Raw genomic sequence first — 57,671 nt, forward strand, 5'->3', positions numbered from 1 at the left:
CATTCTGCGCGGCGACGAGCAAAGCAAAGGGCAGACTGTAGCGATTATTGGCGGCGGCGGCTATGTTAGTCCTACCTTTTCCGGTCAGAACATTGCAATACGAGCAGAGAAAGACAGTGAAGTCAGAGGATTGACCATCACTAACCCGAATCGTCGGGGAACTGGACTGTGGATTGAATCTACCAATGCAACAGTCAGCAACAACACCTTTTCGAGCAATGACCGGGAAGGAGTTTTCGTCACCGGGACAGCTACCCCCAAAATTGAAAGCAACGTCTTTACCAGAAATAAGGGGAATGGCATTTCAGTCGCCAAGACAGCTCAAGGAGAAGTCCGCAACAATCTGTTTCAAGAGACGGGGAATGGTATTGTTTTAACTGAGACGGCATCACCTTTGCTCGCAGACAACCGTATTGTCCAAAACGTTGATGGAATCGTCGCCTCCAACTCCGCTGCCCCAGTCCTTCGTAACAACATTATTGAGGCAAACACGCGGTATGGAGTCGTGGCAAGCGGAGATGCTCAGCCCAATTTAGGGACTCAAGAGAATCCTGGGCAAAATCGGATTCGCAACAATGTTCGTTTCGATGTTGCCAACCTAACGCGCACGAATACTATCATCGCGGTCGGCAACGATATTGATTCTAAGAAGATTTCCGGGCGCGTGGATTTTGTGGCGACGTCGATACCTAGCGGTGGTTTTGCCGATGTTCAAGGGAACTGGGCGCAAGCCTATATCGAAGCTTTAGTTGCTAAAGATGTAATTGCTGGTTTCCCTGATGGGACTTTCCGCCCCAACGAACCTGTCACCCGCGCTCAGTTTGCCGCGATTATCAACAAGGCTTTTTCACCAGCACAGATACAGCCTGGGATTAATTTTGTCGATGTCAAAACTAATTATTGGGCTTATCAAGCCATCCAAAGCGCTTACCGGGGAGGCTTTTTGTCTGGGTATCCGGGTCAAGTTTTTAGAGCCGAACAGCGCATTCCCAGAGTGCAGGTTTTAGTTTCTTTAGCGAGTGGCTTGAAGTTGCGCTCTGAGGATACAAATGTGCTGTCTGTTTACAATGATGCCACCCAGATTCCTAGCTGGGCCAGCACAGCGATCGCTGGCGCAACTCAGAAACAGCTGGTGGTCAACTATCCCACACTGGCTCAGCTCAATCCTAGTCGTGATGCCACCCGTGCTGAAGTCGCCGCTTTTGTCTACCAGGCGCTGGTGAATGCCGGTCGTGCTGAGGCGATTTCTTCACCTTATCTAGTCAAGGCTCCATAATCGCGACTCAACGTTAAGATGTATCGCGCCAGTTTTCCAATTACTGGATGCTGGCGCTCGATCGGTCGTATAATAAAGGTTAACCATCAGTAGACTGCTGATCGTTAACCTCAAAATGCGGGTATAGTTCAGTGGTAGAACGTCACCTTCCCAAGGTGAATGTCGTCGGTTCGAGTCCGATTACCCGCTTTTCTAGACAGTGACTCATTAAATGTCATCGTTGATAGATGAATGTCGCTTTGACAATTAGGGATGTCGTTAAGGCTAAATCATCCAATTTGCCGAAACGATTCGCAGTGGCTTGGGCAGTTGAGGCAGTGGCAGGCATTTTTACAAGGTGACTTGGAATATCGAAAAAAACCTCAATTGGGATTCAAGTTTTCTGACGCCGTTGGCTGAAATTGGAATTTCTATGTAAGGCTTGGCAACTTGCGACAGAGAACTTAGCCCGAAAAGTGAGAGTAGAGGCTAGCGATCGCGCACAATAAAAAAGCTTCTGTCCACTCTACAACTGCCCCGTAGGTATCGCCGGTATGCCCGCCTAGCTGGCGGTGAAACCAGGCTCCTGTTAAAAGGGCGATCGCGCATCCTGCGGCTGCCGTTCCCACCGCTGCCAGCCACCGAGGCGGTGACAAAACAATCTGTAATCCCATCAGGGCAAATAGCAACAGCAATCCCAGCAGAATATCTTGAGGCGTCCGAATGGATTCTTTGTGGAAGGCACCTTTACCTTCTGCTTTGAGGTAAGGATAGCAAGCGATCGCTACCACTTGTCCCCACCTTCCCCATCCTGCCGATACCATTAGTGCCAGCCACCGATAAGATTCTAAGTCACTCAAAGCAGATGTTTTTAATAGCAGCAGCGCGATCGCTGCCATCGCCCCAAACGCACCCGTGACGCTATCTGCCATCACCTTTAGACGCCGCTGCCGTTCGCGTAGCTTGTCCGAAGAAAAATCCTGCACTGCCAGTCCATCTGCTGTATCCATAGCCCCATCCAGATGCAGACCCCCGGTGAGGGCAATCCAAGCAACAACGACCATTGCAGAGCGAGTCAGCATTGGGACACCCAGCAGTTGAAAACAAGTATCCAGAAGAGCGAGTAACCCTCCAATAAATAAACCCACCAAAGGTGCCCAACGCGCAATGCCGCGAAATTCTAATGTCCATCCAGATGGAATCGGAATACAGGTGTAAAACGCGATCGCACCCAGAAATCCTTTCCAAAATGAGAAAATTTGCACCACAAACAAACTTAATGACTTTTCAATAACAAATTCAGCAGATTAGCGTATGAACAGGGGAGAAATGTTGGGCTAAGATTGTCTCGTAGCAGTTCCGATTGCCATAGGCGTATGCCGTTAGGCTCCTCGCGCTTTGCTGAGTGTTCGCGTTCGCCATAACCGTCGAATGCGTATGCCGTAAGGATTCGGATTCTTGCCCAAAGCGCGTATACCATTAGGTTATGAAAGCTACCTACTTCCCTAAGTAGTGTATATCGCATTATTCTGTTGCATCTACGCAGCGACCAGGCAAGATCGGGCTTGTTTGAACCAGAGGCTGTTCCCATGACTTATGACCAATCTCCGCCCCACTTACCGGCTCCATGTATTATTGACAGCGGCATTATTGTTAATAAACAAGATATGCGACGACTGTTGACCGATCTAGGTCGCGTTCGCTACATCCACACCCTCGATGGCAAAGTGCAGAGCGAGGGCGAAGGATGCGTACTGGACGTATTTGCTGAACCACAGCGGTCTACGATGATTGCTAACCAGGCAATCTATCTTAACGTCCATAGTTTTGATTATCTGCAACTGCACCAGTCGAGCGAACAGGAATCTTATTTTGACTTGATTCAAGATCATCGTCAGTTACGTTTGATACCACTTTCTAGCCCACTCCAAGAGCAAAGCACGCCGATCATTAACGCCGCTGCTTTAGAGGCAATGGTGACACAAGTTCTGTCTGCTAAGTGGGATGTCCAACTTGACGACGACGATTGCTTATTCTAAGTAATCTTTAGTTAGGAAGTCGTTAGTCATCAGTCATTAGTCAATAAAAATCGACTAATCATCTAAAAACTAAAGACTAAAGACTATTGTTAGTAGGACTCGCAGCTAAAGTAAGTGGGATTTTCGTTTCAATGTCAGGCGCGTTGTCGCCATACGCAGGCACGAGCCGGGTCTTTTTTGACACCACATGGCTTAGTAGAAACACCTAAGTTTATGCCGGTAGGGACGCTGGCGACTGTCAAATCTGTGACAATCGATCAGCTGGAGGCAACGGGTGCCCAAATGGTTTTGGCGAATACCTTTCACCTCCACTTGCAACCTGGAGAAGCAATTGTGGCGGGTGCAGGTGGGCTGCACCGCTTTATGGGCTGGAAGAAGCCGATGCTGACAGATTCTGGCGGCTTCCAGGTGTTTAGCTTGAGCGAGTTGCGGAAAATTACTGAAGAGGGTGTAACTTTTCGCTCTCCCCGTGATGGGCGGATGATTCATCTAACGCCGGAGCGGTCAATCCAAATTCAGAACGAACTGGGCGCAGATGTCATTATGGCATTTGATGAGTGTCCGCCTTATCCAGCGGAGCGCTCAGAAGTCATGGCGGCAACAGAGCGGACTTATCGGTGGCTGGAACGATGTATAAATGCTCACCAACGTCCGAATGAGCAAGCTTTGTTTGGGATTGTTCAAGGTGGCGTTTACCTGGATTTGCGAGTTGCGGCTGCTGAGTCATTAGCGGAGTTAAATTTGCCAGGATACGCGATTGGCGGCGTCAGCGTGGGAGAACCGGCGGAACTGATTCACCAGATTGTGCGGGCGACTGCGCCAGTGTTACCCGCCGAAAAGCCGCGTTACCTGATGGGTGTCGGCACTTATCGAGAAATGGCACAAGCGATCGCTGCGGGTATCGATTTATTTGACTGTGTGATACCCACTCGCTGGGCGCGTCACGGTACTGTGATGGTACAGGGAGAACGCTGGAATTTGAAAAACGCCCAGTACAGAGAAGATTTCACTTCCCTGGATGCGAGTTGTCCTTGCTACACCTGCCAGAACTTCAGTCGCGCTTACTTGTGTCACTTAGTGCGAACGCGAGAAATTCTCGGTTACACTTTACTCTCAATTCACAACATTACTGAATTGATTCGGTTTACCCAACGAATCCGGGAAGCAATTTTAGGCGATCGCTTTGTCACGGAATTTGGTCACTGGCTAGACACTCCAACAGAATAATTAAAAATTAAAAATTAAGAAACTTTAAGCATGAGCGTAAACGTTTTTCGGAGCGAGTTGGCTTTTTTAGAGATAGCGATCGCAATTTTGGGGAATTTTAGCGGTCGAGGATCGTCAAGAGCGATCGCCACCGTTTAGTAAAAGTAAATTTTCCATGTAGGCTGAAATCGCGTCCAGCTAACAGCCGAGTCATGTTAAGATACTTGTCAATTCTTAAAACTGTGTTGGAAAGGTGGATTTTAAATATGGAAGCAGCACTGCTGTTGGCAAAACTGCCGGAAGCTTACTCCTTCTTTGACCCCCTGGTAGACGTTCTCCCGATCATCCCCGTGTTCTTCTTGTTGTTGGCTTTCGTTTGGCAAGCATCTGTGGGTTTCCGCTAAACCCGAACTGCCAAAAAATTAAAAGGGCACCCACGTGGGTGCCCTTTTATGATTCAGGGTAGGCACAAGGCCGCTTCCTAAAACTTTTTTAACCCTGCGATCCCATTGCTTTCTGAAAGGCAGGACGTTCCGAGAGTCGCTGGATATAGGTAACAACTGCTGGATATTCGCTCAGGTCGAGCTTCAGCATCATGGGTATATAAGCCAGAATCGACCCTACTGCTACATCGACGACCGTTAGTTCCTCGCCTAACAGGAACGGTTGCCCTTCCAAAATTTCATTCAGCGGTGTCAGCAACTTAGGCGTTTCGCGTTCCCGACTCGCTTCCACAAAAATCCCTGATCCTAAGGTGGCATTGCCAAAGATTACCCATTGGGTGATTTGAGCTTGTTCCTCCAGAGTGGCTGGCATCTTGCCGTACTTTTGGGCGAGATACAGCAGAATCGCCCCTGACTCCCAGAGTTTAAAATCTCCATCAACAATTGCCGGGACTTTTCCGATCGGGTTAATTGCCAGAAACTCTGGTTGGAGATGAGCGCCTGCCTGCATATCGAGCTGGACGAATTCGTAAGGAACGCCCAACTCTTCAAGATACCACTTAACAATGGATGCCCGACTACGGGCACCGCCATACAGTTTCAACATCGCAGATATCCTAAAGGACTTTATGGGTGTGAGAGTGTTGTTTCACGTTGTCTTCTTTGCGGACAACGCGCTGAGCATTCAGTACTCGCTTGCGTTCGACGGAATAGTTAAAGTCATTGCGGGTAGTGCCCAGAGGAATATGAGATTTGGCCTCTGGTTTGTTCTTATAGGTGCGAACAGATGCGATCGCCCGAAAAGTGAACTCATCGCTAAATTGCGCCTCTTCTGGAAAATCTGCTGGCTTGTAGAGGTTATCGCCGACGATCACTGCACCCATTGTGGTCGCAACAGCCATCTTGTAGGAGGTCGGAATCCCTTTCAGAAGTGCTTCCAGAGCAGCTGAGGGGATGGGTTCAATAATGTTGACTTCTTGGACTTCGCCATCTTCCTTGAAGAAACAAGTGGCTAAGCCAAGTAGCAGGTAGTCATCTTCGCTGAGATCGGGAGCATTGGGATAAGAAGTTGCAGTTGTCATAAGACCGTTTTAAGGAACGATTGCCAAACACCGACGGGAGCGCGTAAGTATCGCTTGCATTCTACCAGCATCCATTCAGTTGGGGCAGTGGGGAGAGGTGTAATGGGGAGCATCGCTTCAATTTTCCCTGCTCTTTTGCACCTTTGCATGGTTGTAGGATTTTCACCCCTCGCATCCCCCGCTCAAAATCCATAATTTTTTCCTATGCCAATCCTGCAAGCTTCACAGTCGTCAGTTCTCCTAGACGGGTAAATACGAGATTTAGGGAGTCTCTACAGATAGTTTCAGTAATGCTCTGGATTGGGGCTGTAGATTTCCTAAAGGACATCCAAACCGAACTGAAGGTATAGGAGATCGCTCCAGTGCTGGAAGACGCTTTAAGCAGTGACACAGAACACCCCGGCAACGAATAGGAAGCCGCTAAAGTAGATTCCAGAGAAGTCCAAGGTACCCTTGAGGATGATTATGAACGCTCGCGCAATCAATTTTCAAGACCAGGCAAAACACCAAAACGGTTCGCCGGTTTCATTGACCACCGGCACAGTTCCAAGGCGTTTTAATCTAGTCACCTCGGTATCTGGAGGACACCAGAACCAATCCCTGCGCTCCCTACGAGCTTTAGCAAAGGAAAAAGCTCAGCATGGCGATCGCAACGGCGCGATCGCTATCCTGACGACTCTCATCGAACTGAACCCCAGCAGTGCCACTGACTATAACAACCGGGGGTTGATTTATTTCCAGAACGGTCAAAAGGAGCAAGCGATCGCCGACTATAACACGGCGTTGGAACTCGATCCCCACTTGGACAGTGTTTACAACAATCGCGCCAACTACTACGCTTCTTTAGGACAGTTGGCAGAAGCGATCGCGGACTACGAGATGACCCTGGATCTCAACCCTGGCAACGTTCGGGCTTGGATCAACCAAGGGATCACCTTTCGGGATCTGGGACTTTACGACTTGGCGTTAGAGAATTTTGACCTAGTGCTGAGATTAGGTCAGCTACAAGGGAATATCTACGCAGAGCGGGGTCGTACCCATCATCTGCACGGCGACTGGAACTGCGCGATCGCTGATTATCAAAACGCTTTGGCTGTGCTTGCTCCTTTTGGTTCTGCCGGACGCTTGCGCTTGCAAGTCGAAAATTGGATGAACCAACTGCTGAAACCTATCAGCGCTTGAGGAACCATTTAAAATTCAAAAAAATTCAAAATTCAAAATATTTTGAATTTTTACTCATCAGTCGTATTGTTATCCAGCCACACAACTGGACGCTGAGAAGGGTCAACTCGATGGCTTTGTTCCTGCATCACGCTTTTGGCTTGCTGGGGATCGAAGTAGCGGCTGAAGTTATTACTTAAACGATTGACTCGTTTTTCTGTGCGCTTCACTTCTTGTCGGATTTCTCCTAGCTTTGCTTGCTGGGACAGGTGATAAGGCAAAAGTTGCACGAGAGCGGCGATCGCTGCCGATGAAAGCACTACATTTACTGCTAATTTAGCTGTCGTTTCGATTGCGATCGCTCGGTTAGGATGGCGTCGCGGTTGTCGCCGCGTCCGAGGAACTATCCGGCTGTTTGGTGCCGGTTGCTGATGAGGTTGTGAGGGTTCAATAGCATTCATGGTGTCAGGATACCACTCTGGACGCAAGCGCCACTATGTCTGTCGATAGATGTCAAAGGCTTTAAGGGAGGTACCCCTGCCTAGAGTTGCTGCAAGTGAATTAAGAAGCTAGGGATTGGATGCTAAGGACTAGAAACCAGGGGAAGAGGGAGCGGGAGAAGGGGAGCCGATGTGTACTAAAGCCCTGTCATTCCCTCACTCTCTCTTGCCATCAGCGGCTAGTCCCTAGCAAGGGGTGACATCTACTTGTACAGTTCCGTTGATAGCCGGAATGCCATGATGCCAGCAAACAGCGCCACAACTAAAGCAATATACACTTGGGTATCGGATATCGACATCGTTTACCAACTCCTTATTTCAGGTTTATAGTTCAACAATTTCGGCTAAATTATGCCCAATATAAACATCTTGTAACAAGATGCAACACAGCCGCGTAAAAATTCTAGCTCCATTGTTTGGCTTGCTTAATGGAATTTTCGACTAATTTTTCCCGACAAAGGTTAAGCTTAATTAAGACAGCAATCATTTTGGCACAATTTAGCCAGTTAATTTTTGCTTTTAGTTTGATAGTTCCAGTTTGAAGCTTGCGTGAATGCTAGACCAAATCCTGAACTCTCCGCTCAATCCGGGACTTGAAGCTCCCCTTGTACTGCTTGTTCTAGTTGTATTAGAGGCAGTGCTGTCAGCGGATAACGCGATCGCCCTAGCAGCTATTGCCCAAGGCTTAGAAGACAGCACGCTCCAGCGTCGCGCCCTCAACTTTGGATTAGCAGTTGCCTACATCCTCCGAATCACTTTGATTCTGACAGCAACCTGGGTAATTCAGTTCTGGCAGTTTGAGTTATTAGGGGCACTCTATCTGCTTTGGCTGGTGTTTCAGTATTTTACTTCCGATGAAGGGGAAGCTCAGGAACATCATGGGCCGCGATTTGCTTCTCTATGGCATGCAATTCCGATAATCGCCGTCACCGATTTAGCTTTTTCCCTCGATAGCGTCACTACAGCGATCGCAATTTCTAAAGATACCTGGCTGGTTCTCACCGGAGGTACGATTGGAGTGATTACGCTGCGGTTTATGGCTGGCTTATTCATCCGTTGGCTCGATGAATTTGTCCATCTTCAGGATGCTGGCTATATCACCGTTGCCCTTGTAGGATTGCGATTGCTCTGCAAAGCGATTCAGCCAGATTTGGTGCCGCCAGAGTGGTTAACCATTGCCTGTATTGGGGTGATATTTGCCTGGGGATTTTCTCAGCGCGTCCCCGCTGAGCAAACCGTAGAGATTCAGCAGAAGGAAGAGCAAAAGCGTTAGGCAAAAAAAGATTGAAAATGGCTAATCGCCGATGGCACATTTTTTAAGCGCCGTTCGCGATTAGCCGTTGGTGATTTACTCGTAGATCCAGGAAGTCAAGCTGGGCTTCCAGCTAACAAGTTCTTCATCTTTAAACCACAGAGCAATCTCGCGCTGCGCGGTTTCGATAGCGTCGGAACCGTGGATGAGGTTGCGACCAATACTGACTCCATAATCGCCGCGAATTGTACCCGGTTCAGCGGTCAGTGGGTTAGTCGCCCCAATCATTTTTCTAGCGGCTGCGACCACTCCATCGGCTTCCCATACCGTCGCGACTACTGGGCCAGAGGTGATAAACTCGACCAAACCCGCAAAAAACGGTCTTTCTCGGTGTACGTCATAGTGCTGCTCTGCCAGTTCCCGGCTCACACTCATCAACTTTAAGCCAACCAGAGTAAAACCTTTGGCTTCAAAGCGCCGGATGACCTCACCCGCGAGGTTGCGCTGTACACCATCAGGCTTGACCATGACAAATGTCCGTTCCAAGTTTATCTCCTTTAGATTTTACAAACTGATACAAAACACAGATTAGACTAGAAGGCTTTTTAACGCAAAGGGCGCAAAGGTTTACGCAAAAGGATACGAAGATCAACTTTAAGTAAATTCCCACCGCGTTGACACTGCCAAATTGAGCATCTCACCCAAATCCCTCTTGGCGTTCCTTTGCGGTTTCCTTCGCCTACCTTTGCGTTAAAAGTTTAAATGAATTGCTGCCGATCTACCCGTTATGACGTTCTAAGGCTAATTGAATCAGTTGATCGACTAATTCTGGGAAAGCAACACCCGTCGCCCCCCAAAGTTGGGGATACATACTCGTTGCCGTGAAACCAGGCATGGTATTAATTTCATTAATCAAGACTTCGCCAGTGGCTTCAACGTAGAAAAAGTCCACCCGCCCCAAACCAGCCCCATCAACTGCGGCAAACGCTTGAAGAGCCATTTCTTGGATTTGAGTGGCAACGGCATCTGGCACTCTCGCTGGGATCGCTAAATCCGCGCGTCCCTCGGTGTACTTCGTTTCGTAGTCGTAAAAATCACTGTCAAAGGTAATTTCTCCAACGACGGAAGCCTTGGGATTGTCATTCCCCAAAACGGCACATTCTAACTCCCGCGCCACCACGCCTGCTTCCACAATTAAGCGACGGTCGTAGCTGGCGGCGTTATCGAGGGCGGTTTCTAACTCAGCACGCGATCGCACTTTGGAAATTCCCACCGATGAACCTAAATTCGCCGGTTTCACAAAACAGGGATAACCGAGTGTCGCTTCAATTTGTTCGCAAAGCTTGGGGAAAACACAGGGATTCGACCACACTTGCGAGCGATTAACGGTGATGTATTTCACTTGAGGCAATCCTGCATTGGCGAATGCCATTTTCATGGCAATTTTGTCCATTCCCATCGCAGAACCTAAAACCCCAGTCCCGACAAAAGGCACTTGCATTAATTTAAGCATTCCCTGAATGGTGCCATCTTCCCCATTCGGGCCGTGGAGGATGGGAAACCAGACATCTACCTCAGCAGCTTGGGGGGGAGATTGCCAACGATTGAGGTCTGGCGATGGGATCGTAAGTTCGGTATTCGGTGATGCGTTTTCGTTACTGGGTAATTGTTGCGGAGAATTTTCTGAGGCCAGTTGGGATTCCGGGGGTCTTCCAGATGCTAAAACTTGTTGAGCCACTTCCCCGGCTTGCCAACGTCCATCTTTGTGGATGTAGAAAGGCAGGAGTTCGTACTTAGCGCTGTTTTGGTCGGCACTCAAAGCTTGCGCGATCGCCCGTGCCGAACTTAGCGAAACTTCATGTTCTCCCGAACAGCCCCCAAACAGCAATCCCACCCGCATTTTATTCATTTCGGATATTCCTGACACTGCACACCGCCGATAGTTTACTACAGCCTAGAGGCGTGAGACGAACTCCGATACGGAAACTCCCTCAACCCTCTTTGTTATGATGCCAGTGTTATTTGCCTCGCTCAGGAGCGGACAACGAGTTTCCAGGGACGTTGGACAGTCATCGCTTCTTCCGGCTCCAGCACGGCAATCCGCCATCCTCTGCCCCAAGGTCGCGCCAGGACGACCCGATCGGGATTTGCTGCTTTGACCTTTTGAGCCGCCGTAGTGGTCAACTCGCTCAGTGCGATTTTTTCCACGGCTAGAGGTGCGCGAGCGACTGGCGTCAGGACTGGGGGAGCCTGAATGGTGGGTGTTGCCGTGGGGACTGGGGTTGTGGCGGTGGAAGCCTGGAGGCTTGGTTTGGCGGTGGGGAGGGGTGCCGTGGCGGTGGAAGTCTGAATCGCCTGTACCGGGGGTTTTTTGCCCTTGAGCTGAAGCGGTTCCTGTTTAGGAAGAATCAGTTGACGAGTGCTAGCACCCAATAAGTAAGTAAAGCGGCAAGTCAACCAAGCAATGCTTCCCGCAGCAATTGCCGTCCAATACACCAATATCAGACTGTTGTATAAAGTGTAAGCAATGCGAGGGGGAAGATAAACGGCTTCCTGTAAGTCTCGCCGGAGGAGTGGAAGGCGGGAGCTTACTTCAAGTTTCCACAAGGTGATAAATGTTTTCATAGCAGATGCTAGCACCGCGAAATCCTCTGAGCCACCTAAAAATCTTATACCGGCACTGGCTGATGCACTTCCAATGGTTCCCCAGTCAAACTAAACGCGCGAACTTCGGTGATTTTGACTTTCACCACTTGACCTTTGAGTTCGGCAATGTTGCCGGTAAAGAAGGTGAGACGGTTGCCCCGCGTACGTCCCATCACCTGGGTGGGATCTTTGGTATTTTGATCTTCTACCAAGACTTCTTCGATGCGACCGAAGTAACGCTGGGACGCTTGAGCCGCTTTTATGGAAACTAAGTGATTGAGACGTTGAAGGCGATCGCTTTTTACCTGTTCGCTCAGCTGATTCTCCCACAGGGCTGCTGGCGTTCCCGGACGCGGAGAATAAGCAGCCGTATTTAACAGGTCAAAACCAATATCTTCCACCAGCCGCAGCGTATTCTCAAACTGTTCCTCGGTTTCTCCAGGGAACCCGACAATCGCATCCGCACTAATCGAGGCATCTGGCATATACCGGCGAATCGTGTCAATGATGCGGCGATATTTCTCGTGGGTATAACCCCGTCCCATTGCCTTCAGAATCTCGTTATCTCCTGACTGGAAGGGAATGTGGAAATGTTCGCACACGTTGGGCAATTCGGCACAAGCTCGAATTAACCGTTCGGTGAAATAGCGCGGATGGCTGGTTGCAAAGCGAATCCGGTCAATTCCCGGCACATCATGAACGTAATAAAGCAAGTCTGTGAGCGTATTCTGGTGACGCCCTTCTGCCGTGATTCCGGGCAAATCCCGCCCGTAGGCGTCGATATTTTGCCCCAATAGGGTGATTTCCTTATATCCTTGACGCGCTATTTCCTCCATTTCGGCGCGAATCGCTTCTGGAGTCCGCGATTGCTCGACGCCGCGAACGCTGGGAACCACGCAGTACGTACAGCGTTCATTGCAGCCGTAAATTACATTCACCCAAGCGGTCACTTTACTGTCGCGGCGCGGCTTGGTGATGTCTTCAATGATATGAACTGCCTCAGTCGCCACTACCTGATTGCCGTTGAAAACTTGTTCCAGCAAATCTTGGAGGCGATTGGCGTGTTGTGGTCCCATGACTAAGTCTAATTCTGGCACCCGCCGCAACAGTGCTTCCCCTTCCTGCTGAGCGACGCAACCCGCAACTACCAGTGTCAAATCTGGTTGTTCGTGCTTGCGCTTCGCCTGTCTGCCTAGATAGGAATAAACTTTTTGCTCGGCGTTATCCCGAATGGTGCAGGTGTTGTAGAGGATCAGGTTTGCATTTTCAGGTTCTTCTGACCATTCAAAGCCCATATTTTCCAAGATGCCAGCCATACGCTCTGAGTCGGCTTTGTTCATCTGGCAGCCAAAGGTGGTGATGTGATACCGGCGGGGAGAAGTGGTCATGGACGGCTACAACAAATCAATGAAAATAATCGGAACTGTATATCTATAGTACCTATCTGGAGAATACAGCTATCGCGTCTTTACATCTAAAACTGCCAGAACTGCCCGTAAGCGTTGCCAAAGATCGATAGCGATCGCTCTCACGGTGCCCAAGCACCCACAATCCAAGCACCTATAACCCAAGCCGCGGTGAGTCAGCGTTCTTGAATCTTCAGGCAAGCCTATATTTTCTGACGCTTGTAAAAAATTGCGGGAACAAAGTAGGACGTTTATTCTACGAATTCCGCAATAAATTACAGCATCATAAACTCAATTATTCAGATTGTTTTGCAATTTTATCCTGATTATGCATCAGAGAGTCCGAATCAGGCAATAGAAGCTCTGACGAGACATCTACTATGCGCCTTTACAGCTCCCTCTTCTTATCAAGCCTATTAGTTACTGGCTTCGCGGTGAATTTACCAAACCTTCGGGATCGCTCGGAAAATTTGCACCAAGCAGATTCAACCCAAAAACACTTATTTACTCATGATTCAAGGCAGGACAGTGCCCATCGCGGTAGCGGACGAAGAGGAAGAGGAAATTCTGAAGCCGCTTTGAGGGGGTTGTTTCATCTTGATTTGACATAGAAGTCATCTGAGAAATCAACCCAGCTTCCCCCAGTTCCACAGGTCGGTTTTTCTCTTTTGTGTGAGGATTAAAACAGTCAACATCAGCCAAATAATCGCCAAATTTTAAAAGCCCGTTTTATTGAATAAAGCGGGCTTTTTATATTATCTTTTTGAATTCGTCTACTTTTCCTTAGTTTAGAAAAATTAGCTAATTACTTAGCAAAAAAAATGTAGATGTAACCCTGAAAATCAGCGAAGCGGGCGATCGCTCTCTGGGTTGATGATAAAAGTCGCCAGATGATAAAAAAAGGCGAGATTTCGCGCCTTAAGAGTCTGTAGAGGCACTCTGGCTTGCGCCCCTACAGAGGACTTCAAAGAGACTTCAAAACAACGTTGATAGGCTCCTAAGCTGGTTTCCAGGTGCCGTGGAAGCTAGGGGGGATGACACTGGGTAATCCCAAACGACACGCAGGTTGCTCCGAAAGGCGAGCGCTATTCAGAATCCAGACTTCGCTGGTATCGGTGTTACCGTCATACACCACCGTTAACACCCAACCCTGTTCGGGATTCAGGGCATCCGGGGCATAGATGGGTTCTGAGGGATAACGATTCTCTCCCAAATCGGCTTCCTCTAGGGTGCCAGTTTTAGCGTCAAAACGAGCGATCGCGCCAAATTGATCTTGGCTAATCTCTACACCTTGCCGATGTACCGATAGATAGGTTTGGGGCGAAGCTTGACCAACCAGATGCTGTGGCACAACCGGGAACTCACAGTGCCGATCTAAGACTTCTTTGATGCTTGTTACCTGACTCCTTGCCGGGTTGAGATGAATTTGCCACAGCGTACTCTTGGCAGGAGTCCGAGTTTCACCCGTCGTGACTTCCTTGAGATACTGATTCGTCTGAAAGTCTTCGTACCGAACGACATCCACAATCACTAACCCGCTGGCATCTACATAGCCGTTCGCAAAGTGCCACTGATACCAGGGTTCAGTTTCGCCACGACTCACCAACGACAGGGTTTCGCGGTCAAAAACCAAAAACTGAGTACCGAGGTTTGGTTGCCACTCCAGCGCATCGCTATAGCTGCTCATGCCTGTTAGCAACGGCAGCACGTTCACTCGCACTGGCGGCACGAAAAAGACTAAATACTGCCCAGCGAGGACAAAATCATGCACCATTGGGATGCCATCTAGTTGAACTGCCGCCTTTTGCAGAATCTTGCCTGTGGAGTCACTTTTATAAATATTCAGCGTTGCATTCCGTCCGGGTGAAACCCCAAAGTTAAAAATTTCCCCAGTCTGGGCGTCGCGCTTGGGATGAGCGGAATAAAATAATCCGTCACTCAGTCCCGATAAATTATCTAATCCCCAAGTTTCCAGGGTTTGCAGGTCGAGGGCGTGGGGTTTGCCACCTTCCCACAGTGCCAGCAGTTTATCCGGCAAAGCCAGTACCGAGGTATTGGCGGCATTTTTAATCGGTTTGAACCATTGATTCCAGATGGGGCCTGGTGCGGTCATGCCATAGTTGCCATAGAGCAATTGATTCGCTTTGGCTTCCTCTTGGTATCCCTCTGATTGAACGTAGCGATAGACACCAGAGGCACCAGCATCGCTGAAATGCACCCCTAAAATCGCACCATCCCCATCAAACCAGTGTCCCACCCGGATGCCGCCACGTTCTAATCGGGCTGGGCCGTTGCGGTAGAGGGTGCCGCGCAACCCTTCCGGGATTTTGCCAGAAAGGAGCGGGAGGGGAGTCAGAGGAAATTCTTGTGCAGGTTGGGCGATCGCATTTGCCCAAGCTTTACGGGTTGACGGTTTCGTGGCTGTGGTCATAGTTCAGGAATAGAACGCAACAGAGTGGGGATAAAATTAAGTAATGTTAAGCAAGGTCTTTCTCGAGTGTGAACGATCTTGCGGGCGTGCTGCTATATGAGAGGAAGTGCGATCGCAAAACGCCGACGTGTCGGTTCGCATCCTATGATTTACAGGGAAGGGATCGCGATCGCTAGAGCAAAAATTGGCTTTATATGAAGAAACTGATTAGAGGGCTGCGTGAGTTTCAAAGCAACTACTTCAGCGAACACCAGGAATTGTTTGAGCAACTCGCTCACGGTCAGAAACCGAGGGTACTGTTCATCACCTGCTCTGATTCTCGCATCGATCCGAATTTGATTACTCAAGCGGCTGTCGGCGAACTGTTTGTCATCCGTAATGCTGGCAACCTGATTCCGCCGTTTGGGGCAACGAATGGCGGCGAAGGCGCAAGCGTTGAATACGCCGTTCATGCTTTAGATATTCAGCAAATTGTTGTCTGCGGTCACTCTCACTGCGGTGCAATGAAGGGACTGTTAAAATTGGACAGTTTGGCGGCAGAAATGCCCTTGGTTCACGACTGGTTAAAGCACGCAGAAGCGACACGTCGGCTAATTAAAGAGAACTACACAGACCTTTCAGGTGAAGAACTTCTGGAAGCCACGATTGCTGAGAATGTGTTAACGCAAATTGAAAATCTGCGGACTTATCCAGTGATTCGCGCTAAACTTCACCGAGGCAAATTGTCTCTCCACGCCTGGATTTATCACATTGAAACGGGAGATGTTTGGGGATACGATCCGCTTCGTCAAGAGTACCTGCCACTCTACAGCCAGCTTTCCACTAATCAGGATGTAGCCGTAGGGACTAAACCTGAGCGAATTGCCTCAATGCTGTTATCTCCGGAGCAAGCAGAACGAATTTACAGGGGTTCTGCCGCGAGATAAAGGTGTGGGTTATCAAGCGTTTATCTGCTGGTATCTGCAATTTCAATTATTAGGAACCAGCAACCTGAAAATCCTTGCCTCTAATAGGGGTTGGATTTTTAGGTATTTTTACTTTCATTTGTGCAATGGTAATTTGTAGCCTCCACATTAAGGGGGCTATCGGCTTCAAAATTACGCCTCACGGTCTTGATATTAAAAAAGAATTTGGGATCAAAAATTCCAACTTGATCGGCGTTAAAAGGAAATCTGCGATCGCACGTCTCAAATGTTTAGAAATATGCGATCGCTTACTTTTAAAACCTACCGACTTGCTGCTTCAGCGGTTTCTGACTTCTGGGCAGATCCCTGAGTTCCTAGCTGAATTAGCTCAATCTTGTAGCCATTTGGGTCTTCCACAAAAGCTATCACCGTGGAACCGTGCTTCATTGGCCCCGGTTCCCGCGACACTTTGCCGCCACGCGCCTTGATTTCGTTACAAGTGGCGTAAATATCATCAACGCCAAGAGCTATATGACCGTAGGCATCTCCCAGGTTATACTGCTCTACGCCCCAGTTGTAGGTTAGTTCCACAACTGTATGGTCAGATTCGTCACCGTAACCCACAAATGCCAGCGTGAACTTCCCATCCGGATAATCTTTGCGGCGCAGTAACTTCATGCCCAGCACGTCGCAGTAAAATTTCAAAGACTCTTCTAGGTTGCCGACTCGCAACATCGTATGTAGCATTCGCATCGTTTTGATCCCGAATTCCTTTTTAATATGACGTTTGAGTGTCCGCTCAGGACGTATTCTATTTCAATCCCCGATCGGGATCTTTACACAACAACCCACGCCACCATAGAAACCATATTACATTCAGCCACGCTAGGTGTTTTCGACAAGGGATGACCACCGCTATAACCAGCTGGCTAAAAAGCCTATCTAAGGTTTGCTGATGTGTGAGACACTTGCAATTTTGCTACTGAAGGGTGAAACGGAATGATTAACACGCCAGATACTGCCATCGACGCCATTGTGGCTCGTGAAATTCTCGACTCGCGGGGGCGTCCCACAGTGGAAGCCGAAGTCTATCTGATCAACGGTGTGATGGGATTGGCTCAAGTTCCCAGCGGCGCTTCTACAGGGACTTTTGAAGCCCACGAACTGCGGGATGAGGATGCCAGCCGCTACGGTGGCAAAGGCGTCCTCCAAGCCGTCCAGAATGTCGAGGAGAAAATTGCTCCTGAGTTGTTGGAGATGGATGCGCTCGATCAGGTTTTGGTTGACCGCACGATGATTGAGCTGGATGGCTCGGAAAATAAATCGAATTTGGGAGCAAATGCCATCCTCGCCGTCTCCCTGGCAACTGCAAAAGCGGGTGCAGCGGCTCTGGAATTGCCGCTCTATCGCTATCTCGGTAGTCCCTTATCGAATGTGTTGCCGGTGCCGTTGATGAACGTGATCAATGGCGGTGCCCACGCGGATAATAACGTGGATTTCCAAGAGTTTATGATTGTGCCAGTCGGGGCATCTTCGTTTAAGGAAGCGCTGCGTTGGGGTGCCGAGGTGTTTGCGGCTCTCAGCAAAGTTTTAAAGGACAAAAACTTGCTGACTGGCGTTGGCGATGAAGGCGGTTTTGCTCCTAATTTAGAGTCCAATCAAGCGGCTTTGGAACTATTAGTGGCGGCGATTGAAAAGGCTGGCTATAAACCCGGACAAGACGTGGCGCTGGCGCTAGATGTTGCTGCCAGTGAGTTCTATAAAGAAGGGCAGTATGTTTACGATGGCTCCTCCCATTCCCCGGCTGACTTTATTGAGTATCTGGGTAAGTTGGTAGGACAATATCCGATTGTCTCAATTGAGGACGGACTGCACGAAGAAGACTGGGAAAACTGGAAACTATTAACCGAGAAAATGGGCGATCGCGTTCAACTCATCGGCGACGATTTGTTTGTCACCAACCCCATCCGCCTGCAAAAAGGCATCGAGCAAGCCGCAGCGAACTCGATCCTGATTAAACTCAATCAAATTGGTTCTCTTACGGAAACCCTGGAAACGATTGAACTGGCTACTCGCAACGGATTCCGGTCAATCATCAGCCATCGCTCCGGCGAAACTGAAGACACCACGATTGCCGATTTAGCCGTAGCCACGAGAGCCGGACAAATTAAAACAGGTTCGCTTTGTCGCAGTGAACGGGTGGCGAAGTACAACCGACTGCTGCGAATTGAAGATGAATTAGGCGATCGCGCCGTCTATGCGGCTACGATTGGGCTAGGTCCCCGCTAAAGCGGATTAATTCGGGCAGTTTGTGCCAGATAATCGGGTGGCTCGTTCAGGAATTCAGTCAATTTGTCTGTTGTCTATAAAAGGATTGACCGACTTTTGCACAACTCAATATGAAACTAAAAATCCTAGCGATCGCCACCCTATTTGCTCCCCTGTCTGTGTCAGCAGCCGTCCGCGCCGAAGCAGTTAGACCATTACTTCAAATCCAACCCTGTAATAACTGTCAGCTCATCGGCGCTGCTGAAACGACGCCAGACGCTCAAGAGGATTGGCAGGAGTTTTCTTCCTCTGAAGGAGGCTTTGTGGTGCTAATGCCGGGAACCCCAGAGGAAGAAACACATACCGAAAAAGCTGAAGAAGGTGACGTTGAGCAGCATTTGTTTACAGCCGCTACGTCGGATGGTGTCTTTTTAGTCTCCTATGCTGACTTTGCCAACGAGATCGATCGGCTAGAGGCTGAAGAACTCTTGGATGCGGCGACTGAGGGTTATATAACGGATGGTGCGAAGTTAATCGCTCAGCGCCCAATTTCACTGCATGGAAGTCCCGGCAGAGAAATTAAGTATAAAGATTCGGATGGTTCTATTGGTCAATGTCGGATTTTTCTGGTGAACAAGCGGCTGTATCAAGTCAGTACGCTTGGTTCAAATACCAAGGAAGTTCAAAAGTTTTTCGGCTCATTTCAATTAGTGCCGTAATCAAAGCATTTGGAGTATTTTTTCACATAAACTCATTCACATTTTGTGGGGGCGTGTTTGTGCCATGCCCCCATACCAGGAATTAGGGGTGAATAAATACTACGACCTGCGATCGCTGTTTGCCAGCCAATTATTTTAGATACCCGTTTTCTAGACTAGAAAACGGGTTTTTGGTATGTACCTAGCGATCCAATATTTTATTGGGCTGCGACTGAGTCGCGCGATCGCGTCAAATTTTTCTCGCCGCAGCTAACTTCAGTAAGCCCCTCTGATTGCCAACACCAGCCGCTCATTCGACGACTCCGAAAAAACGATCCCTCAGCCATCCAACTCAACACCCAAAAATCTAAAAGGCGATCGCTACGGGTAAAAACCGAGTTGAGGTAAACCTAGGGTTTCTTCCATACCCAGCATCAAATTGAGACATTGGAGAGCTTGACCAGCTTGACCTTTGATTAAATTATCAATCGCTGACATGACAATGACCCGATCCGTGCGGGGATCAACTTCGATGCCGATATAGCAAAGATTAGTCCCGCAAGCCCATTTCGTTTGGGGGTAGATGCCGCCTGGTAATATTTTGACAAAAGGCGAAGCACGGTAGAAGGCTGAAAAGATGGTAATTAAGTCTTCTCGGACTAACCCAGGATCGCGCAAGTTGGCATAAACGGTTGCGAGAATCCCGCGCACCATTGGAATCAAGTGAGGGGTAAACTGCACCGTAACTTCGTGACCGGCGAGATCGCTACAAACTTGCTCAATTTCGGGGGTATGTCGGTGCCGTCCGCCAACACCGTAAGCTCCTAGCGTATTATCTGCCTCAGCCAACAACAAATTGGTTTTCGCTTGCCGTCCGCCGCCGGAGGTGCCAGATTTGGCGTCGATAATCGCCGTTTCTGGCAAGACTAACCCTTGCTTGAGTAGCGGCGAGAGTGCTAGCAAACTGGCGGTGGGGTAGCAACCAGCGCAACCTACTAACTGGGCGTCGGCAATGCGATCGCGGTATAGTTCCGGTAAGCCGTAAACCGCCGTAGTTGCGAGTTCTCGGTCTTGACGTTCTCCCCCGTACCAAGCTTGATAGGTTTCCGGGTTGGAAAATCGGTAATCGGCGGATAAATCCAGCACTTTGCACCCCTTCGCCACTAGCGTCGGTGCCATCTGATAGGCAAGACCATTGGGCAAAGAGAGAAAAACGGCTTGACAGCGGTTGGCAATGGTATCTAAATCAAGCGGTTCTATCTTTAAGTCAACACGATGACCTAAATGGGGGTAAAGGTCAGAAAAGGACTTTCCAGCGCTACTCTCACCACCTAGGTAAACCAGTTCGACTCCTGGATGCTCCATCAAGAGTCTTACAAGTTGCACACCACCATAGCCTGACGCGCCAACAATTCCAACAGGCACGCGCCCTAAATCACCCATGATGCTTGTTCCCTAAAAAGTTTAAATTTTAAACGCTCAGCGGTCAGCAAAGCGCAGTCAACCAAAGTCAGTACTGAGCGATCAGGATACGGCATTGCCATGTCCCTAATGGTTGCTGAATAGAATTTCTTTGTCATTGCTTATTCCTCAGTCCTGCTAAAAGCTGATGGCTGAAAGCGACTTTTGCTGCATTGTAGTATTAAAACCAAGATTTGGTGGTAGAAATATCAGCGTCATCATTTAGGGTTACAAGGTTAGCTGCGGGGAATGCAAGGTTGGCTAGAGCAACTGTTCGGGGAGTGACCGACTCTTTTGGGAATTTATCCTTATAGAAAAGCACCGCTCCAATTGATATTTTGGGCGGTGCTGCGTGGTCTAATTAGCGTTATAAATCAATATCATGACATATTGCGCTTCTCACTTGAACCTAACGCCATAACTCTCTTTTAGGCAAGGTGCGAGGGAATCCTTCTTCTTTCCCTTAAGTCCTACTTATAGCAGTCATAAATGAGTTGTGAAGGCGAGATCCTCGACAAGTCTTACGAAGTTGGGGATCTGAAGGGCTGACATCACACAACTCAATTTGGAGCGCTATAGCAGTCCGAGGGGATTTCTACGAGATATTTTAAACGAATCGTCTTAGCGAGCGAGCATAGCTGAGGGCGTCCGCGCTATAGAATATAGAAGATAAGAGAAACGGAGAAAAAAGAACATTTCATTTTTTTTTAGTTACTATCTATGAATCTCGATCTATTTATTTATATAATTATTTTTTAAGCTTATATTTTAATCCCAAAACGGTAATATTTTGTATTTCAATCGAATTACTTTCATAGAAATGAATTTAAAAAAACTAATAATGTGAGATTCATTTATTCAATTTGTTTTAACAACTCGGAGGGCGATACGCTTAAAGCTTTTGCTAAACGGACGATATTAACAAGGGAAACATTTCTCTCGCCCCGCTCAATACCACCGATGTAAGTGCGGTGTAACCCAGTTAATTCTGCTAATTTTGCCTGGGAAAGTTCCCGTGCCTTTCTCAATTTTCGGAGTTGTTTGCCAAATTTTTCGAGTTCGGGATTAGCCGCCATAATTGAGAAAGAAGGTTGTTTTAGATAACGATAAGTCTACAGACGATAAGTATCAATTTGAGCGATCGCGCGGATTCGAGAGCGATCGCGCCGCTGGGGGCTGCCCACAGGCTACTCTCAAAAAGAGATACTGGAGCTATGGTTTATTGCGCTAATTAATCTGTGGAATTGTCTCAAAGCAAAGAGGCGCAAAATCGCGCTTCTTCAACCCAACCGTTTAAATTTGACGCGATTGACGCCGCCTTGGCAGACCTGAAGGCGGGGCGGGTGGTCGTGGTAGTCGATGATGAGAGCCGGGAAAATGAAGGCGACTTGATTGGCGCGGCTCAGTTCGCCACGCCCGACATGATTAATTTTATGGCGGTGAATGCAAGGGGTTTGATTTGTCTGGCGCTGACAGGCGATCGCTTGGACGAACTGGATCTGCCGTTGATGGTGAGCAACAACACCGACAGCAACCAAACTGCTTTCACCGTCAGCATCGACGCCGCACCGAATATGGGAGTCCGTACCGGCATCTCAGCGGAGGATAGGGCGGTGACGATACAAGTCGCTCTGAACCCAGCAACCCAGCCGAATGACTTGCGCCGTCCCGGTCACATTTTCCCCTTGCGGGCGAGGGAAGGAGGCGTCCTGAAACGAGCCGGTCATACAGAAGCCGGTGTTGATTTGGCAAGATTGGCGGGATTGTACCCGGCTGGGGTGATCTGTGAAATTCAAAATCCCGATGGGTCGATGGCGCGGTTGCCAGAGTTAATCGAGTACGCCAAGACTCACCAACTGAAAATTATTAGCATTGCTGACTTAATTAGTTACCGCCTCAACCACGAACGGTTTGTCTGCCGCGAGACGATTGCTGAACTGCCGACTCAGTTTGGGAATTTTCAAATTTACGCCTACCGCAACAGCCTGGATCAATCCGAACACGTCGCAATTGTCAAGGGAGACCCAGCCGAGTTCTCAGACCACTCAGTGATGGTGCGGATGCACTCGGAATGCCTCACGGGTGACGCTTTGGGTTCTATGCGCTGCGACTGCCGCATGCAGTTGCAAGCGGCGCTGAAAATGATTCAGAATGCCGGGTCGGGGGTTGTGGTTTACCTGCGCCAAGAAGGACGGGGAATTGGGCTGGTTAATAAATTGAAAGCATACTCGTTGCAAGACATGGGGCTGGATACCGTCGAAGCAAACGAGCGCTTAGGTTTCCCTGCTGACTTGCGGGATTACGGGGTGGGGGCGCAAATTCTCAACGATTTGGGAGTGAAAAAAATTCGCCTGATTACGAATAATCCCCGCAAAATTGCAGGTTTAAAAGGGTATGGCTTAGAAGTGGTGGATCGGGTGCCGCTGTTGATTGAGGCGAATGATTATAATTCCATCTATCTAGCGACCAAAGCGAAAAAGCTGGGTCATATGCTGTTGCAGACGTATTTAATCACCGTAGCGCTGCACTGGCAGGATGAGCCGGAGTCAGTCACGAAGCGCTACGAACGATTGGAGAAACTGCGGCATTTGGCAAAAACTCACGATTTGTTGTTGCAGGAAGAAACGCGACCTGTTGGGATCGCTCTGTTCGGCACGCCATCGTTAACCGTTCACTTAGGTTTTGACCAACCGAATCTGGCGTCACCGGATTGGTATCAGCAGACAGGACATCCTTATGTGCGAGCGATCGCGCAAATTCTGGATGCTTTGAGCGCGTGGCCTCAGTTGCAATATCTAGAATTTATGGTTTCGACGGGAATAGACCCCCTGACAGGCTTACAAATCCAGCTAGACCGGCAGAACTTCCCCGCAAGTACCCTGCCTTCGTCAGTTTGCCATCAGTTAGAAACCCAGAAAATCTACAGCTTTCAGAGTGGTGAGGGCTAAGTAGAGTTAGGACTGAGGACTGAGGGCTGAGGACTGAGTAGAGTTAGGGCTGAGGGCTGAGGGCTGAGGACTGAGTAGAGTTAGGGCTGAGGGCTGAGGGCTGAGGACTGCGTAGAGTTAGGGCTGAGGGCTGAGGGCTGAGGACTGCGTAGAGTTAGGGCTGAGGACTGAGTAGAGTTAGGAAGGTTTTCAGCTAACGTTTGTGAGCTTTTACTTGATGAGCGTCTAAGTAGATTGGGATAAATAAACTTAACGGATAGGACTGTTTATCGCTCATGGAAAATTGAAAATTACCATGCACAATCAACGATGAACGGGCTTATTGAGTTATGTTTATTGTCACCCAGTTACTTAATTCCGTAATTTCTAGTAATGAAGCGATGCACTACGGATATAAAGCTATCACCGTTATAGGAACTGCCGCCTTACTTAGTGGAGGGACGACAGCTATCTATGCACAGACTCAGCCCCTACTCTTTCCTCAGCACTCTTTCCCTAGCACTCTTATAGTGGCTCAGTCGAGTGCAGAGGAATTATTCAATCGAGGGATGGAGAAGTATAACCAAGAAAACTATAGCGGCGCTTTCAATGATTTCACCGCTGCAATTCGCCAGGATGCCAACCTGACTAAAGCCTACTACAGCCGAGGGTTGGCAAGGCGGAAGCTAGGAGATAATCAGGGAGCGATCGCAGATTACACGGAGTTGCTAAAGCGAAATCCCCAGAATGCCGATGCCTACCTCAATCGGGGTGTCGTTTATGCCGACCAAAAAAAGTATGGGGAAGCAATTGAGGATTACACCAAGGCGCTGAATCTCGACCAGAAAAATGCGATCGCTTATTACAACCGGGGGAACGCCCGCAGTGCGCTAGGAAATCCTAGAGGAGCTGTTGAGGACTACAGCAAAGCGATTCAGCTTCAGCCTAAGGATGCCACCGCCTACGTGAATCGGGGGAATGCTCGCGTTCAACTGGGAGAAACCCAGGAAGCGATCGCTGATTTTACAAAGGCTCTGGGTCTGAACCCCAATCTAGTAGAAGCTTATTACAATCGCGGGATTGTCCGGCGGCGGCTGGGAAATATCAAAGAAGCGATCGCGGATTATGACCAAGCCATCCAGCGCGATCCCAACAATGCAGCAGCTTACTACAATCGAGCGATCGCCCGTCAGCAAATCGGCAATCCTCAAGCAGCCATTGCCGACTATACCGAGGCGATCGCTATTTCTCCCAACTTTGCTAAAGCTTATGGCAACCGGGGGCTGCTGCGCTACGAAACCGGCGATGCTAGAGGCGCAATTGAGGATTTACAAGCATCTGCGCGACTTTTCTCCGAGCAAGGATTAACCGCTGACTCTCAAAAGGCATTGCAATTGCTGAGACAGTTAAAATAGACCGCCTCCGTCATCGAAATGAGCCAGTGCCCATCTTCTGATACATCCCAACCACGTTCTGAGGTGAAAGTCGGTCAGGGTTGTTATTTTTCGCAAACACCGCTGGAATTTTGTACACCCTTTTTCAGAGGAGATAGGGTAGAGATCGTGTGCCGCTTCGCAAGGATACGTCTCTTTAATTACAGCAAATCCAACCGCATCTCATTACTTTCGCTAAAGCCAAGACTAGAGTAGACTGGCTTACCTGGTGGGGAGGCGTGTAGGATAACCCTTGTGCAGTTAAGCGATTTTAGATGGTCGATCGCACAAAGCGTAAGTTTCTTGGCAAGTCCCTGTCTGCGGTGAGGCGGTTCAACGTAAACTCCCCAGATGTATCCATATTTGCGAGATTCCGGTTTGAGGATATGCGGGTAAAGACCAGCAAACAGCTGACAACTTGCTGAAGCGATCGCTCTCCCATCAATCTCCGCCACAAAAGCTTTGTAGCATCCCTCTTTTCGAGCGCATTCTATAAACTGGAGCGTAATGTTGAGCCAGTCTGATTCTATTGAGTCAGAAGGAACATGATTATCCAGCCACATTTGATAAAAATGTTGAGCAATTAGAGAATCTTCCTCTGGAAAAGCTTCTCTGATATAAATTTCTCGTTCCATCACCACGATACGGGTTCATTCTTATTTTACGGTCAGAGTAATCTTGAAAGTGGTCTTCTACAAGAGTCACTTTTTCAATCTAATCTCAGTCCACTTCCGTTTGATTATCTCTTATCTGGTAACTATGGATTTAGCGATCGCGCTCGACAGCAATTCCGTATCCTTACCCTTGGGTTAAGTCACCAAAGCGATCGCGATATCTCTCTAATAACTCTGCCAGTTCATTTGAGCGTTGTCGTTCCAACTCAGCTTGCTGTTGTGCTAACTCCCGCTGATTCCGCTCAATTTCAGCTAATTCCTCCCCTGTCTGATACCTCACACCTTGGGCATCGTACCAGTACAATACCTCGCGCTGTATGCCTCCGACTTGAGCCACAAATCGCCCAATTCCTAAACCGATTTCTGGCATCCAGAATGGTTCTCCGATTTGTAACTGATATTGCCCATTTACTAAACGGTAAACTTCAAAAGGTTGTTCCTGGTCGCGCCGCCAGAAATTCGGATTATAAATTACATAATACAACACTCCTAAATTGGCATAAATTGCCATTTTTGTATCGTATCCTCCCCCATAAGTGTGAGAGACAATTTCTAAGACAAAAATGGGGGTAATATTATTTTCTTCCCAGAGAACATAGCTGGAGCGAGAACCATTGTTTTTCCTCCGTTCCACTCCCAAACTTAGAAATCCATCTGGCACCACGGGTACTCTTGGATTCACGCCTGTCGTGTGATAGATGCCCATATCTACACCAAAATACCAGTCAAGGCGATTACCCCAAATGAACTCTAGCAAGAATAATAGAAAATTCGGGATAAAATTCTGGTCTTCGTTATCCACAGGTGTATCATCCGAACAAGGAAGTTCAGCACTTGTTGGTAATCTGGTTTCCGGGTTGTGCTGTACCATAAAGATTAGCTCCACAAGCTATTAATATAATTATCCAATAAATCTCCCTAATATAAATCCAATCTATTTAAAGAATAATCTCTTTTCTCTTCCTCTGCGTTCTCAGCTTCTAAAGCGCTAACGCGCATGGCTTCGCTAACGCTAAGGCGATTCGTTTAAAAAAGATAGTGTTCATAAATTAAATGAGATTGTCATAACATGAGTTTAGATGTAATTGTTATCGGTAGCGGAATTGGCGGTTTAACCGCAGGGGCGTTACTTGCCCGTTACGGAAAACGAGTGCTAGTGTGCGAAAGTCACGCGATCGCTGGTGGCGCTGCACACAGTTTCTCTCGGCAGGGATTCCATTTTGACTCTGGCCCCTCATTTTATTGCGGACTCACCCCTGGAAGCGGTCTAAATCCATTACAGCAAGTGTTAGAACTTTTGGGAGAATCGTTGCAAGCGGTTCCCTACGATCCCCTAGGACATTACCATTTTCCTGAAGGCACCTTTCCCGTTTACAGCAATGCTGAACGCTATCGACAAACTGTTGCTAAAATTACACCTCAAGGTGCAAGAGAATTAGAAAAATTTGAAAAACGTCTGCTACCTCTTTACGAATCGCTGCGGGAGATTCCTACTATTGCTTTAAGGGCAGATTGGCAGATAATACCAGTGGTTTTGGGGAAATATTTACCATCTGTATTGAAACTGCTACCGCATCTAAAAACCGTCCAAGCTTCTGTTGGTAATGTGCTGGATCGAGAGGTACGAGATCCTTGGGTGCGGCGCTTAATTGACTTGGAATGTTTTCTACTTTCTGGACTTAAGGCGCACGGAACAATTGCCCCAGAAGTGGCATTTATGTTGGGAGAACGTTCTCGCGCTGGTGTCGAGTATCCCGTTGGAGGAAGTGGCGCAATTGTTGATGCTTTAGTGCGCGGTTTAAAGCGTTGGGGTGGCGAATTAAAATTAAATTCTCATGTTGAGCAAATACTAATCCAATCGGGCAAAGTGACAGGCATTAAGTTAAAGAATGGTGAAGTTATTAATGCGCCTGTTTTAATTTCTAATGCTACCCTTTGGGATACTTATACTAAGTTATTGCGCCCAGAAGATTTGCCGCTGTCTTATCGTCAACAATCTTTAGAAACGCCAGCGGTTGACAGCTTTATGCACTTACATTTAGGCATCCGCGCTGAGGGTTCGGAAAATCTGACGGGACATCATGTGGTAGTTCACGATGCGAGTAAAGATATTACTGAACCGGGGAATACTTGCATGATTTCTATCCCTTCGGTGTGGGATGCTAATCTTGCACCAGAGGGACATCATGTAGTTCACGCCTACACATTAGAACCTTATGAGGGATGGCAACGAGATGAAGGGTATGAGGAGAGGAAAAAAGAGCGATCGCAATCTCTATTCCGTGCGTTAGAAAGAGTGATTTCGGATATACGCGATCGCGTTGTATTAGAACTTATTGGTACACCATTAACTCACGCTTATTACTTACGCCGCTATCAGGGAACTTATGGCCCTGCAATTGCAGCAGGTCAAGGGACATTTCCTGGCACACAAACGCCGATTTCTGGATTGTATCGTGTGGGAGATAGTACGATGCCAGGAATTGGCGTTCCCGCTGTTGCTGCTTCGGGAATTTTGTGTGCAAATACTTTGGTTACGCCGCAAGAGACGGCGAAGTTATTAAAAATTTGAAGTTCAAATTAAGCTTTCTTAATTGTCGGCTTCGCGGCGATACTCTCCGCCTAGCATCTCACAACTCAAGTAGGATTGCTAGAAGAAAAGCGATTAGTAAAGCGGGAAAAAAGTAAATGGGTGTGAGGAGTATCAAGAAACAGCAACAATATATATTAAAAAAACGAATCGCCCCGCGATCGTAATCACAGACCAATTAGAAAAGAGAGGATTTTCTTTTAGGGTGCGATCGCGCTCCAGTTTATTTCCTTTCATCCTCTGTTGATTCAGTTAAAATTTCCTGCATGACGGGTGAGAGTCGATTATTCAAACGTCCTGCACGGATCAGTTCAGCGTAGGTGTCGCCTTCAATATCTAAGAGTTTTTCTCGCAGTTGTTGCATATTAAGCGCTCGCAACTGAGGATATTGATTTTGCAACTTCTCAATTTCCTCCTCAATACCCTTGAGTTGTCCTTGAACCAGATTTAACTCGTAACGATAAAACTCCTGATCGATTTCTAATTCTTTGCCAGCTTCCAATAAATAATTCAACACTCGATTTAAGGCAACGCGACGGGCAATTGCCTCTGAATATTGCTGGCGTAGCGGCTGATCTCCAATCAGTCCTAATCTTTCCAAAAACCACTGAGTTGTCAAACCTTGAACTAACAGAGTAAACAACACAACGCCGAACACCATATCAATAATTTCCTCTCTTCCTGGTAAGATAATGGGTACACTTACCGCCAAGGCAATTGAAACTGAGCCTCTTAAACCACCCCACCAAAGTATTGTTTGATCTCGCCAACCTATTTGAGATTTAACTAGCCAATTGCTCAAAGCACTGAGCCCATAGATGGCAATTGCTCGCGTTACCAATACCGCCCCAATTGTCACCGCAATCAGACTAAAATTCTCTACTAGACGCGAGTAGTGGATTTGATCGCCAATTAAAAGAAAAACGATGGAATTAACAAAAAATGCTAAAAATTCCCAAAATTCAGATACCAATAACCGGGTGCGCGGGTTCATGCCAATGCGAGAGCCAAAGTTACCCAAAATTACGCCAACCGTGACAACCCCAATTACCCCAGAACCACCCAACTCTTCTGTTATCAAATAAGTGCCATAAGCGGAAACAAGCGTAAGTGATTGTTCTACTAATGGCAAGTCAAAACGTTGGGTAAGATAGGAAATTCCAAAACCGACTAAGCTGCCAATTCCAATCCCAACACCAACAAATACTAAAAAACTAGCAACTGTAGTGTCTAGTGCAAACTCATTGGTTCCCAGCGGGATTCCCACTAGCAACGTAAACGCCACTACCGCCACGCCATCATTAAATAAACTCTCTCCCTCCATCAACATTGTTAAGCGTTTGCCAGCACCCAGTTCCCGAAACAAAGCTACTACGGAAACGGGATCGGTAGCAGATAAACAAGCACCGACAAGGAGGGCAGTTGTAAGAGGAAGTCCAGTCAGCCAATTGAGAGGAAATGCAATACCAACAACCGAGATGATGACACCGACAATGGCAAACAAAGTGACGGGAAATATATCATCTTTCAAGTCTCGCCAACGGATATTCCAAGCAGCTTCAAATAGTAGGGGAGGCAAAAAAATCTCCAGAATTAATTCTGGCGACAGATTCACCAACCGCACATCTACAAATGCTAAAAATAACCCGACAATTACCAGCAGCAATGTGTAAGGAATTTGGCGTAACCAACTGAAAATTCGTGAGAGTGTCGCCACACTCAAGGAAATAGACAACACTAGCAGAAATTGCTCCAAGCTTTGCTTAATGGAAGCTTCATCTAGGGTGGTTTCTATCGCCATAGGAAACTCCAAATCGTAATTAGTCGTTAAAACTTAGTCGTTAAAACACTGTAGCTTTTAATTTGCCCTTTAATCTAGACGTTGTATAGGATAGTCTCTTAAATTGCCAACATCGTATCATTCAATAGATTTGGTGTTTACAAGCATAATTTATTGCATCTATCTTAAGTAAGATAAAACGTTATGTCAGACATTAAACAGTTAATTGCAGATATCCAGCAGGAAGCGCAACGGGAAACATTTCCCGTTGATGAACCTGTGTATCTGGCAGCGAGTTTGGAGCCTACGCAGCCAATTCTCTATGCAGGCAATCTAGAGAGCAAGCTATGCTTTTTTGCCCGCGATTTGGGAAAAGATGAAGTACGGGCACGTCAACCGCTTTGCGGTGCTGCTGGTGGCTTTGTGCGTCGGGGTCTGTACCGTGCGATCGCAGCCACCGAACCCAATAAGGATACCGATTTACAGGTTGTCCTCGATCGCGTTTTACTGACAAATACCGTGCCTTACAAACCACCGGGTAACAAAGCATACGCTGAGGCTGTGAAAAAACGATTTCGCCCCTTTTTAGAGCGATTATTGGTATTGCATTGGCAAGGGGATAAAATTATCACTTTGGGAAATGAAGCATTTAATTGGTTTGCCCCTTATGCGGCTAAGGATGAATTGAAGCAGTTTTTTGCAAGAAGCGATCGCTACTCTGCCAGCATTCAAGTTACGCTTCAGGCGAAGGACACAGAAGGCAATATACATCAACGTTCAGTGATGCTACTGCCACTCCCTCATCCTTCCCCACTCAATCAAAAATACTACGCCCAATTTCCTCAACTACTTCAGCAACGCCTCGCTGAAATAGTGCCGTAACACATTAACCCCAGCTATCGAATGGTTGAGAAAAGCGCTCTGTGTATTTATTTAAAGGGGGTATATATTCAGTTAATCATGATTAATGTAGCGTTTTTTCCCTATTACTTTGCCTTCTTTATCAAAAGACATTTCAAACGAAATCCAAGCAAAATCACCCCAAAGAGCTGCACCATCTACACCATAACTCCAATTCTCACGATCGAGGCTATGTTCGGGAGCAGGTAAGATTTTTAAAATTTCATCTTTGCCCATTCCTAATTGGATACTGGAGAATTTTTCTTCTGAAAAGCCTGGAGGTAATTTTGGATCAATTAAAGGATAAGGCAGAACATAATTCTCGGTATGGCAAACAAACCAGGCTAAAGTAAAAATTCCAATTCCTGCAAAAAACAAAGAGTCGATTCTAAGAAGTGATTTCATGGATTTCCTCAATTCATAAATATAAATATTTACGATATCGGAATTGATGATTCCCCTGACTTCCCTGTAAACTCTAATTTCACAGAACCAAAGTTAATTAGTCTCCCCTAAATTTTGGATTTCTGTTAGTTCCTTGCACTTAGAAGATTAGAGGCAAGATAACTAGCGATCGCGCTTAGGCTGGAAAACAGGGCAAACGCATCGAAAATTCAGATGTACCCATCTCTCCATCATCCTTCCCTCTATTCTCTGATGACTCATTACCGCTACTAACTGATAAGAATTTCTAATGGTTCGGCCAAACTTCGCTCGGATAAGTATTTTAAGATTTGCCTGAGAAATTAGCCTAAATTTTGAGCGGATTTGAGACTCATGAATTATAAGTATTGAGTGTTTTTTTTAATTTAAAACTCAACACTTATAATTCAACTAATTCAAAACTTCTACTTTCTACTCACATTGGTTTTAGGCGCGTTACCTTGAGCTTAAAAGAACCGCCACTTGTTTCCCCAAAAGCCCGAACCCGAATAATATAATCACCCGGCTCGGTAATGCGGGAAAATAAAAGCGAGTTAGTGCTGCCGTCGGGACCGTCATCATTTTCCGCCACAGTAGCGCCATCCGACGACATCAGCGTCACAATCGTGTCAAAACTATCAGAGATCAAGTCAACCGCTACCTGATCTCCAGCATCCAGACTCACCACGTAATCACGAGCAAAACCTCCCTCACCAGTCGGAATATCTTTTTCAGTCAGCGTGTCGGAAACTTCGTTGTTTGCCGGTACAGGAATTGGGCTGTACACCTTATTTTGCGCTCTGGCTGATATAGTGGTCAGACAAAGAGCCAGCAGCGTGGCAGGAACAATCAGGGTGCGGTGCCATCTAAGGGCAAAAGCGTCAGTCATAAAAATTTCCGCTGGACACCCTTCCCTTTTGAGGGTTGGGGGAAAGCGGGGCGGGGTGTACCGCTTCCCAAACAAAGAATGTTTCTACTATTTATTGTTTACTTTCTTTGGCACCCGGAAGCGATTCGATAGAAGCAATCGCTTTGCTTTACGCAATTTGTGGATAGTCCGGCACTTGGGAAGAAACCGGAAAATCCGATCGGTAATTGCTCTGTCCGTGTTACCGCCCGACTTGAGCTTTCTCCAGATGGGCAGGCTGGAGCTGGCTAATTCACTAGCTTATCTCCTAAAAGCGATGAGTTGGCGCTCAAACTCCTGTTCATTGATTGAGTGGTGGTGAAATCCATTCTTTTTATATCCTTCCTAATTAGTTTTGACGGACAGGACGATACGGCAATTTACCGCAGAGCGAGGACTTCTCCCTTTACACTGTCCAAACACTATAAACAAAAGCCTGTAGCCATTTCAACACTGCCTCTAGCGCAAAAGTTGCCCCAAAAGCTAGCGTTGAAAAATCTAAAGACTTGAGGAACGTGTTTCCTTTCAGGAGCGGCCTTATGAAATCAATTGTCAAAAGAATTAAATTGTTGTTAGCACGACAAAAGGGAAAAGTCAAAAGGAAAAGGTCAAAATCTATCGCCTTTTTGCTTTTTGCCCTTCCACATCTGGCATTGGGAATATCCGTTTGCTTTCTGAGCGTGCAGGCACAATCGATCGTCCCGGCGACTGACGGCACCGGCACCATTGTGAAGCCTAATGGAACCCAATATGACATCCAAGGCGGCACGACATCCGCTGATAAGACCAATTTGTTCCACAGCTTCACCCAATTTGGTCTTAGCCAAGGTGAGATTGCCAACTTCATTTCTAGCCCCTCCATTCAAAATATCCTGGGGCGCGTTACGGGGGGCGATCCTTCAGTCATTAATGGGCTTCTCCAAGTCTCTGGCGGCAATTCCAACCTCTTCTTGATGAACCCCGCCGGGATCGTTTTTGGCGCAGGAGCTAGTTTGAACGTACCTGGGAGCTTCACCGCCACCACAGCGACTGGAATTAAATTTGACTCAGGATGGTTTAATGCCATCGGTTCTAATAGCTATGCGGCGCTGGTAGGGACGCCGAATACCTTTGCCTTCGCCACCCCTCAAACTCCCGGAGCGATTGTCAACGAGGCACAGCTAGCCGTTAAAGATGGGCAGGATCTCAATCTACTCGGTGGTACGGTTGTCTCCCTCGGTAATCTCTCGGCACCTGGGGGGAGGATCGTGGTTGCATCTGTACCCGGTGAAAAGATGCTTCGCCTTTCTCAGGCGGGAAACCTGCTGAGTTTAGAGATTCAACCTCTCTCGCCTTCTCTTCCCCTCTCCATCGCTTCTCCTCTCTCTTTGCCTCAGTTACTCACAGGTGGAGGTGCTAACAATGCGACAAAAGTAACGGTTAGCGGCACTGGGGAGGTGAAACTGTCTGGAGCTAACATCCAGGTAGACGCTGGTGATGTCGTGGTGCAGGGAGCCACTTCTAAAACTTCCTTGCCCTCCCTAGGGAGTTCTGTGAATTTGGCTTCTGCTAACAACATTACAGTCCTCGGAAAAATCGATACCTCTGCCACTTTTTTAGGGGCACATGGGGGTTCTGTAACGATGTCCGCTTTTAAGGATATTAATATCCTGAGTTCGCCCTTAGACGGGATTTTGACAACTTCTGATTCAGGTAATGGCGGCAATATTTTTCTAACGAGTACAGCAGGTTCAATTAACATTAAAAGTTTTTTAAATTCTTCATCAAATCTTGGGAATGGAGGTGCAATTACTCTTTCGGCACTTGACAAAATTAACAATATTACTTCACCCAATAGTCCGACAGGGACAATTAATATTGCTGGTTCTATTAATTCCTCTTCCAACGCTGGTAACGGGGGCGCGATCGCGCTTTTGGCTCTGAACGAAATCAACGCTGGAGTCATCAACTCTAGTTCAGCAATTGGGAATGGGGGATCTGTAACCCTCGATCCGCTTGGAGATATTCAAGTTGCCTCCATCAATGCCCAAGGGGGAACGAATGGCGTGGGGGGAAACGTTAACATTGCAACTGGTCAATTTTTCAAAGCCACAGGCACTTTTCTAGACCAAGATGGGATCTCTGCCAGTATCTCTACGTCCGGAGGAATTGGAGGAGGCGCGATCGCTATCCAGCATGGTGGCGGCAATAATTTAGTTCCTTTTTTAGTTGGAAATCCAACAACGAACGGGACAGCCGGAGCACTGAACAATGGGCAATTCACGATTTCGACCTTCCAATCTTTTCCTGGGCCAGACACCCAGGGAAATATTCAATTAATTACTGCCGATCCCGATCAAATAATCGATCCCACAATCTTAATCGACGACCCAGAAGAGGAGCCACCCACAGAACTCCCGCCGGATATCCCGGCAATTGAAATTGATGCGGTCGTGACTGAACGCGAAGAAATTTTTACCCGTCAATTTGCCGAATATTTCGGTCTCAATAATCTTCCCCCCCGTGTTAATTCTCTGCTCGATGCTCGTCAGACTCTCGCAAGAATAGAAACAGAAACGGGAGTCAGACCAGCGCTGATGTATGTTGCTTTTGTTCCGACCATTGCAGCAGAGGTGCAGGAAGGTAGGAGAGTACAAGGGACTGAAAAATCTCTCTCACTCAACACTCAGCAGGGGCAAGAAACCCCAGCCTTTACAGATGTCAGCACTCACGATGAGCTGGAAGTAGTGCTGGTAACGGCAGAGGGTCCACCCATCCGCAAGCGGTTATCGGGAGCCGTGCTAGGAGCGCAAGGCGCATACGCTTCGCGAACGCAAGTTCTCAAAGTCGCCGAGCAATTTCGCAAGGAAGTCATTCGGATCAGACGCACTCCCACCTACCTGACCTCAGCCAAGCAACTGTATCAGTGGCTAATCGCTCCGCTAGAAGGCGATTTACAAGCTAGAGGCATCCAAAATCTCGTATTCGTGCCCGATAGTGGGTTGCGTTCTGTACCATTTGCAGCTTTATATGATGGTCAACAATTTCTGGTGGAGAAATACAGCGTCAGCTTGATCCCCAGTCTTAGCCTAACGGACACTCTCCAACGCAACCTAAAAAACTCTCAAGTTTTGGCAATGGGAGCATCGGAATTTCCCGACCAAGACCCGCTTCCCGCTGTGCCAACCGAGTTATCAATCATTACACCTGAGTTGTGGCCTGGTAAATCCTTCCTCAACAATGCTTTCACTCTCAAGAATCTCAAGACTCAGCGCCGTCTACAACCGTTTAGAATTGTTCACCTGGCAACCCATGCAGAATTTGAACCAGGAGATCCGAGTAACTCCTACATTCAGCTATGGGACACGAAGCTGTCCTTAAACCAACTGCCACAGCTTGAGTGGAATGACCCGCCGGTAGATTTGTTAGTCTTGAGTGCCTGTCGCACTGCACTGGGTGATGAGCAGGCGGAGCTGGGTTTTGCTGGGTTAGCGGTGCAGGCAGGAGTCAAATCAGCGCTGGCAAGTCTTTGGTACGTCAGCGACCAAGGCACCTTGGGACTGATGACGGAATTTTACCAAGAATTGAAAAAAGCCTCCGTGAGAGTGGAGGCACTGCGGCAAGCACAGGTAGCGATGCTGAAGGGGCAAGTGCGAATACAGGGAGGTAAACTGCAAACTCCCAGAGGGGATGTGGCTCTAACGCCCGAACTCGCGAAGCTGGAGAATCAAAATTTATCTCATCCTTATTATTGGGCAGCTTTTACGATGATTGGCAACCCGTGGTAATCCATGCAAAATGCAGAATTAAAAATTAAAAATGAGGAGTTCTTCAATTTTTAATTTTTAATTCTTTCTAAAATTGATAGTTAACGCTGAAATAAAATCCCCGATCTTGGGCATTTTCGCCACGGTCTTCAATATCAACCAGTGGAATGCCATAGTCTAGTCGTATATTTAGCTTGGGCAGAGGTTGCCAGATTAGCCCTAAGCCAGCACCTGCTAAAAATCTCTCATCCTGTAACGTGGCATCGTTGGGATTATCAGACACATTCCACACCCAACCCACATCCACAAAAGGAGCAAACTGCAATGTGGCGGCACCGGCTTCATCTCGCTGAACGGTAATGCGATCTTCAATTGAAAGTCGCACTCCATTGTCACCAGCACGCACATTTTGTCGGTAGCCGCGCAACGATTGACCGCCGCCAATTACAAACTGTTGGGAGGGTAATAAGCCACTGGTTGATAGCTGAATATCTCCTTGCACAATTAAGAAATTATTGTTATTCAGGACTTGAACTCGCTGCACTTGGCCCAGCCAGCTTAAGAACCGACCATCGGGTATGGGGTCGGGATTGATGGTGGCATCCAATAAGCCAGTGCCAAGACTAAAAAGCGATCGCAATGCCCAAGCACCCTTAACATCCCGACGCAGATAGTCTTGCCCAAATTTAATCACGCTGGTGCGGCTCCGACCTTCTTCGTCGGGGCCAAAACCAAACGGGGTTGGCCCTGCAAAAGTAAAAGTCTGACCATTCTGGTGAGTAAAGCCTAAAGAAAGGGCAAATTCTTCACGCGGTGAGCGGATTAACGGCTGTCGATAACTAATTTCATAAAGCTGTGATTCTCCCCGAATGTCGAAAACTTCAAAAGGGGCTTGGGTGACTCTATTTCGGTTGGGAGCATATCTCAGTTGCAAGGTGCCGTTCATGGGGTTGAGCGGCACCCGATAGTTTAAGTCAAGAACATCAGCGCCGCCTGTGGTCGTATGGTAATAGGAGCCAAAAATTTCATCTCCAATGCCGGTGATGTTGCGATAACCCAGATTGACGCCCAATCGTTCGGAACCAACGCTCGGAGGCGAGTAGTTATCGACGCCGAAGCTGCCATAAAAGGGGTTGGCTTCGGTAACGCGAACGACGAGAATACTTTGACCCACCCCGCTCCCAGAGCGGAGGCTGGCTTCTACATTTTTAAATAGGGGATCGACGCGCAATAGCCTTAATTGATCTTCTAGCTTGCCCGTATTGAGCGGTTTGCCAGCCCCCAAACGCACGCGCGATCGCACGTAATTTGAATTCAACCGGCGCGTTCCTTCTACCCTAATCTCTTCTAGGCTGCCTTCAATGACGCGAATCTGGACGACACCATCCGTAATGGCTTGGTCTACCAGGATGGCTCTTGAGGTAATGTAGCCTTGGTTGAGGTATAGCTGGGTGATCGCATCGGCAACGTTTCTGAGTTCTTCTAGGGTGACAGTCCGCCCCTCTACAGTTTGAGTAATCGAGTTCAACTGTTCTGCCCCAAAGATGGTGCTGCCAGTGACTTGAATCTTTTTCACCTCAAGAGTGTCTGAGGACGGTGCAGCATCAGGCGCTGGTGTTGGGGGCGTCAGTACGGGCGACGGTGACTCTTCCGGCAGAGGTTCTGGGAGGGGTGCAGGCTGCGGAAAGCGATCGCGGTTAGGATCGGATTGGGGTTGCAGGGGTTGATTTAGCTGTGGTTGGTTCTGCGGTGAAGCAGGTAGAGTCTGCGCTTGCAGCCGCCTATTTTCAGACCTCTCTGGCTCAGGCTGAACAACTCCCACGCGCTTTTGCTGTATGCCCTTTGACGGGGCAACTGAACGCCTAGCGGGTTCTTTTTTTGCTCTCTCGTCGCTGGAAAACGCTTTCATCGTTTCCATTTCGCGATGAAAATTCAATCCATTCAGATCGGGCGTTGCCGGTAGTGTTTTGGCATTAGCACCGCTGGCAGAGACACAAGCGATCGCACCCTCAATTAACACTCCACACCAAAACCATTGAAATTTTGAACGCATGGTAGCTGTGTTCTCCACGGGTTGAATTGTCTAAAAACTTCAATTAATACAATTTTTTTGTATCCAATCCGTATTTTCTTTACTTAATTCAACTTTTTTCCTTTTCTCTCTCCAAAAGTAACATTCTCGCTTTTAGGAGCGAGAATGTTACTTTTGCAAGCAAACGAGCGGCATGATTTTGCGGTTTTCACCAAAATTGCATCTATCTGAAGACTCAATTTTATGTTTTCATTATGCCATCATCTGTCAATGGCGTCGCCTCTTTGCTAGTTACATTGTGCCTTCGGAAGGCGAGCTAATTTGCTCGCGAACAAGATCGGTTTGCTACCACACTCAAACGCCCAATCAATGACTTTTGCACCTGACTTTTGCACCTGATTGCACGCGCACTCTCATTTCAGACTGGATTCGCGATCCCCAAGACAAACGGATCGATATCACCTGCGGCACTATTATTCAGCCAGGGAACGTATTTTCCTGACAGCTTTACCCAGTTTGGGCTAAACCAGGAGGGAATTGCTAATTTTCTCCCCTAGCCTGCTATCCAGAATATCCTGCTGAGACTACGAGGTAATAATGGCGAGAGGGTAAAAGTGTGATGCGTCCCTCTATAAGATTTGAAATTTTGAATTGCCGATTTTGGATGGTACAAGTCTTGCCAGTAGCCACTTTCAGCAATCTATTTTAGGCGATATTAAGGTAAAAGGTTATAGTACAATTTCACAAAAGATGGTACATCAGAGACACCAATCCCTGCAAAGAGAGTGCATCTGCGCCACAACGCGATCGCTAGAAAAAAGGGCTGCGAGAATTAAAGTACAGCCCCCATAAAGTGAATTGATATAAGCCGGGACACTTGTGGAGTTTAGATAGCCAGCCTTCAGCTTTATCCTGTCCTCTAGCGGTTCATTTCATATTTACAGAAAATTGCAGTGCTAAGTGGTAGGGGCATAGGCTTTTTCCCTGCCCCATTGCCTGCTGAGTCTTCAAGGATGAGAAATTAAGTATATTTTCATCCTTAAAGTGAGGGAGCAGTTCATTCAAAACTATTGATTTTCTCTCAAGCGCTGAAAGGGTGTCGTTTGGCTAGCAGATGTCGTCATACTGGGAAGCAAAGGCTCTTTGGCAATGTTGTCCAGTCCAACTGCCTTCAAGAGTTGTTCCCACTCAGCAGAATAAGCGGAATTGTTCGGATTGGAGCGGCGCAGTTCTGCCAGAGTAGTTAAGGCATCAAACCACATCCCCGCCTCTGCATAAACATCTGGGCGCTTATTCGGTGTAGCCACCCTCAACTGATTATCAAGCTGCGCGGTTTGTGGAACCCGCTGAATCGAACCTTGTACAAAAACATCGAGCGATCGCTGTTCGGAATCGCAAACCATCGATAAGATCCACTGATAATTCTTACCGACTTCCAAGGGTGGTAATCCAGCATAAGTCGGAAGACTTATGCTGACAATACCCCCCTTTCCCATAGTCATGAAGGTTGTTGTATAAATCTCTTGATCGTTTTTTTCATCCTTCAGTACGAACTCTAGTGCCAGTGGCGAGGCTTGGGCAGGCACTGGAGGGACGTAGAATGAAAAGCTGGGATATGCGGCGACGGTAAACCCAATGTTATTGGCAGGAATCAGCGCAGTGAGGGGCTTGCCTGCCGCCGGACAACTTCCAGGACTGCGAGTTCCGCCCCCTTCTCTGCGCCCTGGTGCCCCAACGGTTTTAGGTGGATTATATCCAGCAACTATCCACCGATCGGGCATTCCTTGGGCGAGTAGTGTTGGTGGTGTCCCTATCAGAGTTGAGAAACCCGTGAGCAGTGCTACTTCCATAGAGATAGCTAAGGCTCGTTTTAACCTAGGGGACTTCATCCAGTCCATAGCAGAACTGCTCCAGAGAGTTTTGAGTTTTGAATAGATAGGTGCGGTTCAACCAACAAGATTCGATTGTCCCGCCCTAGATTGACTGACTACCCAACCCCTACATCGTTTTCTTCACGATCCGAACTCGGCTTTCTGCCTTCATCGAGTCGCATTTTGGAGTTGAAAACTCTGAACAAGTGGGTCAAATATTCCTATTTTTAGCAGATATAACAACCCAAAGACTGGTTGTTTTAGTTTGAGCCAGTCGTTCTTCGACTAGCTGCGCTCTGAACTAGAGGCTCGCTCGCAACCTTGTTCAGTTCAACTGACAGTAACAGCTTTTTCCAGTCAGATGCCAGGGTAGAATCGTTAGGATTCAAGCGGCGTAGCTCCAGAAGGGTAGCGAGTGTCTCATGCCAAAGGCGAGCTTGTGCATAAAGACCAACGCGCTCTTGTAAAGTGGCTCGCTGGATTTGTCTGACTAAGGCTGAATCTGGTGCGATGCGCTTGATCGCACCCCCTACGACAATATCTTTCTCCCGGCTGTTAGCATCACAAATCACCGAGACGTCCCAATGATATTCCTTGTCCTGCGCCAAGGGTGGTAAATTGGCGGATGGAGGAAGGTTAAGGCTGTAAATGCCAGGTTTTCCCGCGATCGCAAAATTCGCTTTGTAGACTTCTCGATCGCTTGCATCCCTCAGCACAAATTCCGCTGACCGAGCTGACGTTGTAGACATATACCATGAAAAGGTTGGATACTCTGCAACTGTTAGCCCAACACCCAAGGGTGTCAAGGCAGTGAGACCTTGCGTGCAAGGGATGGGTTGGCGGGTTGCACCTTGTTCTCTGCCATCAGGGGTGCCTCGCTCTGGCGGCTTGAAGTTTAAAGTATCTGGTAGTAAGCTACGGCTGAGTGAGGCAGGCTGTGCCTGTGCCTGGGAAGGCACGTTCAGAACCAGTCCGAGCGTTAAGGAAACAGCCAGTGTTGTAATCTGTGAGTAGCGTTTCATCCAAATCATGCTAGAACTGTTTTCTGTTGACACTCCCCAGAACTTAAGCTGTGGGATTTTTACTTCAACGAGTCTACTTAAAAAATTGAAATTGGGTTGAATTTTGCCGAGGGTTTCTCCTTTAGGGAGCGTATCGCGAGCGACCCCTAATTGTTGCGGCACTGTAGTTTCTTGTGTAGACCTCATTGATCCGGTCTCTTTCAATTTCCAGACCTTTTCAAGCGGAGTGCCTGAAGATTTTGCCCATCCAGACAGTTGTGAATGGCTCTGCACTCTGACACTTTTGAAGGTTCTGTTTAACAACCAATCGCTAGATTGATATCGCTTTGGAGCAGCAAGCTCGTCCGATCGCGTGTCCATAATTATATATCAAACTCATGTACGGAAAATTTGTTTTTCTATTCGGACATCGAGTCATGAAGTCTGCCCTTCTGCAAGAATCCCCAGAGGGGGCATCTAAAGGCAATGGGTCGGCTCAATCCTTAGTTAGGTCATTAATTAAAGAAGTCCTAACCGTTGTTAGAGTTCCCGGCTGACACACACAAATAAGATCGTACTCAAGTTCGTATAAAGCAGTTGTCTTGGTTGCATTTTTGGTAACTTGGGCTAAGACTAGGGTCAAACCAATTTGAGAGTGGCGATCGCTATTCTAGATTGACTAAATCCTCATAATCCCAAATCCCAACTTTCAAACCCCTCTGCCTCCCTGGGTATCCACTTCTACATAAACTTCACTGAGATTTGAGATGATTCCTGATTCAGCGGCTCTACCACTCAAAGAAAATCCTTGGCATCGGACAATTAGACCGATTGCAGCTGCTGCCATACATGGCATTGCTTCTCAGAAAGATACACTTATCGCCATTGACGCCACTAACGGGTATCTGCTGCAAATCGATCCGAAGAGTGACAACACTACTATACTCAATGCCAATCATCTGCCAGATTTTCTGGGCGTGACTGGGTTAGCTCTTTGGGAAGATACTCTCTGGTGTACCCAGGAAAATGGTGTTTTCTTTTGTCCAAACGCCATTAATGGCATCTCTACCACTGATTTGACGCCTCAGTCTTTTGTCACATTGCCCTACCCAGCCAATGGGGTTGCTGTTTGGGAATCAACTGTTTACGTGACTTCCCAGAAGGCGGGATATATTCTTGTTCTTAGTCGTGAGACAGGTCAAGAAATTACCCGATTTTATGCCCCTGGAGTAGGGGTAGAAAATATCACAGTCAAGGGTGAGGAACTCTGGGTTTCCGATAGCATTGAGCAAACAGTTTACTGCCTTGACCGAGCTACGGGTGAGATCAAATTCAGCGTACTGACGCCTTTTGAATGCCCGACAGGGTTAGCTTTTTACACAGATCCTCAAACGGGGAAAGATATTCTCTACGTAGCTTATGCAGGTGAGGAGCCTTACCTGCGCGATAACCCGAACGCCGACCCGAATTACGAATTACAGTACCGCGATCGCACGTTTATTCACCCGTTGTATTTTTACTACAACGAGGCTGAACGCTACGCTCTCTCGAATGGTTATCTGATGGAAATTTCCTACGTCGAGGAACTTTCCCCCCTCGACGAGGTGGATTTAGAAAATGTGGAGTGGCGAATTGCTCTACCCTCGGAGACTCATCGGCAGAAGATCAGAAAAATTGAAGCCGTCGGATTGCCTTTCACGGAAGAAATTCAAGACGGACAGCGGGTGGCTGTATTTAAATTTAACAGTCTCAAAACCGGCGATCGCCATATATTTGGCTGGAAAGCCCTGATAGAAGTCTGGAGCATCAAATATCGCCTGACGCCCAGAGATGCCGAAAAACTTCCCGACCTCCCGCCTGAGTTACGCAGCAAATATCTGACGGATGATGATGATTTGGCAATGGACACCGATATCATCCTCAAGGCCGCCAAGGAAGCGATTGGCAGCGAAACGAATATGCTGCGGAAAATTTTCAAAATTCGCAACTATGTCTATGACCGTCTTTCCTACGGGATTAAGCCCTACATTGACCCGCCAGATGTCGCCTTAGAAAGGGGTGTTGGTTCCTGCGGTGAGTACCTGGGGGTTTTACTTGCCCTGGCGCGGCTGAATGGCATTGCCTGCCGCACGGTAGGTCGCTACAAGTGCCCTCCCCATCCTGAATTGATGAATTTGCCCCTGCAACCTGATTTTAATCATGTCTGGATGGAGTTCTACCTGCCTGGATTTGGTTGGTTGCCGATGGAATCCAATCCGGATGATGTGGTCGAAAAAGGCCCCTATCCATCGCGGTTTTTCATGGGTTTAGCTTGGTATCACGCTGAAATGGGCAAAGGTATCACCTTTGAAAGCTTGATGAGTCATGGGGAAAGAGTCAATAAGCAGTCCGTTTCTATTGGAGAATTATCTCTAAATCATGTGAGATTTACGATTTTGGAGGAACTAGCACCGTCCTCATAAGGGTGAATAAAGTCAGAAGGGTGGGCACTGTCCACCCTTTTTTACTGGGTACTCATTGCTAATTGTCCGCTATTCCCTAGGAGGTCGCTGCTTAAACTGTCACAAACTGTTCTCCGTTTTTACCAAAAAGCAGCAGTTTAAGGAAAATGGCATCTATCGCCTATTAAAGTAATTGGCAATCGCTAAGCGATCGCTAATTTAAGACTTTCGGAGTATGTCAATTTTTTATGTGTCACAAAATTTAAAAAAAATCCGGATTGCTCTTCGATACTAAATTTGTCCTGTAAGTATCAATTTTTATCAAAAATATAAGCTTTTGAATATCAGAATGCTGTTACAAAGATACTAAATAGAAGGTTGAATAGGTACTTAATAATCAAGGTCAAAGCAATAAGGAAGAACTGAATCTATGAATAATTCTAGCATTAAAGAGCGGTCGGTCGATCTAGCTGGAAATCAATATCCCCATCCGCATTATTTACAAACGCGATCGCGCATTAATTATCTGATTGAGCGCTATCTATCGTTGGAGATTCTCCAGCAGAACCTGTCAGACTTACCGAGACAGTTTAAAAATCCTCATCAGCGCCGCTGGGAAACGATTGATTGGCAAGCAATTACTTCTAATCAAATTATCGGTGTCGCTCCCGAATTATTTATTGCAACAGTTGCAAATGCGGTGGAGATTGAAACGCCGATTCGCGCTTATGCGATGGAAAGCTGGAATTATTTGCAGGCAGCCCACTTTCCAATGGCGCGATTTGTGGGCGGTACCTTTGCAGCGGATGGCACGATGCTAGAAGTCGGAATATGGGAGAAAGAAGAACGGCAACACCGCCCCACTTTTAGCAAAATCTATCAACAATTAACGGGTGATAAACTACAATCCCATCCGAACTCAGTAAAAGGCTATGAATCGAGTGGAAATCTACGAGAAGATGTTTATAAACACGCGATCGCCCGGATCGCAACCGAGTGGGGAGCAACGTCTGTATATCTCTGGTTAATGGCTCATTCGACGGGGGCATTGCAACAAGCGATCGCGCAACCCATGCAAGACGAAATCAATCACCTAGCAAAGTTCTGGGGGATTAGCCGTTGGGCGTTTGGAGATTCCTATCTCACCCGCTTGCAGGGCACCACTAAAAATTTAATGGGTCTTCTCAAACATCATCAGGGCGAACGCCCGAAAGGGAACGATGTCTTGCAAATTGGCTATGCCTTATACGCGGTGGAATTAGTTTTCACATTTGCCCGCCTCATGGTGCAGCTGCGTCACTGGAACCAAATGCTTACGCCTGATTATCTCGAAGAGTTGTTTGGGCTGCCGCCACAACAATTAGCTGCTAGCTGATAGCTGTTAGCTGATAGTCTGGACTGAGTAGGGGGGCGCTGCCCACTCTACTCATTTGATGATTTGAATAGCTGAAGATGAATGTAATTCCAGCGATTGATTTGCTAGAAGGTCGGTGCGTACGGTTATATCAGGGAGACTATGCGCGATCGCAAGTTTTTGATAACAACCCCGCTAATATTGCTAAACAGTGGGTAGAACAGGGGGCAACCCGGTTGCATATCGTAGACCTCGACGGTGCTAAGGCGGGTCAACTGGTCAACCGGCAGGCAATTGAGGCGATTTTACAGGCAGTGTCGGGAGAAATACAAGTAGGGGGCGGCTTGCGCGACAAAAGCTCGGTCTCTCAGCTGCTAAACATGGGTGTGAAGCAGGTAATCTTGGGAACCATAGCTGTAGAACAACCCCAGCTGGTCGAAGAACTTTGCCAGGAATTTCCAGGGCAAATTATCGTAGGAATTGACGCTCGGAATGGACGAGTTGCCACGAGAGGCTGGTTAGAAACGTCTGAAGTTGCGGCAATCGACTTGGCTAAGCAAATGCAACAATTAGGGGTTGCTGCCATTATCTACACCGATATTCATCGAGATGGCACGCTTTCTGGCCCTAATTTAGAGGCATTAAGAGAACTCGCTAACGCTATTTCCATCCCCATTATTGCCTCTGGCGGTGTTAGTTCGATTACTGACTTGTTGAGTTTACTAACACTCGAACCCTTGGGAGTTAGCGGTGTGATTGTGGGTCGTGCCCTCTATACAGGTGATGTTTCGCTCAAAGCAGCCCTGCAAGCGATAGGGTCGGGACGTATTCAAGATGTCCCGCCAGATTTGGGCTTTTCCACTTTTGCTTGACACTTCAACAAGCTAAAGACGCGCAGTTGCGCGTCTCTACATTTCCTTCTTTTTATCCCCAAAATTAGAGGTTTAGTTAATTAGCCTATAATAAGCCCGGAGGTTGGGTTGAGGCACGAAAACTAACATCTAGTAAGTTTAGCGAGTAATTGGGTGAATCATAGTGAAACCCAACCAACAAATTACTTTTTCTGTTTAAGCTTTTTATGCTTAAGTAAGTGCCATTCGCTAATTTTTACACTCCTTCCGGCTGGGGAAGATTTACGGGCAGCTCGATACAGAATTCCGTTCCTTCTCCCGGTGCCGACTGACACTTCAAGACGCCGCCATGTTTTTCTACAACAACCTGGTAGCTGATTGACAACCCCAAGCCAGTACCTTGACCGACTGGTTTGGTAGTAAAGAAAGGGTCAAATATATGTTGCTGCACTTCAGATGGAATGCCAGGGCCATTATCAGTAATCTGAATGACCACCTTATTGTCATTTGCCAGTTCGGTGCGAATCCGGATAGTAGGAATGTCAGTTGTTTTTCTACTGGCAACTGACCATTCACCATTAATGATTGACTCTTCTAGGGCATCAATCGCATTACTCAGAATATTCATAAATACCTGATTGATTTGCCCAGCATAGCAATCGACACGAGGCAGGTTGTCATACTCTTTAACTATCTGGATCTCGGTGCGTCCTGCTTTCGGCTTCAAGCGATGTTGTAACAAAAGTAAAGTGTTATCAATTCCATTGTGAAGATCGAAAGGCTCTCTTGCCGCTTTATCTAGACGGGAGAAGTTCCTCAAGCTCAGCACAATTTGTCGAATACGTTCAGCTCCCACTTGCATTGAATTCATCAGTTTTGGAAGGTCTTCGCTGAGGAAATCTATGTCTAGTGCTTCTGCTGCTTCTTGAATAGCGGGTGTTGGTTGTGGATATTCCTGCTGGTAGAGGTGAACGAGGTGCAGCAGGTCTTGAGTATACTCCGTCGCGTAGGGAAGGTTACCGTAGATAAAAGAAACCGGGTTGTTAATTTCGTGAGCAACACCGGCGACTAACTGCCCCAAACTGGACATTTTTTCGGTTTGTACCAGTTGACTTTGAGTTTGTTGCAGTTCGTATAAGGCTTGTTCCAACTGAGCTGCTTTGTCTCTCAGTTGCGCTTCCGATTGAATTAAAGCTGTCTCAGCCAGTTTGCGATCGGTAATGTCACGAGAGTTCACAACAATGCGAACCCCTGGTGCATCCATGACCAGATTGCTGTGGGTTGCTTCGATATAACGCCATGAGCCATCTTTGTGCTGAAACCGGAACTCAATGGATAAAGCAGTTGTTGAATTTTCGAGGACGCCTTGAAAATCGTTTTTGACTAAAGAAACATCCTCTGGGTGAACAAGATCAAAGGTATTTTTGCCAATTAATTCTTTTTGCTTGTATCCTAAAATGCCCTCAATGGCAGGGCTTGCGTATTTGATGGTGCCATCGGCTTCCAAGATTGTGATCAAATTGGAGCTGTTTTGCAGTAGCGATCGCCATTTCCCTTCATTTTGCGCCCACACTACTGCTTCCCTCTTGCGTTCCTCTTCTACACCGATCGCCGCAGCCATAATCCCCATCAGCTTCTTGTCAGATTCTGTGGGAACAAACTGGTTCTGATAGACCACGCAAAGCGAGCCAATATATTCACCCGCGCATCTAACTGCTTGTCCAACGTAGGTTTGCAGTTGGTAAGGAATGACCCAAGGATCGCTGTGTGCGTAGGGAGTGTTGGGTAAATCCTGAATGACATAAGGCTGGTTGCTTCCCTGCTGAATTACGTCATAACAGAGATGTCCGTCCAAATCGCCTACGTTTGGGAACTCCGACGGCGTTTGCCATTGACCCCAAGACCACAGTAAGCCTTGATGCAACCGATTGTAGACTGCCCAAGCACCGCCGAGTAATTCCCCTGCGGATGCCGTGATGCGGTTAATATTCTCATCCGGGTCGGAACCAAGACCCGAAAAACATTCATTGATTTTTGAAAATTGTTCGCTTGCCTTTTGGTTGGTGATTTCACTCAGCGTGCAGACGACTTGCTCGACGCAACCGTCTGGATCTAACTGCGGTTCGGTGTTAACAGATATCCAAATGCGATCGCGCTTTGTCGGTCTATAAACCCCTAGCACCAGGTTTCGCAGCGATTGCCGGGTCGAAAGCAGCAACAACGCTTGCTTTGCCCGGACTGGTGCCGTGTGGAGTTTCATCTGAAATGGCGTTCCATTCTCTTGGATAACGTGCCAAGCGGGATCGAGCGGCATTTGATCCAGCATCTGGTCTGCTGTTAAATCCAGCAAGTCCAGTGTCGCCTGATTCGTAAAGCGTATTTCTCCTTGCGCTCCCATCACCAAGACGCCAACTGCTAGTTCGCTCAGAAGTGCCTGAGGGAGGGTATCCATCCTGGGCGCTGATTGGGCAGCGCCTTGCTGATTCGCTTGTAAACTTCGCATAGCTTTCAATCAAGGCACTGGCTGAGTACCTGGAGTTTTTATTATGGCAATCTTTGTTAACTCGTTCAGCCGTTGGACTGGATACACCCTTTTGTCTCTACTCTGGTATAGCCTTTCTAGCTGTGGAGCTGCATACACCCTGAGTCGTAACTTTCAGACTATTTTATTTAAGTCTTTGAAGCCACCAGATTAACAAGTTTGTCTACAAATAGATAGATGCTTATTTTTTCTAAAAGTTACACTCTAATCACTGTAGCTAAGGGTTTTGAGTCTCTATTGGTATCAGTTTTAACAAGTAATGAGAATTTCTGGCCTAAAAGGAGTTGTTTTCCTAAAACTAGGTTAAAAAATTGAATAGGATATTTAGATTTCTGTATATATTTTTAAATATTTAAATAATACTTGTCTTTTCTTAATGTCCAAAAAGCTAAATTGTTGCTAGTTGTTCTCTGGAATTAACCACAAGGACTATTCCTAAGGATTAATCGGTTATTCGCCAGTCAGTATTCGTTATTTTTTACACGCAAACATACTGAAAGTTTTGACCTAATCAAAAATTAAAGTAAAAGGAAAAAGCAGTTTTTATACCTATTTTTTGAATTGCAAAAGACAGCTTAATGAATAAATGTTCGTCTAATTGCAAAAAAAACGATGGGGCAGTGCTTTGGGTACTGCCCCATCGATTGATTCTGTAGCTGGTTGAGCAAAGGAAAAGTAGCCGCGTGCTTTGTGCAACAGCCGCGTTTTGTGGTAGAGAGAATCAGCGAGAAGCTTGGTGGAGTAACTTTGCTAGCAGCAGCAGTTGCTCTTTATTAAACACTTGAGCCAAAACCTTTGCCGCCGCCCTAGGTTCTACAGGCACGGCGATTTGTTTGATGGATGTCGGAGTGGGTTTTGACTCCGTTGGGCTGGGTGCCCCTTCCCCAACTGCCACCTTTGCCGGCGGAATTGGGGCGGTAGTTGCTTCAGGGGAAGCTGCCAACAGCCGCAAACTGGCACTCGGCGCGATCGCGTCAGTTTTTCCGTGTGGCAACAGATCGCTAGCCTGCTTGAGTTCCTTAATTACAATCGGTGCCAAGGTGGCATAAGTATTTTTGGGATTAGCGATCGCTCGATTTGCAGTTCTTACCAGCACTTGCCAGGTTTTTATTTCAGCACTCATCTGCACGAGACGACTGCACAAAGCGCAAAGTTGTTGACGATTTGCGGGTGTTTCTGCTTGTTTAAACAGCGGCAACATTTGTTTTAGCACCCCAGTCACCTGAGCAGAAATATCTGGAGTTGACGTTTTGCTCGCTTCTGGCGCACTTCCTGCCGCCCCAAGCAGGCGGTTAAGGTGTGCCTGTAACTTAACAAAATTAGGTTCTGCTGCTTGCACGATTTTCTCGCCTTCCTCTTCTCGGAGACCAAATGGCCCCTGAAGCTGGTCAACTAAGTGCTTAAGGGTGTCATACCCTTCTAAAAACATGGACTCCAGATCGTTATCGATATTGACTGGATGTTCCTTGAGGAGCTTGAAACAATCCTCAAACCGATGGGAAACTTTTTGAATACTGTTAAAGCCCAGCATCGCTGCCCCTCCCTTGACAGAATGGGCGGCGCGGAACATTTCATTAATCCTTTCTTGATCTGCCATTACGCCTCGCAAATCCAGTAGCCCTTTTTCCAGGGTTTCGAGGTGTTCTTTTGCCTCCTCGATGAAAAAGCCTAAAATCTTTCCCGACTCCACGGCAGCATTCCTCAAAACAACAATTTTGTGTAGTCACCTGGTTATGGGGGAGTCGTTCCTGGCAGTGGATTTTTCCACTAGGCACTGTTTACCCCTGTTCCTGTCGGCACGCCTCAGGTTGAAGCGCAGCTAAGTTTGATATACGTTGGAGACTGTTCCTAAAATAGCCGAAACCACCAATTTAAAGCTTGGTAGCAATACTTAAATTAGCAAGTGCTAATTTTGCCATTGCGTGAAAGTATTTTATAACTAAGCTTCAAAAAGCTGAAAGGCGAACCAGTGGCTTCTAAAACAAACAACACTTCACAGTTACCTGTTGACGGGCGAAGTCACCGGGTTCGATTGTCGCCTTCCTTGTGTTTTCCAGAGAATACCAGTGCATGGAGGGCGAACCCGTAACCTCTGGCGAAGCCGATAGCGGCGCGGATTCGCTTAGTCGTGCGCTCTCTGGGCTATAGGACGCATAGAAACGTAGAAAAAAATAGAGTTTCCAAATCAGTTACGAATGCGAAGGGCTGAATGCAAGTACGATTTTCTCTGCCTCAGTCCTCAGCCCTCAGTCCTCAGTTCTCAGTCCTCAGTCCTCAGCCCCCAGCCCTCAGCCCTCAGTCCTCAGTCCTCAGCCCTCAGTCCTCAGTCTTTACCCCTTACTCCTCTTACCAAGGATTGCCAATCATCGTGAAAGCTGCCCAGTAGTAAGGATGTGTCAGCTGTGTGTCGCCCCGGTTGGCGAGTTCGGGTGGCAGCTTGATGTTTCCTGTGGGGAGGCGCAGTTCGCCCGCCTCCAAGCGTACCTGCCCCTTGAGCATTGCTATCTGCGCTTGCCGTAAAGCTTCTGACTTGATCGGGGCTTTCTTCAATTGGGCATAGAAATCCGCCATCAATCCTTGAGTTCCCTCGTCGCTGACATACCATAAACTGGCTACAACTGATTTCACCCCTGCCAGCACTGCTATGCCCCCAAAGCCTAACTCTGCTTGTTCATCTCCCAGTGCGGTGCGACAGGCACTCAGTACCAACAATTCCACTGGCGGGTCATTCCAGCCCAATTGGCGCAGCTGGTTGAGTCGTAGCTTGGTATCCCATAACTGAATGTAGGAGTTTTCGATTTTCCCAGGTTTAAATTCGCCATGCGTCGCCAGGTGGATAATTCCATAAGGCTGTTGCTGACGCTGTGCCTTGAGATTTCCTAGCGTAAATTTCTCGTTGAGGAAAGATTTCCCCGACCACAGCGTCGGAGTGATGATAGATAATTCAATCGGCACGGCTGGTAAGGAATTCAGTTCGGTAAACTTTGACGCGCCCATTGCCAAAACTTGAGTGTTTTTGATACTCACATAGCGGGTATCGGTGAGGCTGAGACTGGGCATCATGCCGATGCTGTAGTTTTCCACCAGGAACTGTTGACCATTGTGGAGGGCAGCCATTGGCAGCGATCGCAAACCTGTATCCATCAGAAATACTAGGTTTTGGATACCTCTAGCTTGTAAATCGGCTTCTAAAGGTGCCACCATCCACTGATAAAGTTCCTGAGATGGTGCCAGGTAGCCATTGAGTTTTTTAAGGTTAGTAACTTCGCTGCGGAATTGTTTAGCGACTGTGAGAACTTCTTCGCGTGTTGTCCCCTGCACCCGTTTGCGAATTGGTTGACCCTTGGCAGTGATGACAACTAATTCGAGTTGGTCATTGTCTTGGGCGGGAAGACTGGTAGCGGGAGTAGCGGCGGGTTGCGGGGATGCTTGGCTGAGGGCAAAGCCTTGGGGATTAAACTGCCAAAGGATGTCTGATTCTGGCAATGTTGCAGGTAATAGAGTCTTATCGGTAGCTGAAGGAGGTGCCGCCGTGGCAGGAACAAAAGTGATGTAGATAAGTGCTGGTTTTATCCCAGTCGATTTTTCAATGTTTTGAAGAATATCGCGGGCTTCGGTGAGGGTTCTAATCGGAGTATCCGCACTTCCACTAAAATATTGCTCAAACTGGCGCGTGAACGGTTCGTCTAGGTCAGCGAACAAGGTGTCAACTTCCGCGAGAGCCGAACTGGCAGACACCGACAATTGGGGCGTTAGCGTTTCCTGTGGAGGCTTGATTTCCTCTGGCAGGGGACTCGGTGAGGACGGTGTATCAGGTTGGTCGGCTTGATCGGCAGTAACGAGCTGAATCTTGCCCTGAGTATAGCTGCCGGGGAAAGATCCTGAAGCAATTGTATTGCCTGACCCAGTTGTTAATACTCCGGCTGTGCCGTTATTACTAGCGTTGCCGACAACGAAGGGAACGTTTTTGGAACCGCCTCCGTGGCGCAGGATGATGGAACCTTCACTAGCACCCCCAGCGGCAGAAATACTTGCTTTTTGCCCATTTTGGTCAGTGAAGGTGCCCGTAGCTCGAAACAGACTTTCGGTGGTAATGTCAACGATGCCCCCTTTGCCTCCCGTTCCGCCTTGGGCATTAATGAAGCTAACTTGAATGTCGTTTTCGGGGTCAAGGGTGACATTACCAGCATCTCCGAAGCTAGCGCTGGAATTAATTCCCAGCGTTGTAATGCTGTCAATGGCAGATACAAAGATATTCCCGCCTTTCGTGGTGCCTGAGGCAGTTAAATTTCCGGTTTTTATCGCGGCTGTTTGGCTGATGAGGGTAATATTTCCGCCAACCCCATTATCAGAATGAGAGTCGATGTTAGCAGTGGTAAGGTTGTTTTTAGCAGTAAGAGCGATCGCGCCCCCATTTCCCGTCGTCTTGCTGGTATTGAACGAACCTGTACTGATGCTATTGTTCGCTGTTATTTTAATCCCGGTAGCCGTAATATCTTTTGCAATGACATTGTTGCCGCTATTTACTGTCAGATTATCTAGAAAATAACCATTTCCTCCCACTGCATCCTGGAAAGTGACATCACTGCTGACACTGATAGTTAGGTCGGTACCATTGCCGCTATTAGCGAGGATACCGCCAAAGGTAATCGAGCCAGCGCTACTACTGAGTTCTATCGGGTTTTGACCGACGAGGTAAACATCGCCGCCATAGTTTTGAATTCCACTGCTGGTGACATTCCCGCCGATGACGCTACTCCCCTGTATTGTCACGCTGGCTGCATTGACGCTGTCATCCAAGCTAGTGAAGCCACTGGTGTTAGCAGTTAAAGCTCCGATGGAAGTGCTGTTGCCCACTGCATCAGCGATTTGAATGTTGGCGGTACCGGCAGTTAAAGTGAGGTTTTGCCCCCCTGCGCCCGTTCCGTTTGTCTTGCCACTGAGATTAATATCACCACCCCCTTGAGCGCCGGTACTGAGGGTGATGTCTTTACCCAGAAGCGTATCGCCTTTGATAGTAATGTTTTGATCGGCGGTAGCGATATCTGCGTTGAGGGTGGTTAATCCAGCATCAAGGGTGATGGAGGCGTCCCCCGTGCCTGTAATGGCTCCATTAACCGCCACTGAGCCAGAGGGTGCTTGAACGGTGAGAGGATCTTTGAAGGTGACACCTGCACTATCGATCGTAATCGCACCACTGCCATCAAGGCGTCCAATCGTAATAGAGCTAAAGCCATCTTGCAATTGTCCCAACTTTGCGGCGGTCAGATTCAAACTATCGGTTACAGGAGTCGCATTCCCAACCTGAATATTTTTCGATGCTGTTGCGGGTGCCAGTCCAATTTGGTATCCCGCACCGCTGACTGCCCCATTAAAGTTAATCTCGTCTGCGGTTAGGGTTGCATTGTTACTCAGCGTCACAGGGGTATTGAAACTGAGGGTGCTGCCGCTGGTTGTGGTAACGTTGCCGTTCAGGGTGAGATTGGAGGCACTATTGACGCTCAAATTTCCAATAGGTGTAATATTGCCGACAGCGTTCCCAAATGTAATGTTACCCGTGTCTGCATTCAGCGTCAGATTTTGACCGCCTGCACCCGTGCCATTGACCGTTCCGGTGATTTCGATGTTACCGTCCCCATAACCAGAACCATAACCATAACCAGTACCACCGATGGTGGTGAATGTGGCGTTGTTACTGAGCAAGACATCGCCAGTGAGGGTGATAGCAGATCCGGAACCATAAGCACCGCCAGAGGAATTGAGATCGCCTCCAATTGCGATTTTGCCACCTGCACTCGTTATCAGGTCAATATTTCCACCATTAAAAAAAGTAGAACTGGCGTTGAGGAAGCCTGTAGTAATGTTGCCAGTAGCATCAATGTTGATATTCCCGCCTTGGGTGGTAATGGTAGTAGCGCTACTGTTGAAAGTGTTGCTCAGGCTACTGAAGTCACCGCCGTCAGTATCAATCAGACCATTAATTGTTACATTGTTTGCTCTAGTTCCCGCACCCCCTTGACCTCGAAGCACGACATTTAGGGCGTAGCCATTACCGCCGATAGAGCCATTGAGGATAATGTCATTGGCTGCCTCAAGAGTAAGAGTGACAGGACCACCAAAAAAATACCCACCGCCAATCGCTGCATCAGCATTCTGCGTAATATTGCCTACCTGGGTGCCATAAGGATTATTCGTGGAGATGATTACGCTACTGCCAAAGTTGAGGGCGTTATTGATTGCGCCATTACTAATCGTAGAATTGTCGGCATTCGCAGTGAAATTTGGCGAAAAACTGTCCAAGCTACCATAGCCATAACCGCCGCCATTGATGATAGTGATATTCGAGGGGTCAAGCAGCCAAGTACCAGGAAGACCCTTGGGGGCACTTGCATCCGCTGCTTTGGTGACATCCAGGTAAACTTTGCCGGAAGTTTCGATAAATCCGCCGTTACCGCCTTGTGCGCCGCCACGGGCACTAATGGTGCCATAGGTACGGGTGGCTTGATCTGACCAGACAATGACTTTACCGCCATTGCCATTAGTAATGGCATCGGCATTGAGTGTCACATTTGCGCCGACAAAGGTGAAAGCAGCATTGGGTACGCTACCTTTCCCCAGATAATCTCCGCCAATCAATACTTGACCGCCGCCTGCATCTCCTGAGGCATTAACGCTGGCGTTCTCGACTAAACCAACTTGATTACCTAGTACAGCTACTGCACCGCCAATACCGGCTTGAGTGTTGGCGGTATCCAGCTTCCCAGAGACAATTGCAGTTCCCGGTTCTGTGGGAATGGTAATACCCGATCCGCTTAGCACCACTTTTCCCGCACTGTTGACGGTCATTTTGGTGGCATTGGCGACACCTCCACCGGAGAGTAATTGCGGCAGTGAGGGAGGATTTGATAACTGGGCATTAAAGCTGGAAGGTAAGACGGATGGCTGAATTTCTAAACTCAGCACGTTTCCCGCTTGCGAAATCTGTACCGTCTTCTTGCCCGGTACGGCGGCTACGGTGATATTACCTGCTGGTGCTTTGAGTTCTCCGGTGTTGACGATAGTTCCGCCGATAAGAGTGAGATTTTTTCCCTCTCCCACCGTTAAATTCCCAGCGTTGATAATGCTACCCGGCTGGGATGTGGTAAAGGCAAAGAGATTGGGCGTGCCTACCAAGTTGGCGTAGTTATTAGGATCGAAGGCATTGAACCAATTGTCACCAATCCCTATTCCGGTGGCGGTGGTGGCGGTGAAGCTTCCTGGTACGTTCAAAGTGGCACCCGAACCAAACACAATGCCAGCCGGGTTCATCAAGTATAAGTTGGTGGAGTTGCTGCCGGAAACTTGGATAAGTCCGTTAATAATAGAAGGGTTGCCACTCGTGACGCGACCCAAAATATTGTGGATAGATGGGTTAGAAAGAAAGTTGGCAATTTGATTTTGTTCTAAGCCAAATTCGTTGAAGCTGTGGAAAAGATTTCCTCCATCGGCTGAAAGTTTTCCACCAGTAATATTGAATTGATTGCCAGAGGTGGTGACATTGGTGTTGGTGCCGTCAGGTGCGGTGGTAATTGATTGTGCTTGGGCAAAAGTTGGAGAAAGGCTACAGGTGAGGGCGAGAAGGCAAGAGGCGATGTTTTTAGCAATCGGTAATCGAGAATTAGTAATCGAGAATTGGTAATTGAGAATTGATTGCTTTTTGCGAACTAATAGGACTTTAGAGTTGAAAGGGAAATGGCTGAGGATGTGCAGTTTTACAGAGAAGCGATCGCTTAATCCTCTCCTTTGCAGTGCCCGTGCGATCGCTTTGCAGGCGTTTTTCGCCTGTTGCTTGGTATAGGTGTGCGAGTCACTCGCCTGATGGCAACGATAGTAGTAAAGTGGCTTGTTGATATGCCGTACTTCGGCAACTTCTGACAGCTTCAGGCACAGATCGTAGTCTTCAACGTAGTCGAAGGACTCTTCGATTCCCCCCACTTGGTCGAAGAAACTGCGACGCATCAACCGGAAGTGAAAGGTCATAAAATCGAGCAAAAGCCGCTCTTTGGAGTAGGGGATGCGACAGCGCTTCCCGTAGTCGATGACTTTGCCGCTTTGGTCGATGTCGATGTAGTCGGTGTAGACAAAACCTACCTCCGGGTTCACCTCTAGCACAGCTGCTGTCTCTTGCACTGCTGTGGGCGCAAGCAAATCGTCACTATCTACCAAACCGATGTAGGTGCCGGTGGTTTGCGCGATCGCTGCTTGCAAGGCGCTGACTCGTCCTTGATGTTCGGCTGCAACTACCCGAACTCTGCGATCGCGGGCTTCGTATTCACGGGCAATTTCTACAGTTCTATCTGTAGAACCGTCATCCCACACCAGTAGCTCAAAGTCTTGCCTAGTCTGCGCCAGAATACTTTCAATCGTGGCAGCAAGATAAAGTTCCCGGTTGTATGCCGTGATGACTAGGGAAATGGGTACGAACATGGGAAGACTCCGGAGGTGTTAACTCTCGTTGCCGAAAGTCATGCGAGTGCTAACTAAATTATTTTCTTTTCTAGAATACTCCTATGGATAGTTGCCTTGGTGAACTTCTTTATACAATTCCTCCTAGAGATTTGCCTCACATCATCCTCCGGGCGGGCGGTTGAAACCGTACAGCGACAGCAAGCACACAAACGAAACCTGCCGGGAGCAGGTTACATTTATATCGATCGATCGCTGAAACTCTAAAAATCTACGCCACGCTTCAAGTCCACCCCTCTGTCAGCGTAATGCTTATGGCAAATCATCTCTGAATGGACGCTGGCAAGGTCAAAATACGCTGGACGATTTAGACAGCGCCCCGTGATAATCACTTCCGTGTCGCGGGGTTTGCGTAGCAGTGCGTCTACGATTGGTTGTTGATCCAGCAGTTCTAAGTCAACTGTGGGATTGAGTTCGTCTAAGATAATTGTCTTATAAAGCCCAGACGCGATCGCTGCCCTAGCAATCTCCCAACCGCGTTCAGCTTCCACATAATCTAGTTCTTGCTGTTGTCCGCGCCAGACAATCGCATCTTGTCCGCAGCGCTGATGATCGACTAAGTTTGGGTAACTTTGTTGCAAAGCTGCGATCGCGGCATCCTCAGTATATCCAGTCCCACCTTTGAGCCACTGCATAATCAGCACTCGGTGCGACTGATCCTGACTAATCCCGCGCCCAATCGCCTGCAATGCTTTACCCAATGCGCTAGTAGACTTGCCTTTACCAGCACCCGTATAGATTTCTATCCCCTGTAAAGGCAGGGAAACCCCGTCCCTACCTTCGGTAATCGGGTGGTGCGGCTTCATCTCAGAGTGCAAATCCGCAATTTCTAGCAGTTGTTGGGGGGCAGCCCGACCTGTAACAATTACTTCCAACTCCTGCGGTTTATGCTTGAGCGTCCGAACCACTTCCTCCACTGGCAACAAACCCAAGTCCAGTAA

46 protein-coding genes and 1 tRNA gene (2 of these 47 cut by a window edge) are annotated in these 57,671 nt (G+C 47.8%); 22 read left to right on the forward strand and 25 right to left on the reverse strand.

Going from position 1 to position 57,671, the window contains the following annotated elements; all coding sequences use genetic code 11:
• A protein-coding gene (locus NDA03_RS00455) for a DUF1565 domain-containing protein (protein WP_348236987.1) crosses the window boundary here: on the forward strand, nucleotides 1-1,276 show its 3' portion. Its footprint begins 383 nt before the window's first position; the window shows 1,276 of its 1,659 coding nt (coding positions 384-1,659); its start codon lies off the left edge, out of view; its stop codon occupies nucleotides 1,274-1,276.
• A 117-nt stretch (nucleotides 1,277-1,393) separates the two neighbouring features.
• A tRNA-Gly gene (locus NDA03_RS00460) sits at nucleotides 1,394-1,465 on the forward strand.
• 254 nt (nucleotides 1,466-1,719) lie between these two features.
• Here NDA03_RS00460 and cobS read toward each other — a convergent pair.
• Nucleotides 1,720-2,520 (reverse strand): adenosylcobinamide-GDP ribazoletransferase, encoded by an 801-nt coding sequence (gene cobS, locus NDA03_RS00465; RefSeq protein ID WP_348236988.1) that lies wholly within the window; start codon nucleotides 2,518-2,520, stop codon nucleotides 1,720-1,722.
• Nucleotides 2,521-2,844: 324 nt separating this feature from the next.
• Between cobS and NDA03_RS00470 the strand changes: the two genes are divergently transcribed.
• The 3 genes from NDA03_RS00470 to NDA03_RS00480 all read left to right on the forward strand — a co-directional run bounded on the left by NDA03_RS00470 (nucleotide 2,845) and on the right by NDA03_RS00480 (nucleotide 4,904).
• Nucleotides 2,845-3,294 carry a hypothetical protein gene (locus NDA03_RS00470; protein WP_190432259.1) on the forward strand — a complete coding sequence of 150 codons (450 nt, stop codon included), beginning with the start codon at nucleotides 2,845-2,847 and terminating at the stop codon, nucleotides 3,292-3,294.
• Nucleotides 3,295-3,408: 114 nt separating this feature from the next.
• The gene (gene tgt / locus NDA03_RS00475; RefSeq protein ID WP_348236989.1) at nucleotides 3,409-4,521 is read left to right on the forward strand and encodes a tRNA guanosine(34) transglycosylase Tgt; all 1,113 of its coding nucleotides are present in this window, start codon (nucleotides 3,409-3,411) and stop codon (nucleotides 4,519-4,521) included.
• A 245-nt stretch (nucleotides 4,522-4,766) separates the two neighbouring features.
• Complete coding sequence (locus NDA03_RS00480) at nucleotides 4,767-4,904, forward strand: photosystem II reaction center protein K (protein ID WP_190413748.1); 138 nt, start codon at nucleotides 4,767-4,769, stop codon at nucleotides 4,902-4,904.
• Nucleotides 4,905-4,992: 88 nt separating this feature from the next.
• On the opposite strand, the gene NDA03_RS00485 is transcribed toward NDA03_RS00480, so the two are convergent.
• Nucleotides 4,993-5,550 carry a glutathione S-transferase family protein gene (locus tag NDA03_RS00485; protein ID WP_190432255.1) on the reverse strand — a complete coding sequence of 186 codons (558 nt, stop codon included), beginning with the start codon at nucleotides 5,548-5,550 and terminating at the stop codon, nucleotides 4,993-4,995.
• A gap of 10 nt (nucleotides 5,551-5,560) precedes the next feature.
• Entirely contained in the window at nucleotides 5,561-6,025 is a 465-nt protein-coding gene (locus NDA03_RS00490; protein ID WP_190426879.1) for a hypothetical protein, read from the reverse strand.
• Nucleotides 6,026-6,490: 465 nt separating this feature from the next.
• On the opposite strand from NDA03_RS00490, the gene NDA03_RS00495 reads away from it, so the two are divergent.
• A complete protein-coding gene (locus tag NDA03_RS00495; protein WP_190413322.1) occupies nucleotides 6,491-7,207 on the forward strand; it encodes a tetratricopeptide repeat protein in 717 nt (238 codons plus the stop codon).
• Nucleotides 7,208-7,257: 50 nt separating this feature from the next.
• On the opposite strand, the gene NDA03_RS00500 is transcribed toward NDA03_RS00495, so the two are convergent.
• Nucleotides 7,258-7,647 (reverse strand): hypothetical protein, encoded by a 390-nt coding sequence (locus tag NDA03_RS00500; protein WP_190413320.1) that lies wholly within the window; start codon nucleotides 7,645-7,647, stop codon nucleotides 7,258-7,260.
• 242 nt (nucleotides 7,648-7,889) lie between these two features.
• Entirely contained in the window at nucleotides 7,890-7,985 is a 96-nt protein-coding gene (gene psaM, locus NDA03_RS00505; protein WP_190413318.1) for a photosystem I reaction center subunit XII, read from the reverse strand.
• A 254-nt stretch (nucleotides 7,986-8,239) separates the two neighbouring features.
• Here psaM and NDA03_RS00510 point away from each other — a divergent pair, with 254 nt between their 5' ends.
• Nucleotides 8,240-8,959 carry a TerC family protein gene (locus tag NDA03_RS00510; protein WP_190426878.1) on the forward strand — a complete coding sequence of 240 codons (720 nt, stop codon included), beginning with the start codon at nucleotides 8,240-8,242 and terminating at the stop codon, nucleotides 8,957-8,959.
• Nucleotides 8,960-9,034: 75 nt separating this feature from the next.
• Here NDA03_RS00510 and ndk read toward each other — a convergent pair whose 3' ends face one another.
• From ndk to NDA03_RS00535, 5 genes are all read right to left on the reverse strand, one after another.
• On the reverse strand, nucleotides 9,035-9,484 hold the full coding sequence (ndk, locus tag NDA03_RS00515) for a nucleoside-diphosphate kinase (protein WP_190413315.1): 450 nt from the start codon (nucleotides 9,482-9,484) through the stop codon (nucleotides 9,035-9,037).
• Between the two features lie 232 nt (nucleotides 9,485-9,716).
• Nucleotides 9,717-10,847 carry a D-alanine--D-alanine ligase family protein gene (locus NDA03_RS00520; RefSeq protein ID WP_190673276.1) on the reverse strand — a complete coding sequence of 377 codons (1,131 nt, stop codon included), beginning with the start codon at nucleotides 10,845-10,847 and terminating at the stop codon, nucleotides 9,717-9,719.
• Between the two features lie 122 nt (nucleotides 10,848-10,969).
• The gene (locus NDA03_RS00525; protein WP_348236990.1) at nucleotides 10,970-11,578 is read right to left on the reverse strand and encodes a hypothetical protein; all 609 of its coding nucleotides are present in this window, start codon (nucleotides 11,576-11,578) and stop codon (nucleotides 10,970-10,972) included.
• A gap of 29 nt (nucleotides 11,579-11,607) precedes the next feature.
• Nucleotides 11,608-12,972 carry a tRNA (N6-isopentenyl adenosine(37)-C2)-methylthiotransferase MiaB gene (miaB, locus tag NDA03_RS00530; protein ID WP_348236991.1) on the reverse strand — a complete coding sequence of 455 codons (1,365 nt, stop codon included), beginning with the start codon at nucleotides 12,970-12,972 and terminating at the stop codon, nucleotides 11,608-11,610.
• Between the two features lie 1,015 nt (nucleotides 12,973-13,987).
• Nucleotides 13,988-15,421 (reverse strand): carotenoid oxygenase family protein, encoded by a 1,434-nt coding sequence (locus NDA03_RS00535; RefSeq protein ID WP_348236993.1) that lies wholly within the window; start codon nucleotides 15,419-15,421, stop codon nucleotides 13,988-13,990.
• 194 nt (nucleotides 15,422-15,615) lie between these two features.
• On the opposite strand from NDA03_RS00535, the gene NDA03_RS00540 reads away from it, so the two are divergent.
• Nucleotides 15,616-16,347, forward strand: coding sequence for a carbonic anhydrase (locus NDA03_RS00540; protein ID WP_348236994.1), 732 nt, complete (start codon nucleotides 15,616-15,618; stop codon nucleotides 16,345-16,347).
• Nucleotides 16,348-16,647: 300 nt separating this feature from the next.
• Here the strand turns inward: NDA03_RS00540 and gloA are convergent, their stop codons facing one another.
• Entirely contained in the window at nucleotides 16,648-17,079 is a 432-nt protein-coding gene (gloA, locus tag NDA03_RS00545) for a lactoylglutathione lyase (protein WP_190413304.1), read from the reverse strand.
• Between the two features lie 246 nt (nucleotides 17,080-17,325).
• Here gloA and eno point away from each other — a divergent pair, with 246 nt between their 5' ends.
• Together eno and NDA03_RS00555 are read left to right on the forward strand one after the other, a co-directional pair.
• Nucleotides 17,326-18,615: a phosphopyruvate hydratase gene (eno, locus tag NDA03_RS00550; RefSeq protein ID WP_190529929.1), complete on the forward strand. Its 1,290-nt coding sequence runs from the start codon at nucleotides 17,326-17,328 to the stop codon at nucleotides 18,613-18,615.
• A gap of 110 nt (nucleotides 18,616-18,725) precedes the next feature.
• Nucleotides 18,726-19,313 carry a hypothetical protein gene (locus NDA03_RS00555; RefSeq protein WP_190673292.1) on the forward strand — a complete coding sequence of 196 codons (588 nt, stop codon included), beginning with the start codon at nucleotides 18,726-18,728 and terminating at the stop codon, nucleotides 19,311-19,313.
• A 360-nt stretch (nucleotides 19,314-19,673) separates the two neighbouring features.
• Here NDA03_RS00555 and argC read toward each other — a convergent pair whose 3' ends face one another.
• Nucleotides 19,674-20,735: an N-acetyl-gamma-glutamyl-phosphate reductase gene (gene argC, locus NDA03_RS00560; RefSeq protein WP_190413299.1), complete on the reverse strand. Its 1,062-nt coding sequence runs from the start codon at nucleotides 20,733-20,735 to the stop codon at nucleotides 19,674-19,676.
• Between the two features lie 872 nt (nucleotides 20,736-21,607).
• On the reverse strand, nucleotides 21,608-21,829 hold the full coding sequence (locus NDA03_RS00565; protein WP_348231857.1) for a helix-turn-helix transcriptional regulator: 222 nt from the start codon (nucleotides 21,827-21,829) through the stop codon (nucleotides 21,608-21,610).
• A gap of 2 nt (nucleotides 21,830-21,831) precedes the next feature.
• Here NDA03_RS00565 and NDA03_RS00570 point away from each other — a divergent pair, with 2 nt between their 5' ends.
• The 3 genes from NDA03_RS00570 to NDA03_RS00580 all read left to right on the forward strand — a co-directional run bounded on the left by NDA03_RS00570 (nucleotide 21,832) and on the right by NDA03_RS00580 (nucleotide 25,095).
• Nucleotides 21,832-21,984, forward strand: a complete 153-nt coding sequence (locus tag NDA03_RS00570) for a hypothetical protein (RefSeq protein ID WP_348236995.1) — start codon at nucleotides 21,832-21,834, stop codon at nucleotides 21,982-21,984.
• Between the two features lie 7 nt (nucleotides 21,985-21,991).
• Nucleotides 21,992-23,701 carry a bifunctional 3,4-dihydroxy-2-butanone-4-phosphate synthase/GTP cyclohydrolase II gene (ribBA, locus tag NDA03_RS00575; RefSeq protein WP_347277126.1) on the forward strand — a complete coding sequence of 570 codons (1,710 nt, stop codon included), beginning with the start codon at nucleotides 21,992-21,994 and terminating at the stop codon, nucleotides 23,699-23,701.
• A 329-nt stretch (nucleotides 23,702-24,030) separates the two neighbouring features.
• The gene (locus NDA03_RS00580) at nucleotides 24,031-25,095 is read left to right on the forward strand and encodes a tetratricopeptide repeat protein (protein ID WP_348236996.1); all 1,065 of its coding nucleotides are present in this window, start codon (nucleotides 24,031-24,033) and stop codon (nucleotides 25,093-25,095) included.
• A 179-nt stretch (nucleotides 25,096-25,274) separates the two neighbouring features.
• On the opposite strand, the gene NDA03_RS00585 is transcribed toward NDA03_RS00580, so the two are convergent.
• The gene (locus tag NDA03_RS00585) at nucleotides 25,275-25,748 is read right to left on the reverse strand and encodes a GNAT family N-acetyltransferase (protein ID WP_348236997.1); all 474 of its coding nucleotides are present in this window, start codon (nucleotides 25,746-25,748) and stop codon (nucleotides 25,275-25,277) included.
• A gap of 163 nt (nucleotides 25,749-25,911) precedes the next feature.
• Complete coding sequence (locus NDA03_RS00590; RefSeq protein WP_348236999.1) at nucleotides 25,912-26,658, reverse strand: Uma2 family endonuclease; 747 nt, start codon at nucleotides 26,656-26,658, stop codon at nucleotides 25,912-25,914.
• A gap of 198 nt (nucleotides 26,659-26,856) precedes the next feature.
• On the opposite strand from NDA03_RS00590, the gene NDA03_RS00595 reads away from it, so the two are divergent.
• Nucleotides 26,857-28,359, forward strand: a complete 1,503-nt coding sequence (locus tag NDA03_RS00595) for an NAD(P)/FAD-dependent oxidoreductase (protein ID WP_348237000.1) — start codon at nucleotides 26,857-26,859, stop codon at nucleotides 28,357-28,359.
• Nucleotides 28,360-28,600: 241 nt separating this feature from the next.
• On the opposite strand, the gene NDA03_RS00600 is transcribed toward NDA03_RS00595, so the two are convergent.
• Nucleotides 28,601-30,178: a Na+/H+ antiporter gene (locus NDA03_RS00600; RefSeq protein ID WP_190533168.1), complete on the reverse strand. Its 1,578-nt coding sequence runs from the start codon at nucleotides 30,176-30,178 to the stop codon at nucleotides 28,601-28,603.
• Nucleotides 30,179-30,361: 183 nt separating this feature from the next.
• Here NDA03_RS00600 and NDA03_RS00605 point away from each other — a divergent pair, with 183 nt between their 5' ends.
• Nucleotides 30,362-31,039, forward strand: coding sequence for a uracil-DNA glycosylase family protein (locus tag NDA03_RS00605; RefSeq protein ID WP_348237001.1), 678 nt, complete (start codon nucleotides 30,362-30,364; stop codon nucleotides 31,037-31,039).
• A gap of 72 nt (nucleotides 31,040-31,111) precedes the next feature.
• On the opposite strand, the gene NDA03_RS00610 is transcribed toward NDA03_RS00605, so the two are convergent.
• On the reverse strand, nucleotides 31,112-31,462 hold the full coding sequence (locus tag NDA03_RS00610) for a hypothetical protein (RefSeq protein ID WP_199300454.1): 351 nt from the start codon (nucleotides 31,460-31,462) through the stop codon (nucleotides 31,112-31,114).
• A 454-nt stretch (nucleotides 31,463-31,916) separates the two neighbouring features.
• Nucleotides 31,917-32,369, reverse strand: a complete 453-nt coding sequence (locus NDA03_RS00615; RefSeq protein ID WP_190413280.1) for a PPC domain-containing protein — start codon at nucleotides 32,367-32,369, stop codon at nucleotides 31,917-31,919.
• Nucleotides 32,370-33,067: 698 nt separating this feature from the next.
• On the opposite strand from NDA03_RS00615, the gene NDA03_RS00620 reads away from it, so the two are divergent.
• The gene (locus tag NDA03_RS00620; protein WP_348237002.1) at nucleotides 33,068-36,154 is read left to right on the forward strand and encodes a CHAT domain-containing protein; all 3,087 of its coding nucleotides are present in this window, start codon (nucleotides 33,068-33,070) and stop codon (nucleotides 36,152-36,154) included.
• A gap of 67 nt (nucleotides 36,155-36,221) precedes the next feature.
• Here NDA03_RS00620 and NDA03_RS00625 read toward each other — a convergent pair whose 3' ends face one another.
• From NDA03_RS00625 to NDA03_RS00635, 3 genes are all read right to left on the reverse strand, one after another.
• Nucleotides 36,222-38,186: a ShlB/FhaC/HecB family hemolysin secretion/activation protein gene (locus tag NDA03_RS00625; protein ID WP_348237003.1), complete on the reverse strand. Its 1,965-nt coding sequence runs from the start codon at nucleotides 38,184-38,186 to the stop codon at nucleotides 36,222-36,224.
• A 1,046-nt stretch (nucleotides 38,187-39,232) separates the two neighbouring features.
• Entirely contained in the window at nucleotides 39,233-40,063 is an 831-nt protein-coding gene (locus tag NDA03_RS00630; RefSeq protein WP_348237004.1) for a DUF928 domain-containing protein, read from the reverse strand.
• Nucleotides 40,064-40,296: 233 nt separating this feature from the next.
• Nucleotides 40,297-41,244 (reverse strand): DUF928 domain-containing protein, encoded by a 948-nt coding sequence (locus NDA03_RS00635; RefSeq protein WP_348237005.1) that lies wholly within the window; start codon nucleotides 41,242-41,244, stop codon nucleotides 40,297-40,299.
• Between the two features lie 560 nt (nucleotides 41,245-41,804).
• Between NDA03_RS00635 and NDA03_RS00640 the strand changes: the two genes are divergently transcribed.
• The 3 genes from NDA03_RS00640 to hisA all read left to right on the forward strand — a co-directional run bounded on the left by NDA03_RS00640 (nucleotide 41,805) and on the right by hisA (nucleotide 45,704).
• On the forward strand, nucleotides 41,805-43,499 hold the full coding sequence (locus tag NDA03_RS00640) for a transglutaminase domain-containing protein (RefSeq protein WP_190432203.1): 1,695 nt from the start codon (nucleotides 41,805-41,807) through the stop codon (nucleotides 43,497-43,499).
• A gap of 409 nt (nucleotides 43,500-43,908) precedes the next feature.
• A complete protein-coding gene (locus NDA03_RS00645) occupies nucleotides 43,909-44,853 on the forward strand; it encodes a hypothetical protein (protein WP_348237006.1) in 945 nt (314 codons plus the stop codon).
• A gap of 77 nt (nucleotides 44,854-44,930) precedes the next feature.
• The gene (gene hisA / locus NDA03_RS00650) at nucleotides 44,931-45,704 is read left to right on the forward strand and encodes a 1-(5-phosphoribosyl)-5-[(5-phosphoribosylamino)methylideneamino]imidazole-4-carboxamide isomerase (protein ID WP_348237007.1); all 774 of its coding nucleotides are present in this window, start codon (nucleotides 44,931-44,933) and stop codon (nucleotides 45,702-45,704) included.
• Nucleotides 45,705-45,939: 235 nt separating this feature from the next.
• Here the strand turns inward: hisA and NDA03_RS00655 are convergent, their stop codons facing one another.
• Entirely contained in the window at nucleotides 45,940-48,186 is a 2,247-nt protein-coding gene (locus tag NDA03_RS00655; protein WP_348237009.1) for a PAS domain S-box protein, read from the reverse strand.
• Nucleotides 48,187-48,229: 43 nt separating this feature from the next.
• On the opposite strand from NDA03_RS00655, the gene NDA03_RS00660 reads away from it, so the two are divergent.
• The gene (locus NDA03_RS00660) at nucleotides 48,230-48,379 is read left to right on the forward strand and encodes a hypothetical protein (RefSeq protein WP_190413262.1); all 150 of its coding nucleotides are present in this window, start codon (nucleotides 48,230-48,232) and stop codon (nucleotides 48,377-48,379) included.
• Between the two features lie 567 nt (nucleotides 48,380-48,946).
• On the opposite strand, the gene NDA03_RS00665 is transcribed toward NDA03_RS00660, so the two are convergent.
• A complete protein-coding gene (locus tag NDA03_RS00665; RefSeq protein ID WP_199302315.1) occupies nucleotides 48,947-49,930 on the reverse strand; it encodes an Hpt domain-containing protein in 984 nt (327 codons plus the stop codon).
• Nucleotides 49,931-50,434: 504 nt separating this feature from the next.
• Between NDA03_RS00665 and NDA03_RS00670 the strand changes: the two genes are divergently transcribed.
• Nucleotides 50,435-50,611, forward strand: coding sequence for a hypothetical protein (locus tag NDA03_RS00670; protein ID WP_348237010.1), 177 nt, complete (start codon nucleotides 50,435-50,437; stop codon nucleotides 50,609-50,611).
• On the opposite strand, the gene NDA03_RS00675 is transcribed toward NDA03_RS00670, so the two are convergent.
• Nucleotides 50,572-56,691, reverse strand: a complete 6,120-nt coding sequence (locus NDA03_RS00675; protein WP_348237011.1) for a CHAT domain-containing protein — start codon at nucleotides 56,689-56,691, stop codon at nucleotides 50,572-50,574. The genes NDA03_RS00670 and NDA03_RS00675 overlap by 40 nt on opposite strands.
• Nucleotides 56,692-56,790: 99 nt before the next feature.
• On the opposite strand from NDA03_RS00675, the gene NDA03_RS00680 reads away from it, so the two are divergent.
• Complete coding sequence (locus tag NDA03_RS00680; RefSeq protein WP_348237013.1) at nucleotides 56,791-56,937, forward strand: hypothetical protein; 147 nt, start codon at nucleotides 56,791-56,793, stop codon at nucleotides 56,935-56,937.
• On the opposite strand, the gene NDA03_RS00685 is transcribed toward NDA03_RS00680, so the two are convergent.
• Nucleotides 56,934-57,671, reverse strand: the 3' portion of a protein-coding gene (locus NDA03_RS00685; RefSeq protein WP_190413257.1) for a cob(I)yrinic acid a,c-diamide adenosyltransferase. Its footprint extends 408 nt past the window's final position; only the last 738 of its 1,146 coding nucleotides appear in the window; the start codon falls outside the window, past its right edge — the gene reads right to left on this strand; it ends in the stop codon at nucleotides 56,934-56,936. The genes NDA03_RS00680 and NDA03_RS00685 overlap by 4 nt on opposite strands.

Origin of the sequence: Trichocoleus sp. Lan (assembly GCF_039961855.1) — a bacterium.
Lineage (GTDB): Bacteria > Cyanobacteriota > Cyanobacteriia > Cyanobacteriales > FACHB-T130 > FACHB-T130.

What these genes read in the sequence shown, in the direction of transcription:
- NDA03_RS00470 (WP_190432259.1), top strand. Translation starts at nt 2,845, where the DNA reads ATGACTTATGACCAATCTCCGCCCCACTTACCGGCTCCATGTATTATT.
- NDA03_RS00480 (WP_190413748.1), top strand. Translation starts at nt 4,767, where the DNA reads ATGGAAGCAGCACTGCTGTTGGCAAAACTGCCGGAAGCTTACTCCTTC.
- NDA03_RS00485 (WP_190432255.1), bottom strand. Translation starts at nt 5,550, where the DNA reads ATGTTGAAACTGTATGGCGGTGCCCGTAGTCGGGCATCCATTGTTAAG.
- NDA03_RS00490 (WP_190426879.1), bottom strand. Translation starts at nt 6,025, where the DNA reads ATGACAACTGCAACTTCTTATCCCAATGCTCCCGATCTCAGCGAAGAT.
- NDA03_RS00495 (WP_190413322.1), top strand. Translation starts at nt 6,491, where the DNA reads ATGAACGCTCGCGCAATCAATTTTCAAGACCAGGCAAAACACCAAAAC.
- NDA03_RS00500 (WP_190413320.1), bottom strand. Translation starts at nt 7,647, where the DNA reads ATGAATGCTATTGAACCCTCACAACCTCATCAGCAACCGGCACCAAAC.
- psaM (WP_190413318.1), bottom strand. Translation starts at nt 7,985, where the DNA reads ATGTCGATATCCGATACCCAAGTGTATATTGCTTTAGTTGTGGCGCTG.
- NDA03_RS00510 (WP_190426878.1), top strand. Translation starts at nt 8,240, where the DNA reads ATGCTAGACCAAATCCTGAACTCTCCGCTCAATCCGGGACTTGAAGCT.
- NDA03_RS00520 (WP_190673276.1), bottom strand. Translation starts at nt 10,847, where the DNA reads ATGAATAAAATGCGGGTGGGATTGCTGTTTGGGGGCTGTTCGGGAGAA.
- miaB (WP_348236991.1), bottom strand. Translation starts at nt 12,972, where the DNA reads ATGACCACTTCTCCCCGCCGGTATCACATCACCACCTTTGGCTGCCAG.
- NDA03_RS00535 (WP_348236993.1), bottom strand. Translation starts at nt 15,421, where the DNA reads ATGACCACAGCCACGAAACCGTCAACCCGTAAAGCTTGGGCAAATGCG.
- NDA03_RS00540 (WP_348236994.1), top strand. Translation starts at nt 15,616, where the DNA reads ATGAAGAAACTGATTAGAGGGCTGCGTGAGTTTCAAAGCAACTACTTC.
- gloA (WP_190413304.1), bottom strand. Translation starts at nt 17,079, where the DNA reads ATGCGAATGCTACATACGATGTTGCGAGTCGGCAACCTAGAAGAGTCT.
- eno (WP_190529929.1), top strand. Translation starts at nt 17,326, where the DNA reads ATGATTAACACGCCAGATACTGCCATCGACGCCATTGTGGCTCGTGAA.
- NDA03_RS00555 (WP_190673292.1), top strand. Translation starts at nt 18,726, where the DNA reads ATGAAACTAAAAATCCTAGCGATCGCCACCCTATTTGCTCCCCTGTCT.
- argC (WP_190413299.1), bottom strand. Translation starts at nt 20,735, where the DNA reads ATGGGTGATTTAGGGCGCGTGCCTGTTGGAATTGTTGGCGCGTCAGGC.
- NDA03_RS00565 (WP_348231857.1), bottom strand. Translation starts at nt 21,829, where the DNA reads ATGGCGGCTAATCCCGAACTCGAAAAATTTGGCAAACAACTCCGAAAA.
- NDA03_RS00580 (WP_348236996.1), top strand. Translation starts at nt 24,031, where the DNA reads ATGTTTATTGTCACCCAGTTACTTAATTCCGTAATTTCTAGTAATGAA.
- NDA03_RS00585 (WP_348236997.1), bottom strand. Translation starts at nt 25,748, where the DNA reads ATGGAACGAGAAATTTATATCAGAGAAGCTTTTCCAGAGGAAGATTCT.
- NDA03_RS00590 (WP_348236999.1), bottom strand. Translation starts at nt 26,658, where the DNA reads ATGGTACAGCACAACCCGGAAACCAGATTACCAACAAGTGCTGAACTT.
- NDA03_RS00595 (WP_348237000.1), top strand. Translation starts at nt 26,857, where the DNA reads ATGAGTTTAGATGTAATTGTTATCGGTAGCGGAATTGGCGGTTTAACC.
- NDA03_RS00600 (WP_190533168.1), bottom strand. Translation starts at nt 30,178, where the DNA reads ATGGCGATAGAAACCACCCTAGATGAAGCTTCCATTAAGCAAAGCTTG.
- NDA03_RS00605 (WP_348237001.1), top strand. Translation starts at nt 30,362, where the DNA reads ATGTCAGACATTAAACAGTTAATTGCAGATATCCAGCAGGAAGCGCAA.
- NDA03_RS00610 (WP_199300454.1), bottom strand. Translation starts at nt 31,462, where the DNA reads ATGAAATCACTTCTTAGAATCGACTCTTTGTTTTTTGCAGGAATTGGA.
- NDA03_RS00615 (WP_190413280.1), bottom strand. Translation starts at nt 32,369, where the DNA reads ATGACTGACGCTTTTGCCCTTAGATGGCACCGCACCCTGATTGTTCCT.
- NDA03_RS00625 (WP_348237003.1), bottom strand. Translation starts at nt 38,186, where the DNA reads ATGCGTTCAAAATTTCAATGGTTTTGGTGTGGAGTGTTAATTGAGGGT.
- NDA03_RS00630 (WP_348237004.1), bottom strand. Translation starts at nt 40,063, where the DNA reads ATGGACTGGATGAAGTCCCCTAGGTTAAAACGAGCCTTAGCTATCTCT.
- NDA03_RS00635 (WP_348237005.1), bottom strand. Translation starts at nt 41,244, where the DNA reads ATGAGGTCTACACAAGAAACTACAGTGCCGCAACAATTAGGGGTCGCT.
- NDA03_RS00640 (WP_190432203.1), top strand. Translation starts at nt 41,805, where the DNA reads ATGATTCCTGATTCAGCGGCTCTACCACTCAAAGAAAATCCTTGGCAT.
- NDA03_RS00645 (WP_348237006.1), top strand. Translation starts at nt 43,909, where the DNA reads ATGAATAATTCTAGCATTAAAGAGCGGTCGGTCGATCTAGCTGGAAAT.
- hisA (WP_348237007.1), top strand. Translation starts at nt 44,931, where the DNA reads ATGAATGTAATTCCAGCGATTGATTTGCTAGAAGGTCGGTGCGTACGG.
- NDA03_RS00655 (WP_348237009.1), bottom strand. Translation starts at nt 48,186, where the DNA reads ATGCGAAGTTTACAAGCGAATCAGCAAGGCGCTGCCCAATCAGCGCCC.
- NDA03_RS00660 (WP_190413262.1), top strand. Translation starts at nt 48,230, where the DNA reads ATGGCAATCTTTGTTAACTCGTTCAGCCGTTGGACTGGATACACCCTT.
- NDA03_RS00670 (WP_348237010.1), top strand. Translation starts at nt 50,435, where the DNA reads ATGCAAGTACGATTTTCTCTGCCTCAGTCCTCAGCCCTCAGTCCTCAG.
- NDA03_RS00675 (WP_348237011.1), bottom strand. Translation starts at nt 56,691, where the DNA reads ATGTTCGTACCCATTTCCCTAGTCATCACGGCATACAACCGGGAACTT.